The sequence below is a fragment of the Pseudomonas sp. MAG002Y genome (genome assembly GCF_019400845.1).
Lineage (GTDB): Bacteria > Pseudomonadota > Gammaproteobacteria > Pseudomonadales > Pseudomonadaceae > Chryseomonas > Chryseomonas luteola.
This window is the reverse complement of the sequence record NZ_WOEJ01000008.1, coordinates 171,311-228,981: the sequence shown is the minus strand read 5'-3', so window position 1 is coordinate 228,981 and position 57,671 is coordinate 171,311. Positions and strand designations below refer to the sequence as shown.

At 54.3% G+C, this 57,671-nt stretch carries 47 protein-coding genes and 2 tRNA genes (2 of these 49 running past the window's edge); 17 read left to right on the top strand and 32 right to left on the bottom strand.

What is annotated here, in order from left to right; translation table 11 throughout:
• From GM154_RS13860 to GM154_RS13800, 13 genes are all read left to right on the top strand, one after another.
• Positions 1-2,379, top strand: partial view of a sensor histidine kinase gene (locus GM154_RS13860; protein ID WP_219652532.1) — the 3' portion only. 579 nt of this gene lie to the left of the window's left edge; the window shows 2,379 of its 2,958 coding nt (coding positions 580-2,958); the start codon falls outside the window, past its left edge; the stop codon is at positions 2,377-2,379.
• Between the two features lie 62 nt (positions 2,380-2,441).
• Entirely contained in the window at positions 2,442-3,872 is a 1,431-nt protein-coding gene (locus GM154_RS13855) for a sigma-54 dependent transcriptional regulator (protein WP_019367421.1), read from the top strand.
• A gap of 689 nt (positions 3,873-4,561) precedes the next feature.
• Positions 4,562-5,965: a polynucleotide adenylyltransferase PcnB gene (locus GM154_RS13850; RefSeq protein WP_219652531.1), complete on the top strand. Its 1,404-nt coding sequence runs from the start codon at positions 4,562-4,564 to the stop codon at positions 5,963-5,965.
• A gap of 3 nt (positions 5,966-5,968) precedes the next feature.
• A complete protein-coding gene (gene folK / locus GM154_RS13845; protein ID WP_219652530.1) occupies positions 5,969-6,454 on the top strand; it encodes a 2-amino-4-hydroxy-6-hydroxymethyldihydropteridine diphosphokinase in 486 nt (161 codons plus the stop codon).
• Between the two features lie 254 nt (positions 6,455-6,708).
• On the top strand, positions 6,709-7,509 hold the full coding sequence (gene panB / locus GM154_RS13840) for a 3-methyl-2-oxobutanoate hydroxymethyltransferase (protein WP_019367423.1): 801 nt from the start codon (positions 6,709-6,711) through the stop codon (positions 7,507-7,509).
• A complete protein-coding gene (gene panC, locus GM154_RS13835) occupies positions 7,506-8,360 on the top strand; it encodes a pantoate--beta-alanine ligase (protein WP_219652529.1) in 855 nt (284 codons plus the stop codon). The genes panB and panC overlap by 4 nt, the downstream gene beginning before the upstream one ends.
• Positions 8,361-8,542: 182 nt before the next feature.
• Positions 8,543-10,207: a glucose-6-phosphate isomerase gene (gene pgi, locus GM154_RS13830; RefSeq protein ID WP_219652528.1), complete on the top strand. Its 1,665-nt coding sequence runs from the start codon at positions 8,543-8,545 to the stop codon at positions 10,205-10,207.
• Between the two features lie 161 nt (positions 10,208-10,368).
• Positions 10,369-12,318 (top strand): acetate--CoA ligase, encoded by a 1,950-nt coding sequence (acs, locus tag GM154_RS13825; RefSeq protein WP_219652527.1) that lies wholly within the window; start codon positions 10,369-10,371, stop codon positions 12,316-12,318.
• Between the two features lie 87 nt (positions 12,319-12,405).
• The gene (locus GM154_RS13820; protein ID WP_219652526.1) at positions 12,406-13,284 is read left to right on the top strand and encodes an oxygenase MpaB family protein; all 879 of its coding nucleotides are present in this window, start codon (positions 12,406-12,408) and stop codon (positions 13,282-13,284) included.
• Between the two features lie 71 nt (positions 13,285-13,355).
• On the top strand, positions 13,356-14,372 hold the full coding sequence (locus GM154_RS13815) for a class I SAM-dependent rRNA methyltransferase (RefSeq protein WP_219652525.1): 1,017 nt from the start codon (positions 13,356-13,358) through the stop codon (positions 14,370-14,372).
• Positions 14,373-14,452: 80 nt separating this feature from the next.
• Positions 14,453-17,311, top strand: a complete 2,859-nt coding sequence (locus GM154_RS13810) for a DUF748 domain-containing protein (protein ID WP_219652524.1) — start codon at positions 14,453-14,455, stop codon at positions 17,309-17,311.
• Positions 17,312-17,319: 8 nt separating this feature from the next.
• Positions 17,320-17,613: a DUF2845 domain-containing protein gene (locus tag GM154_RS13805; RefSeq protein WP_219652523.1), complete on the top strand. Its 294-nt coding sequence runs from the start codon at positions 17,320-17,322 to the stop codon at positions 17,611-17,613.
• Positions 17,614-17,622: 9 nt separating this feature from the next.
• Entirely contained in the window at positions 17,623-17,934 is a 312-nt protein-coding gene (locus tag GM154_RS13800) for a DUF2845 domain-containing protein (protein WP_219652522.1), read from the top strand.
• On the opposite strand, the gene GM154_RS13795 is transcribed toward GM154_RS13800, so the two are convergent.
• The 17 genes from GM154_RS13795 to GM154_RS25975 form a co-directional block, all read right to left on the bottom strand.
• Complete coding sequence (locus GM154_RS13795) at positions 17,935-18,378, bottom strand: PA2169 family four-helix-bundle protein (protein ID WP_019367432.1); 444 nt, start codon at positions 18,376-18,378, stop codon at positions 17,935-17,937.
• Between the two features lie 54 nt (positions 18,379-18,432).
• Entirely contained in the window at positions 18,433-18,795 is a 363-nt protein-coding gene (locus tag GM154_RS13790) for a BON domain-containing protein (protein ID WP_010796815.1), read from the bottom strand.
• A 235-nt stretch (positions 18,796-19,030) separates the two neighbouring features.
• Positions 19,031-21,136, bottom strand: coding sequence for a polyribonucleotide nucleotidyltransferase (gene pnp / locus GM154_RS13785; protein ID WP_074829466.1), 2,106 nt, complete (start codon positions 21,134-21,136; stop codon positions 19,031-19,033).
• A gap of 154 nt (positions 21,137-21,290) precedes the next feature.
• The gene (gene rpsO, locus GM154_RS13780; protein ID WP_010796813.1) at positions 21,291-21,560 is read right to left on the bottom strand and encodes a 30S ribosomal protein S15; all 270 of its coding nucleotides are present in this window, start codon (positions 21,558-21,560) and stop codon (positions 21,291-21,293) included.
• 95 nt (positions 21,561-21,655) lie between these two features.
• The gene (gene truB, locus GM154_RS13775; protein ID WP_010796812.1) at positions 21,656-22,570 is read right to left on the bottom strand and encodes a tRNA pseudouridine(55) synthase TruB; all 915 of its coding nucleotides are present in this window, start codon (positions 22,568-22,570) and stop codon (positions 21,656-21,658) included.
• 2 nt (positions 22,571-22,572) lie between these two features.
• On the bottom strand, positions 22,573-22,953 hold the full coding sequence (gene rbfA, locus GM154_RS13770) for a 30S ribosome-binding factor RbfA (RefSeq protein ID WP_019366080.1): 381 nt from the start codon (positions 22,951-22,953) through the stop codon (positions 22,573-22,575).
• 94 nt (positions 22,954-23,047) lie between these two features.
• On the bottom strand, positions 23,048-25,642 hold the full coding sequence (infB, locus tag GM154_RS13765) for a translation initiation factor IF-2 (protein WP_010796810.1): 2,595 nt from the start codon (positions 25,640-25,642) through the stop codon (positions 23,048-23,050).
• A gap of 26 nt (positions 25,643-25,668) precedes the next feature.
• A complete protein-coding gene (gene nusA, locus GM154_RS13760) occupies positions 25,669-27,150 on the bottom strand; it encodes a transcription termination factor NusA (protein ID WP_010796809.1) in 1,482 nt (493 codons plus the stop codon).
• A 47-nt stretch (positions 27,151-27,197) separates the two neighbouring features.
• The gene (gene rimP, locus GM154_RS13755; RefSeq protein WP_219652521.1) at positions 27,198-27,656 is read right to left on the bottom strand and encodes a ribosome maturation factor RimP; all 459 of its coding nucleotides are present in this window, start codon (positions 27,654-27,656) and stop codon (positions 27,198-27,200) included.
• A 128-nt stretch (positions 27,657-27,784) separates the two neighbouring features.
• Positions 27,785-27,861: transfer RNA gene (locus GM154_RS13750), tRNA-Met, on the bottom strand.
• Positions 27,862-27,945: 84 nt separating this feature from the next.
• Positions 27,946-28,031, bottom strand: a tRNA-Leu gene (locus tag GM154_RS13745).
• 12 nt (positions 28,032-28,043) lie between these two features.
• On the bottom strand, positions 28,044-28,430 hold the full coding sequence (secG, locus tag GM154_RS13740) for a preprotein translocase subunit SecG (RefSeq protein ID WP_219652548.1): 387 nt from the start codon (positions 28,428-28,430) through the stop codon (positions 28,044-28,046).
• On the bottom strand, positions 28,430-29,188 hold the full coding sequence (gene tpiA, locus GM154_RS13735) for a triose-phosphate isomerase (RefSeq protein WP_219652520.1): 759 nt from the start codon (positions 29,186-29,188) through the stop codon (positions 28,430-28,432). The genes secG and tpiA overlap by 1 nt, the downstream gene beginning before the upstream one ends.
• Before the next feature lie 66 nt (positions 29,189-29,254).
• On the bottom strand, positions 29,255-30,592 hold the full coding sequence (gene glmM, locus GM154_RS13730) for a phosphoglucosamine mutase (protein WP_010796805.1): 1,338 nt from the start codon (positions 30,590-30,592) through the stop codon (positions 29,255-29,257).
• 15 nt (positions 30,593-30,607) lie between these two features.
• Positions 30,608-31,456: a dihydropteroate synthase gene (gene folP, locus GM154_RS13725; RefSeq protein WP_219652519.1), complete on the bottom strand. Its 849-nt coding sequence runs from the start codon at positions 31,454-31,456 to the stop codon at positions 30,608-30,610.
• Positions 31,457-31,463: 7 nt separating this feature from the next.
• Positions 31,464-33,374: an ATP-dependent zinc metalloprotease FtsH gene (gene ftsH / locus GM154_RS13720; protein WP_019366086.1), complete on the bottom strand. Its 1,911-nt coding sequence runs from the start codon at positions 33,372-33,374 to the stop codon at positions 31,464-31,466.
• 78 nt (positions 33,375-33,452) lie between these two features.
• Complete coding sequence (locus tag GM154_RS25975; protein WP_219652547.1) at positions 33,453-33,758, bottom strand: SAM-dependent methyltransferase; 306 nt, start codon at positions 33,756-33,758, stop codon at positions 33,453-33,455.
• Positions 33,759-34,025: 267 nt separating this feature from the next.
• On the opposite strand from GM154_RS25975, the gene yhbY reads away from it, so the two are divergent.
• Positions 34,026-34,337 (top strand): ribosome assembly RNA-binding protein YhbY, encoded by a 312-nt coding sequence (gene yhbY / locus GM154_RS13710; protein ID WP_010796801.1) that lies wholly within the window; start codon positions 34,026-34,028, stop codon positions 34,335-34,337.
• 179 nt (positions 34,338-34,516) lie between these two features.
• On the opposite strand, the gene greA is transcribed toward yhbY, so the two are convergent.
• From greA to grpE, 8 genes are all read right to left on the bottom strand, one after another.
• Positions 34,517-34,993, bottom strand: coding sequence for a transcription elongation factor GreA (gene greA / locus GM154_RS13705; protein ID WP_010796800.1), 477 nt, complete (start codon positions 34,991-34,993; stop codon positions 34,517-34,519).
• Positions 34,990-38,211: a carbamoyl-phosphate synthase large subunit gene (carB, locus tag GM154_RS13700; RefSeq protein WP_010796799.1), complete on the bottom strand. Its 3,222-nt coding sequence runs from the start codon at positions 38,209-38,211 to the stop codon at positions 34,990-34,992. The genes greA and carB overlap by 4 nt, the downstream gene beginning before the upstream one ends.
• A 19-nt stretch (positions 38,212-38,230) precedes the next feature.
• A complete protein-coding gene (gene leuE, locus GM154_RS13695) occupies positions 38,231-38,890 on the bottom strand; it encodes a leucine efflux protein LeuE (protein ID WP_010796798.1) in 660 nt (219 codons plus the stop codon).
• 3 nt (positions 38,891-38,893) lie between these two features.
• Entirely contained in the window at positions 38,894-40,030 is a 1,137-nt protein-coding gene (gene carA / locus GM154_RS13690; protein ID WP_219652518.1) for a glutamine-hydrolyzing carbamoyl-phosphate synthase small subunit, read from the bottom strand.
• 255 nt (positions 40,031-40,285) lie between these two features.
• Positions 40,286-41,092 (bottom strand): 4-hydroxy-tetrahydrodipicolinate reductase, encoded by an 807-nt coding sequence (gene dapB / locus GM154_RS13685; protein ID WP_219652517.1) that lies wholly within the window; start codon positions 41,090-41,092, stop codon positions 40,286-40,288.
• A 60-nt stretch (positions 41,093-41,152) separates the two neighbouring features.
• Positions 41,153-42,283: a molecular chaperone DnaJ gene (dnaJ, locus tag GM154_RS13680; protein WP_010796795.1), complete on the bottom strand. Its 1,131-nt coding sequence runs from the start codon at positions 42,281-42,283 to the stop codon at positions 41,153-41,155.
• A gap of 116 nt (positions 42,284-42,399) precedes the next feature.
• The gene (gene dnaK / locus GM154_RS13675; protein WP_219652516.1) at positions 42,400-44,325 is read right to left on the bottom strand and encodes a molecular chaperone DnaK; all 1,926 of its coding nucleotides are present in this window, start codon (positions 44,323-44,325) and stop codon (positions 42,400-42,402) included.
• A gap of 91 nt (positions 44,326-44,416) precedes the next feature.
• Positions 44,417-44,986 (bottom strand): nucleotide exchange factor GrpE, encoded by a 570-nt coding sequence (grpE, locus tag GM154_RS13670; protein ID WP_010796793.1) that lies wholly within the window; start codon positions 44,984-44,986, stop codon positions 44,417-44,419.
• A 194-nt stretch (positions 44,987-45,180) separates the two neighbouring features.
• Here grpE and recN point away from each other — a divergent pair, with 194 nt between their 5' ends.
• A complete protein-coding gene (recN, locus tag GM154_RS13665) occupies positions 45,181-46,848 on the top strand; it encodes a DNA repair protein RecN (protein ID WP_219652515.1) in 1,668 nt (555 codons plus the stop codon).
• A 61-nt stretch (positions 46,849-46,909) separates the two neighbouring features.
• Here recN and fur read toward each other — a convergent pair whose 3' ends face one another.
• Complete coding sequence (gene fur, locus GM154_RS13660; protein ID WP_010796791.1) at positions 46,910-47,314, bottom strand: ferric iron uptake transcriptional regulator; 405 nt, start codon at positions 47,312-47,314, stop codon at positions 46,910-46,912.
• Between the two features lie 92 nt (positions 47,315-47,406).
• Here fur and GM154_RS13655 point away from each other — a divergent pair, with 92 nt between their 5' ends.
• Positions 47,407-47,955: an outer membrane protein assembly factor BamE gene (locus GM154_RS13655; RefSeq protein WP_010796790.1), complete on the top strand. Its 549-nt coding sequence runs from the start codon at positions 47,407-47,409 to the stop codon at positions 47,953-47,955.
• A gap of 67 nt (positions 47,956-48,022) precedes the next feature.
• On the opposite strand, the gene GM154_RS13650 is transcribed toward GM154_RS13655, so the two are convergent.
• The 5 genes from GM154_RS13650 to GM154_RS13630 form a co-directional block, all read right to left on the bottom strand.
• Positions 48,023-48,958 (bottom strand): NAD-dependent epimerase/dehydratase family protein, encoded by a 936-nt coding sequence (locus GM154_RS13650; RefSeq protein WP_219652514.1) that lies wholly within the window; start codon positions 48,956-48,958, stop codon positions 48,023-48,025.
• A complete protein-coding gene (locus tag GM154_RS13645) occupies positions 48,951-49,850 on the bottom strand; it encodes a sugar nucleotide-binding protein (protein WP_010796788.1) in 900 nt (299 codons plus the stop codon). The genes GM154_RS13650 and GM154_RS13645 overlap by 8 nt, the downstream gene beginning before the upstream one ends.
• Before the next feature lie 106 nt (positions 49,851-49,956).
• Positions 49,957-52,170: a YccS family putative transporter gene (yccS, locus tag GM154_RS13640; protein ID WP_219652513.1), complete on the bottom strand. Its 2,214-nt coding sequence runs from the start codon at positions 52,168-52,170 to the stop codon at positions 49,957-49,959.
• Between the two features lie 251 nt (positions 52,171-52,421).
• Positions 52,422-52,934: a single-stranded DNA-binding protein gene (ssb, locus tag GM154_RS13635; protein ID WP_019366098.1), complete on the bottom strand. Its 513-nt coding sequence runs from the start codon at positions 52,932-52,934 to the stop codon at positions 52,422-52,424.
• A 25-nt stretch (positions 52,935-52,959) separates the two neighbouring features.
• A complete protein-coding gene (locus GM154_RS13630) occupies positions 52,960-54,348 on the bottom strand; it encodes an MFS transporter (protein WP_219652512.1) in 1,389 nt (462 codons plus the stop codon).
• Between the two features lie 299 nt (positions 54,349-54,647).
• Between GM154_RS13630 and uvrA the strand changes: the two genes are divergently transcribed.
• Positions 54,648-57,482, top strand: a complete 2,835-nt coding sequence (gene uvrA, locus GM154_RS13625; protein ID WP_019366100.1) for an excinuclease ABC subunit UvrA — start codon at positions 54,648-54,650, stop codon at positions 57,480-57,482.
• Positions 57,483-57,498: 16 nt separating this feature from the next.
• On the opposite strand, the gene GM154_RS13620 is transcribed toward uvrA, so the two are convergent.
• Positions 57,499-57,671, bottom strand: the 3' end of a protein-coding gene (locus GM154_RS13620) for an MBL fold metallo-hydrolase (protein WP_219652511.1). Its footprint extends 700 nt past the window's final position; 173 of the gene's 873 nt are visible here — the last part of the coding sequence; its start codon lies beyond the right edge, outside the window; the stop codon is at positions 57,499-57,501.

Below are 57,671 nucleotides of genomic sequence, written 5' to 3'. Positions count from 1 at the left end.
CTGGTCAAGCTCATCGCGCTAGGTACTGTTGGCCTGGTAACGCTCTATACCGTGTTCGATGGTCCCTCTGGGCTTGAAACCTGGCTGACCCAGAATCAGACAGCACTTTCCACACTGCATACACCCTTGCAGGAAGGCCCCTGGCGGATCCTGCTCCTTGTCTTTTTTGCGGCGGCCATCGTGATGCCACACATGTATCACATGGCGTTCACGGAAAATCTGAGCCCCCGTGCCCTTGTCAGCGCCAGCTGGGGCCTTCCGTTATTCCTGTTATTGATGAGCCTGGCTATTCCACCGATTCTCTGGGGCGGTCTTGCTCTTGGTGCTCCCACGAGCCCGGAATATTTCACATTGGGCGTGGGCATGGCGCTGGATAAACCGCTGCTGGCGCTGGTAGCGTTTGTAGGAGGCCTGTCCGCAGCCAGCGGCGTGATCATCGTGATGACCATGGCCTTGTCTGGCATGGTGCTCAACCACCTGGTGCTGCCCCTGTATCAGCCACCTACCGACGGCAATATCTATCGCTGGTTACGCTGGACGCGCCGCGGATTGATTGCAGCCATCATCATGGCCGCCTATGGGTTCTACCGTCTGATCGGTAATCATAGCGATCTGTCGAGCCTTGGCATTGTTGCCTTTGTGGCCACGGTGCAGTTTCTACCAGGCGCATTATCCGTTCTCTACTGGCAGACCGCTAATCACCGCGGCTTCATCGCAGGCCTTCTGACCGGCATGGGCCTGTGGACGCTGACCATGCTGCTGCCGGCGCTTGGCTTCATGAAAGGCTTCGAAGTCGGTCCTTTCTCCTACTACATCGATGCCACCAACTGGCACTTGGCAGCCCTGGCGTCACTGGCCGCTAACGTTCTGGTGTTTGCACTGGTCTCTCTGTTCACCGAAGCCAGCGATGAGGAAAAGAGCGCGGCGGAAGCCTGTGCGGTAGACAATGTCAGGCGGCCCCAGCGACGGGAGCTGATTGCCGCCTCGCCCCAGGAGTTCGCTACTCAGCTGGCCAAGCCCCTGGGTGCCAAGACCGCCCAGAAAGAAGTAGAGCGCGCCCTCAGCGATCTGCTGCTTCCCTTCGACGAGCGCCGCCCGTACGCGCTACGTCGGCTCAGAGACCGTATCGAGGCCAACCTGTCAGGCCTGATGGGGCCACGGGTCGCCCAGGATATCGTCGAAACGTTCCTGCCTTACAAGGAAGGCAGCGAGGCCTATGTCACCGAAGACATCCATTTTATTGAAAGCCGTCTGGAAGATTATCAGTCCCGTCTTACAGGTCTTGCAGCCGAACTGGACGCCTTGCGTCGTTACCACCGGCAAACCCTGCAGGAACTGCCCATGGGTGTTTGCGCGCTAGCCCAGGACTGCGAGATCCTGATGTGGAACCGGGCCATGGAGCGGCTGACAAACATCGACTCAGTGCAAGTTGTAGGCTCGCGCCTTTCGGCACTACCTGAGCCCTGGAAAGCTCTGTTCGAACGCTTTCTCCGCTCTCCCGACCAGCATCTATACAAACAGCGCCTGGCACTCGACAGCAACCAGCGCTGGCTCAATTTGCACAAGGCGGCTATCGATGAGCCTCTTGCTCCCGGTAACAGCGGCAACGTTCTGGTCGTGGAAGACATCAGTGAGACCCAACTGCTTGAGGATCGACTGATTCACTCCGAGCGCCTCGCCTCTATTGGCCGCCTCGCAGCAGGAGTCGCCCACGAGATTGGTAATCCGGTTACCGGTATTGCCTGCCTGGCACAGATCCTTCAGGAAGAACGCGAAGCGGATGCAGAAATTCAGGAGATTAGCGGACAGATCGTCGAGCAGACACGCCGCATCACCCGCATCGTTCAATCGCTGATGAGCTTTGCCCATGCCGGTGGTCGGCAACATGACCCAGAGCCGGTCAGACTGTTAGATACTGCACAAGAAGCCATCTCGCTGTTGTCGCTTAACCGCCGCAGCGTCGATGTCGAGTTCCAGAACCTGTGCGATCCGGAGCACTGGGTCAAAGGCGACCCGCAGCGGCTTGCTCAGGTATTGATCAATCTATTGTCCAATGCTCGCGATGCCTCGCCACCCACCGGCACGATTAAGGTGCGTAGCGAAGCCCGTGGGCAGACGGTAACGCTTATCGTCGAGGACGAAGGCTCCGGCATCCCAAAAGCCATAATCAGCCGTCTTTTCGAGCCCTTCTTTACAACCAAAGACCCTGGTAAAGGGACGGGACTTGGCCTTGCTCTGGTCTATTCCATCGTGGAAGAGCATTATGGAGACATAATGATCGACAGCCCGATCGACCTTGTGCAAGGCCGCGGTACGCGTATACGTGTGAATTTGCCGCGTCATTTTGAACAACCTGATCGAGCCGTAACCGGAACGTAGAGCGGAAACGAGATGCGCCACTGCCTGGCGCCTCCGCTCTGCCACCGTCGAGAGAGCCCAATATGGCACATATTTTGATCGTCGAAGACGAAACCATCATTCGCTCGGCCCTGCGCCGATTGCTCGAGCGCAATCAGTTTCAGGTCAGCGAGGCTGGCTCTGTGCAGGAAGCGCAGGATCGTTACGACATTCCATCGTTCGACCTGATTATCAGTGACCTGCGCCTGCCCGGTGCCCCTGGTACTGAGCTGATCGACCTGGCTGCAGGCAAGCCGGTGCTGATCATGACCAGCTATGCCAGCCTGCGCTCTGCCGTAGACTCCATGAAGCAAGGCGCTGTCGACTACATCGCCAAGCCATTCGACCATGACGAGATGTTGCAGGCGGTTGCGCGCATTCTCATCGAGCGCGAACAGGCCCCGCAGCAGACACCGCCGGAGCGTCCAGCCACTCGCGGCGAAGCGCTGCCAGTCCACGACAGCGACATTGGTATCATCGGCAGTTGTGCTCCCATGCAGGATCTGTATGGGAAGATTCGCAAGGTTGCCCCTACTGATTCCACCGTGCTCATTCAGGGGGAGTCCGGTACGGGCAAGGAGCTGGTGGCTCGTGCACTTCATAACCTGTCACGCCGGGTAAAAGCGCCTCTGATTTCCGTGAACTGCGCTGCCATTCCCGAAACGTTGATCGAGTCCGAACTGTTCGGCCATGAGAAAGGTGCCTTTACAGGTGCTAGCGCAAGCCGCACTGGCCTGGTCGAGGCAGCTGATGGCGGTACGCTCTTTTTGGACGAAATCGGCGAGCTGCCGCTGGAAGCTCAGGCACGCCTGCTGCGTGTCTTGCAGGAGGGCGAGATTCGCCGCGTCGGCTCGGTGCAGTCGCAAAAGGTCAATGTCCGCCTGATTGCAGCCACTCACCGTGATTTGAAGACGTTGGCCAAGACCGGGCAATTCCGGGAAGACCTCTATTATCGTCTGAATGTTATTTCCCTGCGCCTTCCGCCGTTGCGTGAGCGAAGCAATGACGTGCTGGAAATCGCCCGCGTATTTCTGGCCCGCCAGTCCAACCGCATGGGTCGCGAGGCCATGCATTTCAGCCAGGAAGCTGAACTCGCCATTCGCCATTACAGCTGGCCGGGTAACGTTCGGGAGCTGGAGAATGCAATCGAACGAGCCGTCATTCTCAGCGAGAAGAACGAAATCGAACCAGACCTGCTCGGCATCGATATTGAACTGGAAGATTTGGACCTTTCCGAACACTTCCTTGATCCACTCGAGACGCCTCTGGGCTCCTCCAATGTCAGCCATGAGCCTACGGAAGACCTTTCCCTGGAGGACTATTTCCAGCACTTTGTGCTTGAACACCAGGACCACATGACCGAGACCGAATTAGCCCGCAAGCTTGGCATAAGTCGCAAGTGCTTGTGGGAGCGACGTCAACGGCTTGGTATTCCGCGCCGAAAAACGGGCGCTACCAGCACCGACCTGTCCTGATAGACAGAAAACGCATCGTTACCGATGCGTTTTTTTTTGCGGGTAACACAGGGCCATCATTTCAAAATGTGTTACCGCCGTAACATCAGGCGAGGTTAACGGTAACGAATTTCTCATGTTGCCCGCCTCAAAAAACACTACATATTTTCATAAACCATTGTTTTAAAAGGATTTTCAAAAGTTGGCACAGCATCTGCTTTATATCTGGCACAACAAAAATAAAAAATCAGTAAAACCCCTAATAAAAATAAGACGTAACGACTCCAGCACAATAAGAACAAGCAGGCGGAGGCGTAGCTAACTGATCATTTTGGAGAAGAGTCGATTGCGGAGCATTTGCCCCGTACCAGGCCGAGAACAATAAAACTGCCCTGAGGCAGCACCTGCACTGGATAGATCAATTGTGATCATGACGACATCAGCGTCCAAAGTAATCCGTTTGCTCTTGGCCCCGAATTTGGGAGCCCTCCTGGCGGCAGGTATCCGACCAGGACGGACCAGACAAGAAAAACAACAGGTTCGATATAACAATAAAAACAAAGCACGTACCAATTTGGGGGGGAGCTTCGGCTCCCCCAGTGCCTTAAGCTTCACGCCAGCCATCATTCAAGATCCCCTCCTATAATGCTAGAATCCGCCATAACCGCGGGTTTCCGCTCGCTCCGCCGACCTCAAGAACAGTGCTATCAATGCTGAAAAAGCTGATCCAGTCCCTGCGTTCGCCATTACGTCGCGCACCCAGTAAGCCTGAACTACCTATCGTGATTCCTCGTAGCCAGCACGCGCTGGAGCGTGAACAGATTAGTCGCCATGCCCTGAGCGTTGTGGATCGGCTGGAGAAGGCTGGCTACCAGGCCTATCTGGTCGGTGGTTGCGTAAGAGATCTGATGCTGGGCGTTGAGCCGAAGGATTTCGACGTCGCGACCAACGCAACGCCTGAGCAGGTACGCGCTGAATTTCGCAATGCACGCGTCATTGGACGTCGCTTCAAGCTGGTCCACGTGCATTTTGGCCGAGAGATCATTGAAGTGGCGACCTTCCGTGCCAATCACCCCGAAGAAGAAGAGGATGAAGACTCCGTTCACTCCGCCCGCCACGAAAGTGGGCGCATCCTTCGTGACAACATCTACGGCAATCAGGAGCAGGATGCACAGCGGCGTGACTTCACGATCAATGCCCTGTACTACGAAGCTACCCAGGAACGTATCTTCGACTATGCTAATGGCGCCTCGGATATTCGTAATCGCCTGATTCGCCTGATTGGAGATCCCGAGCAGCGCTACCAGGAAGATCCAGTGCGCATGCTGCGAGCCGTACGCTTCGCGGCTAAGCTGGGCTTCGAGATCGAAGAGCAGACAGCAGCACCTATTCGCCGCCTGGCACACCTGTTGAGGGACATCCCAGCCTCCCGTCTCTTCGATGAAGTGCTCAAATTGTTCCTGAGCGGTAACGCAGAGCGCACCTATGAGCTGCTGGTCAGCTATGACCTCTTTGCCCCTCTGTTCCCGGCAACGGCTGAAGCGCTCGAAAAGAACCCTGAATACACAGGACGTCTCATCAAGCAGGCGTTGGCCAATACGGACGCACGTATTCGTGAAGGCAAGCCGGTAACACCCGCCTTCCTGTTTGCAGCGCTGCTCTGGCCTGCCCTTCCCGCCCGTGTGGATTACCATCAGGAAAAGGGGCTACCACCGATTCCAGCCATGCAGGAAGCGGCTCACGACATTACGCTCGAACAGTGTCGCCGGATCGCCATTCCCAAGCGCTTTACCATTCCCATGCGCGAGATCTGGGACATGCAGGAACGCTTGCCTCGCCGTCAAGGCAAACGCGCCGATATGCTCTTGGAAAACCCCCGCTTCCGAGCAGGCTATGACTTCCTCCTGTTGCGGGAGAGCGCCGGCGAGCGCACCGGCAACCTGGGTCAATGGTGGACGCGTTATCAGGAAGTCAGCGACAGTCAACGTCGAGAGATGATTCGTGAACTGAGTCAGGAAGACGGCAAGGGCGCGGTCCGCAAGCGCCGCCGTGGCGGTGGGTCACGCAAGCGTCGCACACCTGGCACCGACAAACCTACCCCGCCAGCGGAGTAATCGATGGAGCGTGTTTACATCGGGCTCGGCAGTAATCTGGCGGAGCCCCGTACCCAGCTTGAATCAGCGCTGGCGGCGTTGAATACGCTTCCGCAAAGCCGACTTGTCTCCCGATCCTCCTTTTATGGAAGCGACCCATTGGGTCCGGCTGATCAGCCCCGCTATGTAAATGCTGTCGCAGCGCTTGATACCGCTCTGGAACCACTTGCGCTGCTGGATGAGCTGCAAGCCATCGAGCAACAGCAGGGTCGAGTCCGCAAGGATGAGCGCTGGGGCCCCAGAACACTAGACCTTGATATCCTGCTATTCGGCAGCCACACGATCAATGAGCCCCGCCTGACCGTACCGCACTATCATATGCATGCCCGGGCGTTCGTTCTCTACCCTCTGGCCGAAATTGCCTCGGATGAGTTGCGCCTGCCCGATGGCAGCCTGTTGCAGGCGCTGCTGGACCAGTGCCCGTTCGTGGGCCTGGAGCGACTGGAATAAGGGACTTGCAAGTCATAGTGTTACCGTAACGTTCCGGTAACACATCGTGATTGACTTCCCCTGAACTCGCCGAGACTATAGGCACCCACTTGCCTGGCCATCCCTTTGTTACTGCCTACAGACAGGCTGTGTCCTCTGCAGAATTGGCAGGCAAGCGATGAGATCTGTAGTTCGCTACAGCCATCAACCAGAATAAAAAGATACGACTGTATGTCCCCAGCCATTCAGGACACAGCCTGAAGAGGAAGTTTGATATGCCTGAGGTTACCCTCACCACTTTGCAGGCGCTGAAACAGCGCGGTGAAAAAATCACCATGCTGACCTGCTATGACGCGACCTTTGCCCATACGGCTAGCCAGGCGGGCGTCGAAATACTGCTGGTAGGCGACTCCCTGGGCATGGTCCTTCAGGGCCACGACAGCACCCTGCCTGTTACCACGGCCGATATGGCCTATCACACGGCCTGTGTAAAACGCGGCAATCGTGGCGCACTTATCGTGGCCGATATGTCCTTTATGGCTTACTCGACACTGGAGCAGACCTTCCAGAATGCTGGCGCACTGATGCAGGCCGGCGCGCACATGATCAAGCTGGAAGGCGCTGCCTGGCTGGCAGAGCCTATTCGCCAGCTGGCTGAGCGGGGCGTTCCGGTCTGCGCGCACCTGGGCCTTACGCCTCAGTCAGTAAATGTGTTTGGTGGCTTCAAGGTACAAGGGCGTGATGAGGCTCGCGCCCAGCAGCTGCGTGAAGATGCCAAGGCGCTTGAGGCAGCCGGAGCTGCCATGATTGTGCTTGAGTGTGTCCCCAGCCCGCTGGCGGCCGACATCACACGCGCTGCCAACATACCGGTCATCGGTATCGGTGCTGGCGCGGACACGGATGGGCAGGTACTGGTCATGCACGACATGCTAGGCCTTGCTCTGACAGGCCGCTCACCCAAGTTCGTGAAGAATTTCATGGCCGGCCAGAGCAGTATCCAGGAAGCCTTCACAGCCTATGTCCAGGCTGTCAAGAGCGGCACCTTTCCCGCACCAGAACACGGATTTTCGGCATGATTACCGTACACACTATCAGCGAGCTGCGAAACGCAGTCGCCGAGGCCCGCCGCTCAGGCAAGCGCATCGGTTTTGTTCCCACCATGGGCAATCTGCATGCAGGCCATGTCGCCCTGGTTGATACAGCGCGGGTCCATAGCGATTTCGTGGTTGCCAGTATTTTCGTCAATCCACTGCAGTTCGGTCCCACCGAAGACCTGGACAAATACCCGAGAACGCTTGCCGCTGACCAGGAGAAACTGGCAGCGGCCGGCTGCGCAGTTCTATTTGCACCTGCCGTATCGGAGATGTATCCCGAAGGGATGGACCACCAGACACGGGTCAGCGTCCCGGTCGTTTCGGAAGGCCTGTGTGGCGGCAGCCGCCCCGGTCATTTCGAAGGCGTCGCCACGGTTGTCAGCAAGCTGTTCAACATGGTCCAGCCTGATGTCGCTGTGTTTGGTGAAAAGGACTACCAGCAGCTCGCTGTTATCCGCAAGATGGTCAATGACCTGAACATGCCTATCGAGATCATAGGTCAGCCTACCGTTCGAGACACCGATGGGCTGGCACTATCATCACGTAACGGCTACCTCAATGGCGAACAGCGCGCCACGGCCCCTTGCCTGTATAGCCTGCTGAAACAAGTGGCCGAGCGTATCCAGGCAGGTCGCCGCGACTACCCTTCCCTGCTCGACGAAGCCAGACAGCAGCTTGAAGCGGATGGCCTGCGAGTGGATTATCTGGAGCTTCGCCAGCAAGGCACATTGCGCCCGGCGGCAGAAGCCGATCGGCAACTGGTAATACTATTGGCCGTCTATGTTGGAAACACGCGGTTGATTGATAATTTGTCATTCGAGCTTGATATCTAATCAGCAGGATGAGCACCGCTTCGCTAAAGCCCGGAACACCCCGGGCTTTTTCGTGTCTGACGGCCATCATTAGCTTGACTGACGCGCTCTATCTGGCGTGCTATAGCCGGGCGTGCCACAAGCTTTATCCCAAGATGTAGTGCACAACGTACGACAATACCTACAGAAGGAAGCGAATCCCAATGGAGTATTACAAACAGCCTATCAACGTTACCGAGTTGAAGTCCTGGCAGGCACTGACAGAACATCGTCAGGATATGCAGTCCTTCACTATGCGTAATGCGTTCGCGGCGGACCCAGGACGCTTCAAGCAATTTTCATTGAGCGCCTGCGGGCTGTTTCTGGACTACTCCAAGAACCTGCTAACTCAGCAGACTCGCGACCTGCTGATCAACCTGGCACGTGAAGCAAACCTTGAAGGCGCGATCAAGGCGTTATTGTCAGGCGAGCCCGTCAATTCCTCGGAAAATCGTCCTGCACTCCATACAGCCCTGCGCCGCCCGCTAGGCGACAAGGTGATGGTGAACGGGCAAGATGTCATGCCGGAGGTACATCGCGTACTGGGCCGCATGACCGACCTGGTCAACCGTATCCATAACCGCCTCTGGCGAGGACACACAGGCAAGCCGATCACAGATGTCGTCAATATCGGAATCGGCGGCTCCTTTCTCGGGCCCCAGCAGGTTGCCGAAGCACTCACGCCTTACGCACAGTCGCAGGTCCGCTGCCATTACCTCGCAAACATCGATGGCAGCGAATTCCATGAACTGGTGACCGGCTTGGAAGCCGAAACGACCTTATTCATCGTTTCCTCCAAATCCTTCGGTACCCTGGAAACCCTGAAAAACGCCCAGGCTGCACGTGCGTGGTGCCTTGGCCAGGGCTGCGCCGAGCAGGATCTGCACAAGCATTTCATTGCGGTCTCCAGTAACGTGAAGACAGCCGTTGAGTTCGGGATCAGCGAAGAAAACATTTTCCCGATGTGGGATTGGGTCGGGGGCCGTTACTCGCTGTGGTCGGCAATCGGCCTGCCTGTTGCCATTGCCATCGGTGTATCCAATTTCAAGGAATTGCTGGCCGGCGCCTATGCTATGGACCAGCACTTCCTGAAGACGCCCTTCGAAAGCAACCTGCCCGTGCTGCTGGGCCTGCTGGGTGTGTGGTATGGCAACTTCTGGGATGCTCAGAGCCACGCTGTACTGACCTACGATTACTATCTGCGCGACTTCACTAAGCATTTGCAGCAGCTGGATATGGAGTCCAATGGCAAGCGTGTTCGCCAGGACGGTACTCCCGTCGCCACGGCAACCGGCCCGGTCATCTGGGGTGGCGTAGGCACCAATGGGCAACACGCGTATCACCAGCTGATGCACCAGGGCACCCCGGTGATTCCATGCGATTTCATCGTGCCGGCCTCCAGCCATCATCCCATTGCTGACCATCACCCCTGGTTGTATGCCAATTGCCTCTCCCAGAGCCAGGCCCTCATGCGCGGCAAGACGCTTGAAGAAGCGGAAGCCGAACTGCGCGCTAAGGGCCTGCCTGATGAGCAAGTAGCATTCCTGGCTCCGCACAAGGTAATCCCGGGCAACCGCCCCAGCAATACGCTGGTATTCGAGCGCGTAACCCCGAGCAGCCTAGGCGCCCTGGTGGCGCTCTATGAGCACAAGGTATTCGTGCAAAGCGTGATCTGGGGTATCAATGCCTTTGACCAGTGGGGCGTAGAGCTGGGTAAAGAGCTGGGTAACAGCGTCTATCAGCATTTGGTTGGCAATGGAGAAGAGGCTGCGGAAGATGCCTCGACTCAAGGTCTGATCGAGTACTTCCGCCAGCACCATCGCGGCTGACCAATCCGCTCCGCTCAAAACGCCGCTCTTGCGGCGTTTTTTTATTTTCGCCTACGACTTTCGGCCAGAAATACACACACTCTATCGCCTGGCTGAACCCCATCGCCCAAATAGCGCCTAATGTGGATGAAAGCGGAGAACAACCACAACAGGAGCCCGCCATGTCGGAACACCATCGCTACCCCGTGCCCGAAGCAGTGCAAAAGCAAGCCCTTCTGGATAAAGAAGGCTATGAGCGTCTCTATCGCCAGTCCATTGAAGACCCTGAGCGCTTTTGGGGTGAGCAGGCCAAAGCCATGCTTGACTGGTTCAAACCGTGGGATGAAGTTCACCATAGCGATCTGGCCAAGGGTGAAGCCTCGTGGTTCAAGGGTGGTCAACTGAATGTGTCCTACAACTGTATCGACCGCCATCTGGACAAGCGTGCGGACCAGGTCGCCATTATCTGGGAAGGCGACAATCCCTCCGACTCCCAGAAAATCACCTACCGTGAGTTGCACCAGAATGTTTGCAGGCTGGCTAACGTTCTGAAGGCGCATGGCGTCAAGAAAGGTGACCGTGTGTGCCTGTATCTCCCCATGATTCCCGAGGCGGCCTATGCCATGCTGGCCTGCTCCCGGCTGGGTGCGGTCCACTCTGTGGTGTTTGGCGGTTTTTCTCCCGACGCCCTGCGCGACCGTATCCTGGATGCCGATTGCCGTACCGTCATTACCGCCGATGAAGGGACCCGCGGCGGCAAATGTGTCCCGCTCAAAAACAATGTGGATAAGGCCTTGGCCTCATGCCCGAATGTTTCCAACGTGATCGTAGTACAGCGCACCAAGGGCAATATTGCATGGACCGAAGGTCGGGACGTTTGGTACCACGACGCCGTGCAAAACGTCAGTGATGAATGTCCGGCCGAACCGGTGGATGCGGAAGATCCGCTCTTCATCCTCTACACCTCGGGCTCGACCGGTAAACCCAAAGGGGTATTACATACCACCGGGGGTTACCTGCTGGGCTCTGCAATGACCTTCAAGTATGTATTCGATTATCACGAAGGTGAGATCTTCTGGTGCACAGCGGACGTCGGCTGGGTAACCGGCCACAGTTACATCGTCTATGGTCCCTTGGCCAATGGGGCAACAACGCTGATGTACGAAGGCATGCCCAGTTATCCGGATGCCTCACGCTTCTGGCAGGTCGTGGATAAGCATCAGGTTAACATCTTCTATACAGCCCCCACCGCCATTCGGGCACTAATGCGTGAGGGAGACGCCCATGTGCACAAAAGCTCCCGCGCCAGCCTCCGCTTGCTGGGTAGTGTAGGCGAACCCATTAATCCTGAAGCGTGGGAATGGTACTACCGCGTCGTAGGTGAGAAGCGCTGCCCTATTGTCGACACATGGTGGCAGACCGAAACAGGCAGCATCCTAATCGCACCGCTCCCTGGCGCAACGGACCTCAAGCCCGGCTCGGCTACACGCCCCTTCTTTGGCGTTCAGCCTGTTCTTCTGGACGACAAAGGCAAGGAGATCGAAGGTCCTGCCGCAGGTGTTCTGGCTATCAAGGCCAGCTGGCCCAGCCAGATCCGAAGCATCTATGGCGATCATCAACGTATGATCGATACCTACTTCAAGGCTTACCCCGGCTACTATTTCACCGGTGACGGTGCCCGCCGTGATGAAGATGGGTATTACTGGATTACCGGCCGCGTGGATGACGTAATCAACGTATCCGGCCACCGGATCGGCACGGCAGAAGTGGAAAGCGTGCTGGCCTTGCATGACGAAGTGGCCGAGGCCGCTGTAGTAGGCTGCCCCCATGATGTGAAAGGCCAGTGCGTCTATGCATTTGTCACCCCAATGGGCGGTGTGCAACCCACGGATGAGCTGAAAAAGCGCCTGCTGGCTCAGGTCAGTTCCGAGATTGGCAGCTTTGCAAAACCGGACTTCCTCCAGTGGGCGCCGCGGCTACCCAAGACACGCTCTGGCAAGATCATGCGACGTATCCTGCGCAAGATTGCCTGTGATGAGCTGGACACTCTGGGCGATACCTCCACCCTGGCTGATCCTTCTGTCGTGCAGGAGCTGATTGAGCATCGGCAGAATCTTGCAGCCAAAAAGTGAGTAAAACCGCCGCCGGGCATAGCATTGGATGTCTGGCGGCTCGTTATCCATTAAGCTTTACGTGAGGAAGCATCATTTGGGGCTGTAATGGAAATCCTGCGACGCCGTATTGAAAGTCAGGTCATGAGCCTTACCGGGCTAAGCCTGGGCGGAGTCGATTACGAAAACCCACCTGGGGACCCTGGCTTGTTCGGACCTGATTCCGCCTGCTGGAAGGTACACAGTGACTTTACCTGCATGATGGTCGGCGGGGTCGCCGCCCTGCTTCTGCAAATGCTGCATCCCTTGGCACTGGCAGGTGTCTGGGATCACTCCCGCTTTCGAGAAGATATGCTGGGCCGATTACGGCGTACCGGCCAATTCATTGCCGCCACTACCTTTGGCAACCAAGCCGATGCACAACGGTTGATCAAAAAAGTCCGGATGATTCATGGCCATATCAAAGGAGTTGCCCTGGATGGACGCCCTTACGCAGCCGATGACCCTGATCTTTTGACGTGGGTACATGTCGCAGAGGTAAGCAGCTTCCTGAAAGCCTACCTTCGCTATTTCAATCCCCACTTTTCCCTTGCGGAGCAGGACCGTTATTACCGAGAAGTTTCCCTGATTGCCAGACAACTGGGCGCTCAGCAAGTCCCGGTATCACGGGTAGAAATCGAACATTACCTCAATACGATGCGCCCAGAGCTGGTCTGCGATGAACGTACACGCGAGATTACGCAGATCCTGCTTTCAGCCCCAGCCCCCAGTGCGCTGGCCAAGCCATTCGGTTCACTGATCATGAGAGCAGGGATTGATCTGCTACCCGAATGGGCCGCTCAGCAACTGGATATCCTGCCCGGCCATGCGGAGCGGCATCTGGTAAGGGCCGGCGTCAACCGTACAGCCCCCCTGTTACGCTGGGCGGTTCGCAACGGCTCTTCACATCGGGCACGCCGCCGCATGGGTCAGCCCACCAAGCCCTGATCGGTCGCACGGCAGCCCACAATAATCTGTATTCTGTACGCCTTTATTGCTCTTCGCTTCAAGGCCTGCTCATGCAAACCCTTTTCTCTGCTCTGGACGCAGCATTGTCCCGCCGTGAGTCGCTCCTGGTACGACTCCACACCCAGGGTACGGACTGCTATCGACTGTTTCATGGATCACAGGAGGGAGCAGCAGGACTTACGCTCGACCGGTACGGCCCGCAGTTACTGATTCAGAGCTTTCATGCCCCTGTTGAAAATGACGTAATCCTTGCACTGCATCAGCAGGTTCAGCGTTTTTTGGGCCAGGAATTATTTCTCGTCTATAACGACCGGTCGCAAGGCAATTCCCGGATTGATCGCAGCAGCACCGCCCATACAACCGAACCAGATGCACTGGAAGCCACCGCCGCTCACGAATGGGGCTTGACCTATCGTGTGCGGGGCCGCCATGCCGGCCAAGACCCGTTACTCTTTCTTGACTTGCGTAACGCACGAGGCTGGGTCAAGCAGAACAGCCAGGACAAGTCAGTCCTGAATCTATTTGCCTATACCTGCGGTGTAGGACTCTGCGCTGCGGCTGGTGGAGCGCAGGAGGTCTGGAATCTGGACTTCGCTACGCGCAATCTGGCTGTAGGTCAGGAAAACGGTACTCTCAATCCTTCATTGCCGCCCATGCAGTTCGTTCAGTCGGACTATTTCCCCGCTATTCGCCAGCTAGCCGGCTTACCTATCACTCATCGTCGAGGCCAGCGCTTGCCCAGTTATCCTCGCCTGGACCCAAAGCAATTCGACCTTGTGTTTCTTGATCCACCGGCCTGGGCCAAAAGTGCCTTTGGAACGGTAGATCTTCAGCGTGACTATCAAAGCCTGCTTAAACCAGCGCTCCTGGCTACTGCCGAAAACGGCACCCTGGTGTGCTGTAACAACCTGGCCAAAGTCTCCATGGCAGAATGGCGCGAGTCTGTCCTGCGCTGCGCCAGCAAACAAGGAAGACCGGTACGTGACTGTCAGGTTATCGCGCCAGACGAGGACTTCCCGTCCTTTGACGGCCAACCGCCCCTTAAGACCTTGATTTTACAGTTGTAACGATCACGCTTTGCGCATGCTGCCGTTGGCACCACAGCGGCACGTGCGATACTGGAGAGCACTCTTGATGGATAGACGCCATGCCCAAAGCATTGAAACGCGCCGCCATTGTGTTGTCGCTCCTCCTGCTGTATTGCCTGCTTGGTTTTTTGATTCTCCCGCGCGTTGCGTTGCACGTTGCAAACCAACAGTTGACGCGTTACACCACGCAGCCTGCTCAGATTGATGAGATCACCTTCAATCCCTTCACATTTGAAGTAGAACTGAAGGGGTTTCGCATTGGTTCTCCCGAACACCCCGTCTTGGCAGCCAAGCGCCTCTATGCTGACCTTGAACTGAACAGCTTATGGCGAAGGGAAGCGCATCTGGCGCGTCTGGAGCTGGAAGAGCCCGTTGTCGACGTTACGCTCGAGAAAGACGGTACGCTAAATCTTACCGAGCTGTTTAAAACGTCTGAGAATTCCGACCCTCAAGACAAGCCTACGGCAAACGCAACCGAGCCACCTTTTCCCTTGACCATCGATGCTCTTGTCCTTCAGAGGGCCCAAGTGCATTACCGAGATCAACAGCTCAAACAGCCCGTCGAAGTCAGTTTCAACCCCATTGATCTGACCCTGGAAAACATCGGCACCCGCACAGAAAATCCAGGCCGCTACAGCCTGAGTGCCCAAGCAGGCCAGGATGGTGCACTCACAAGCGAAGGAGCGCTCCAGCTGGTCCCTTTCACCCTTAATGGCTCCCTGGAACTCAAGGAGGCTGCGCTGGCCCCCTGGTGGGCCTACGTCAGCGAAGCGTTACCGCTTTCACTCGATAAGGGTCGGTTGAATGGGTATGCTCAGTACCACCTCGAAACAGGAAAAACCCTTCAATTACAACTGTCCAAGACCAGCCTGAGCCTTGATGAGTTTTCCAGCAAAGCAGTCAATGCCACGCCACAGATACATCTGAACCACCTCGCTATTGCCGATGCCACACTGGACCTGACCAAACGCCAGATTCATCTGGGAAAGCTCGAGACCCGAAACTTGGAGGCCTGGGTATCTCAGGATCGGGACGGTCAGCTGGATTGGGCCAAGCTGTTCACCTTCCCGGAGCAACCCGAGGCGTTGCCCGACACACCGAATTGGCAGATCAGCATTGGCAAGACTGACCTACAAGGCGGCCGCCTTCATATAAAAGACCTGGCCGCTTCAGCACCTGTAGATCTGGACATAAAAGACATCAACCTGGCGTTATCCAGCCTTGATCTGGCAGGCCAAATGCCGACCACGGTCAACCTCAACGCTCAAGTTGGTCTACATGGGCAGCTTGAGGTTAGCGGTGAGCTGACACTGAGTCCTGTGACCGCTCGCCTGCATATCGTGAATAATGATATCGACCTGCGTCTGGCCCAAGCCTATATTGCCCCCTATATCCGCCTTGAAGTGCGGAGCGGCATGCTGGCAAGCGACATCAACCTCTCTCTCCATGATACAGCGCCTCTTGCCTTGTCCGTGACCGGGCAGGCCCAGCTCACCCAGCTACATACTCTAGATACCCAGCGCCAGCGTGACTTCCTGCGCTGGCAAACGCTTACGCTCAAAGGTATCAGCTACGAGCATGGCCAGCGTCTCGCCATTGATGACATTACCCTGCTGCGCCCCTATGCCCGTCTTATTATCAACGAAGACCTGACCACCAACTTTCGTCAGCTGCTGATTCCTCAACCCAAAGACGAAGCACCTGACAACACCACTCCGCTAACCCTGCACATCGGCGGTATTCATGTCGTTAACGGCTCGGCCAATTTTGCAGACTATAGCCTTACGCCCAGCTTCATAACAGCTATTCAGGAGCTGAACGGTCAGGTCGGCACGCTGGATACAAAGGCCTCCGATCCGGCGGAAATAAGCCTGACCGGCAAGGTGGATCGCTTTGCACCCGTCAATATCAAAGGTCGTCTGAACCCACTGGATCCGCTCAACAAACTCAACGTAACAGCAGCATTCCGTCATGTTGAACTTACAACCCTCACGCCCTATTCCGGAAAATTCGCCGGCTATGCCATCCGCAAAGGGCGCCTGGACCTGGATCTCAACTACCGGATCGACAACAGCAAGCTGGATGCTCAAAACCATCTGGTATTGGATCAGCTTGAGCTAGGTGAACGGATTGACAGCCCTGATGCCGTCGACCTGCCTGTCAGGCTTGCGGTTGCGCTACTCAAGGACTCCCACGGCAGAATTGACCTGACTCTCCCTGTCGCGGGTAACCTCAACGACCCTAACTTCAGCGTGGCGCCCATCATCTGGCAAACGATGCGCAACGTCATTGCAAGGGCCGTCCAATCGCCCTTCAAGATGCTGGCAGGCCTGGCAGGTCGAGCAGAAACGGATCTCAACGAGATACCCTTTGAAGCGGCCTCGGTCAACTTGACGGGTGAGGCGCGTCAGTCGCTCGATACGCTGGCCCAGGCGCTAAAAAGGCGTCCGCAGCTGCAACTGGATGTAGAAGGCCGTAGCGCGGTTGAGATCGACGGCCCTTCACTTTCTGCGCAGCGCCTGGAGCGCGAATTCCAGACACAGTACTACAATTTGCTGCAGCGGCGAGGCGACAAGGTTCCCGCAGATGCCACCCAGCTTGTCGTACCGGAGGATATGCGACCTGCCTTGCTGGAGGGGATTTACCGTACCCGCCTTAAACAACAGCCGCCTGCCGAGTGGACATACCTGAGCGATACCGAGCGGCAGCAGCGTCTGAGTGCTGCCATTCTTGATTCATGGAAAACGAGTGATCTGCTTCTGCGACGACTGGCACAGGCGCGTGCTCAAAACATCAAGCAATACCTCGTAGAAAAGACCGGGCTTGAGGAAGGGCGTATTTATTTAATTGATGTCAATACAAGCCAGCAAGGCAATAATGGGCGTATCGCGGCACAACTTCATCTTGGCAGTAGCTAGGACAGCAGATGAGATACACCACAACCGCCATAGCCCTATTACTAGCGCTCTCCGTCTCGGTGGCGCTAGGTGACACGCTCCGCTGCGGCAGTAACTTGGTTAACCGGGGCGACCGTACGTTTGAGGTACAACGGAAATGCGGCGAACCTGCGCATCGAGATTTTATAGGCTACACGCAGGGTGACTATGGTCGTAGGGAATCGACACGGGAAGAATGGGTTTACGGTCCCTGGAATGGTGGAACCTACATCTTGACATTTGAAGCCAACCGGCTTGTTAGCATCGAATTCACACGTGATTAGAGCCTGTTCATGCCCTTTAATGCTCTTCGATTCTCTGTACTGCTCATCCTCCCTATCATAGTGTGGCCTGCTCATGCCGAGTCCTTACGATGCGGTAGTCAGCTGGTCAATACAGATGACCATATCAGCGAAATTTACCGTAAATGTGGAAGGCCCGGCAGCCGTGCTAACCTAGGTTACATTGAGGTCGTAGACAGTTACAGAAGACGCAGCGACGTTAAAGTCGAAGAATGGGTGTATGGACCATGGAATGGCATGTATCACTATTTGACGTTTCGCGGCGGCCGGCTGTTCAAGATTGAAAGCAAGCGCGAGCAGTAATTACGCCACGTTGAGGCGAAGCTTGAGCTCTAAAAGGTGATCATGGCACAGCTTGGCTTTTTGTAGCTGCTCCTGAACCAGCGGCTTGGCTTCCAGTTCCGGCATATCGTGTATGGCCTGTTCCAGCAGGTGGAGAAGCTGGTCCTCAGACTCCTCTAACACTTGAATATAGGTGGTATCCCCCGCTTCTGCTAGAGCAGCTCTGGTCTGTTCATAAAGCTCTTTGAAGGAGCTTACAAAAAGACTGTCATTAGCAGGCTGCCTGCCATGCAAGGATGTCTGGCTACTTAACAGGATAACCAGACCCGCTTTCATCTGAGCCATCTCAGAGAACAACGCTTTGAGCTGGGGACTGCTCACCACATTGATCGCTGACTCGTAGAATGTTCTGCCATTACGAGAAACTTCAATCAGATCCACAAAGGCATCTGCTTTTCCAGACATGGCACTCACCTCACAGATACTAAAAGTGGCGGGCTTCAAGCCCGCCACTTTAGATTACTCGGCCGATTTCAAGCCATCAGCCGATACGGCTTTAACACCTTTGATATTTTTTGCTTTTTCAACAGCCAGCTCACGCTGAGCGTCTGTCGCAACGGTACCTGAAAGGGAGACTACACCTTTGTTGGTCTCAACCTTGATATCGGTCCCTTTGATATGATCATCAGCAAGGAAAGAAGATTTCACCTTTCCAGTGATCCATGTGTCGGAAACTGTTTCCTCTGCCTTCTCCACGTTGTCATTAGCGGCCAACGTCATCGTTTGATGGTTTGTGGCAGCAAACGCACCTCCGGCAAGCGGCATGCTTAGAGCGGTAACAGCGGCGGCGGCAAGAGCGAAATGGCTGAAAGTCTTCTTCATGGTGTGACTCCTGTTTTGAGTGTACGCCGTATCCTGGCGCTAGCACTAATCATGATCGCAATCAGCATGCCAACTCGGCCTCACAAAAAAGTTATTAAATATCAATAACTTAACGATTTGGCTTTTTAATAAATCGTTGCACATTGCAATAAATCGTTCATGCAATACATGCAAGTTGCATGAACAACGGACATAAAAAAGCCCAGCCAAGGCTGGGCTTTCAACTTACTAACTATCAGGCGCCAGAAGCTTCAGCTGCTGCGACATCCTTGATAGAGAGCTTGATACGGCCGCGGTTATCCACGTCCAATACCAATACCTTCACTTCCTGTCCTTCTTTCAGTACATCGGAAACCTTTTCGATGCGCTGATCGCTGATCTGGGAAATGTGTACCAGACCATCTTTGCCAGGCAGGATATTTACGAACGCACCGAAATCGACAATACGCTCGACCTTACCAACGTAGATCTTGCCAATTTCAGCTTCTGCAGTAATACCCAGAACGCGCTGCTTGGCGGCTTCGGCAGCTTCACGGGTTTCGCCGTAAATCTTGACGCTGCCATCATCTTCGATGTCGATCGACGCCTTGGTTTCTTCACAGATACCACGAATAACAGCGCCGCCTTTACCGATGACGTCGCGGATCTTGTCCGGCTCGATCTTCATGGCAATCATGGTCGGTGCATTGGCAGACAGCTCTGCACGCGGCTTGGCGATTACCTGATTCATCTGGGACAGGATGTTGAGGCGAGCCTCCAGAGCCTGAGCCAGAGCGACTTCCATGATCTCTTCGGTAATACCGTTGATCTTGATGTCCATCTGCAGAGCGGTAACGCCCTTGTCAGTACCGGCCACCTTGAAGTCCATATCGCCGAGGTGATCTTCATCACCTAGAATATCGGTCAGAACAGCAAATCTGTCGCCTTCCTTTACCAGGCCCATCGCAACGCCAGCAACCGGAGCGCGAACTGGAACACCAGCATCCATCAATGCCAACGAGGCACCGCAGACAGAAGCCATGGAGCTTGAGCCGTTTGATTCAGTGATCTCTGAAACAACACGAATGCTGTAGGGAAACTCTTCCTGAGAAGGCAGCATAGCCTGCACCCCACGGCGTGCCAGACGGCCATGACCAATTTCACGGCGGCCTGGGCTACCCATACGTCCGCACTCACCGACCGAGAAAGGCGGGAAGTTGTAGTGCAGCATAAAGGTGTCACGGCGCTCGCCTTCCAGCATGTCGAGGATCTGAGCATCGCGGGCGGTACCCAGGGTAGTCGCTACCAGCGCCTGAGTTTCACCACGCGTAAACAATGCAGAGCCGTGAGTCTTGGGCAGCACACCCACTTCAATATTCAGCGGACGAACAGTACGGGTATCACGACCATCGATACGCGGCTTACCGCCTACGATGTTCTCACGTACAGTGCGATACTCCAGCAGGCCAAAAATTTCCTTGACCTCGGCGGTACTGTACTGACCCTCTTCCTCACCTGCAAACTTGGCAACAGCCTGATCGCGCAGCTCACCCAGAGCCGCATAACGGTCCTGCTTGATGGTAATGGTATAAGCCTGAGAGATTGCCTCACCAAATTCGGCACGCAGCTGGTTAACCAAAGCTGTGTTCTCGACCGGAGCTTGCCAGTCCCACGTAGGCTTGCCTGCTTCAGCAGCAAATGCCTTGATTGCCTCGATGACAACCTGGAACTCTTCATGGGCAAACAGTACAGCGCCCAGCATCTGGTCTTCAGTCAGCTCGTCCGCTTCGGACTCAACCATTAGAACCGCGTCAGAGGTACCTGCGACAACCATGTCCAGGCTGGAACTCTGAAGCTGCTCATAGCTTGGGTTGATGATATAGCCCAGCTCTGGGTGGAACCCTACGCGTGCAGCACCAATCGGGCCCGCGAACGGAATGCCGGAAATAGCCAGAGCGGCAGAAGTACCGATCATGGCAGCAATATCCGGATCAGACTTCTTGTTGGTAGAAACTACAGTACAGACAACCTGTACTTCGTTCATGAAGCCTTCGGGGAATAGAGGACGAATCGGGCGATCGATCAGGCGGGAGGTCAATGTTTCCTTTTCGCTTGGACGACCTTCACGCTTGAAATAGCCACCGGGGATACGACCTGCCGCATACGTCTTTTCCTGATAGTGGACAGACAGCGGGAAGAAGTCACGGCCTTCTGCTGGAGACTTGGCACCCACAACAGTGACCAGAACGCTAACGTCTTCAGTACTGACAAGTACTGCACCACTGGCCTGACGCGCAATACGGCCCGTCTCCAGGGTTACGGTCTGCTGACCGAATTTGAATGTCTTGATTACTGGATTCACAGTATTTCCTTCTTGTATTGCCCTTGGGGAAATCTTGAGAGCGGCGGGGTATCGGACCCGGCGCGATCTCAGGGGACGCATGAAGCAAAAAAGCTGGAAACCGGCATAGCCGACCCCCAGCTTTTAAGCGACTAGCGTCCAGCTTGCATCGTGATCAACGACGCAGGCCCAGACGGCTGATCAGGTCACTGTAACGAGTAGTGTCCTTGGCCTTCAGGTAGTCCAGCAGCTTACGACGCTGGTTAACCATACGGATCAGACCACGACGGCTGTGGTGGTCCTTGCTGTTGGCCTTGAAGTGACCCTGCAGCTTGTCGATATTGGCAGACAGCAGAGCAACCTGCACTTCCGGAGAACCGGTATCGCCTTCGCCGCGCTTGTAGTCGTTAACGATCTGGGCTTTTTCTTCAACGCTAAGTGCCATGATAGGGCTCCTAGATATAACAGGCCGAGGGAACTACCCCCGTGTTCAGAGAAGAGGAATGACCATGCCTGTTAACAGCCACCCTCATATCAGTCTTACGACCGAACCAAACGACGCGGCGCAATACGCCCGTCGTCAGTCACCTCACCGATACCGATGAAGCGACCTTCATTATCCTGTACTCGCATCCAGCCAAATTTGGGCGCGTTCGCCGCTCGCACCGGCTGACCATGCAACCAATAGTAGGCTGTGTGCTCGGTCAGTTGTAGCAGCGGCCAGTGCTCCAGACCACTATCAACCGGGAGCAGGAAGGCATCCAACGCTTCTGCACCACCTTCTTCGTGCGCTTTTTCAAGCACCTCAAGGCTTACAGACTGAGCCAGAGCGAAGGGGCCTGCCTGAGTTCTGCGTAGTTCCGCTACATGAGCTCCGCAACCAAGCGTCTGGCCTAAGTCTTCGACCAGGGACCGAATGTAGGTGCCCTTGCTACAGTGCACATCGAGTGTAGCGCGATCCGTTGTCAGCGCCAGCAGCTCGAGACGGCTAATAGTAACAGAACGCGGTTCACGCTCCACCACCTCGCCTGCACGAGCCAGCTTATAGAGCGGCTGACCGTCTCGCTTCAGCGCCGAATACATAGGCGGAACCTGTAGGATATCACCTCGAAACACTGGCAGGGCTGCTTCTACAGCCGAGGCGTCAAGGTTTACCTCTCGACGGTCAACGATTTCTCCCTCGGCATCACCTGTCGTTGTAGTGACACCTAGCTGCATAACCGTTTCATACCCTTTATCCGCATCAAGCAGATACTGGGAGAACTTTGTTGCCTCACCAAAGCACAACGGCAAAACACCTGTTGCCAATGGATCAAGGCTACCGGTATGCCCCGCTTTTTCAGCATTAAGCAACCAGCGTACCTTCTGCAGGGCCGCATTAGAGGTCAGGCCTCTCGGCTTGTCGAGTACCAGAATACCGTTAACCGATCGACGGATTCGTTTCACTTGCGCCACGCTTACTCTCCATCCTCGTGACGACGATCTTCAGATACTGCACGCTCGATCAACGCAGACAGTTCCGCTCCGCGACGGATGCTCTCATCATAATGAAAGCGCATTTGCGGGATCGTCCTAAGCTTCATTGCGCGTCCTAACTGCTGACGCAAAAAGCCAGAGGCTTCATTCAGAATCCCTAAATTCTGGGCAATATCCTCAGACGAATCTTTACCCAAAACAGTAATAAATACTTTGGCGTGGGAAAGATCACGCGCCACATTGACGTCAGTAATCGTTACCAGGCCCAGACGAGGATCTTTAATTTCCCGCTGAATCAAAAGCGCTAACTCACGCTGCATCTGATCACCGATGCGCTGAGTACGAGTGTATTCTTTAGCCATCTTCGCTCTCTCTTAAAGCCAGGTGCTGTTAAAAAGACGAAGCTGGAAGCTGCCTTGCGGCAACTTCCAGCTCCTGGCTTTTCGCTTGCGTGAATTACAGCGAGCGTGCTACTTCGACCTTCTCGAAAACTTCGATCTTATCGCCGACCTTAACGTCGTTATAGCTCTTCACACCGATACCGCATTCCATGCCGGCACGAACTTCAGCCACGTCATCTTTGAAGCGACGCAGAGATTCAAGTTCACCTTCAAAGATCACAATATCTTCACGTAGAACACGAATCGGACGATTGCGATGGACCATGCCTTCAACAACCATACAGCCTGCAACAGCGCCAAACTTCGGCGAGCGGAAGACGTCACGAACTTCTGCAATGCCCAGAATGTTCTCGCGAACATCGCTGCCCAGCATACCCGTTAGCGCTTTCTTAACATCTTCGATAATGTCGTAGATCACGTTGTAATAACGTAGATCCAAACCTTCCTGCTCAATGATCTTACGAGCACCAGCATCGGCACGAACGTTAAAGCCGAAGAGAACCGCATTAGAAGCCAGCGCTAGGTTCGCATCACTTTCAGTGATACCCCCTACACCACCAGCAACAACACGCACCTGAACTTCATCGTTACCCAGACCACTTAGCGAGCTTTGCAGAGCCTCTAGAGAACCGCGCACATCGGACTTGAGAACGATGTTAAGCGTCTTTTTCTCGTCTTGGCCCATGTTTTCGAAAATATTTTCGAGCTTGCCTGCCTGAGCACGTGCCAGCTTGACCTCACGGAACTTACCCTGACGGAACAAGGCAACTTCACGCGCTTTTTTCTCATCGGTCAGAACAGTCAGCTCATCACCGGCATCCGGCGTGCCATCCAAGCCAAGAATTTCGACGGGGATGGATGGGCCTGCCTCTTTGATCGGCTTGCCGTTCTCATCGAGCATGGCACGGATACGACCGAAGTTAACACCGACCAGGGCCATATCACCCTGACGCAGAGTACCGTTTTGCACCAGAACAGTAGCAACCGGTCCGCGACCCTTATCAAGGCGCGACTCAATTACTACACCACGACCTGGAGCCGAAGGTGTTGCAGTCAATTCAAGAACTTCAGCCTGCAGAAGAATGGCTTCTAACAGCTCATCAACGCCAGTACCTGCTTTGGCAGATACATGAACAAACTGAGTATCACCGCCCCACTCTTCTGGGATGACATCACGCCCAGCCAGATCATGTTTAACACGGTCCGGATCTGCATCAGGCTTGTCGATCTTGTTTACTGCAACAACGATCGGCACACCAGCAGCCTTAGCGTGCTGGATAGCTTCTTCTGTCTGTGGCATGACACCGTCATCGGCCGCTACAACCAGAATAACAATGTCGGTTGCCTGAGCACCACGAGCACGCATGGCAGTAAATGCTGCGTGACCAGGGGTATCCAGGAACGTCACCATGCCACGATCAGTGTTTACATGGTAGGCGCCGATATGCTGGGTAATGCCACCCGCTTCGCCTGCTGCAACCTTGGCGCGACGGATGTAGTCCAGCAAGGAAGTCTTGCCATGGTCAACGTGACCCATGACCGTAACCACCGGCGCACGGTGAACCTGCTCGCCTTCGAACTTGAGGGACTCAGCCAGCTGCTCTTCCAACGCATTTTCGCTAACCAGCTTAACCTTGTGACCAAGCTCCTCAGCAACCAGCTGAGCGGTTTCACGATCCAGCACCTGGTTGATCGTGGCAGGCGAGCCCATCTTAAACATGAACTTGATGACTTCAGCTGCCTTGACAGACATCTGCTGGGCCAGCTCGGCAACAGTAATTGTTTCGCCTAAAGCGACTTCACGAACAACCGGCCCTGTAGGGTTCTGGAAGCCATGCTGGTTACGCTTTTTGAGCTTGGACTTGTTTCGGCCGCCACGGCGACCGCCAAAACCATCATCTTCATCATCGCCGGCGCTACGAACAACGCGCGGACTACTAACCTTATCCTTCTCCTTCAAGGAAGGACGGTGCTGTGCATGCTTGCGATCGCGACGCTCATCCTCATCCCGCTTGCCTGCTACAGGCGGCGCTACGGGACGACGCGGTTCTTCGCGCTTACGCTCATCAGATGCAGCTGCCGGCGCTGCCGGTGCTGCTTTATTTGCAACCACTTCTTCCACTACTTCCTCGGGCTTGGTTTCTGTAGCGGCTTTCGCAGCCGCTTCTGCCACTTCTTGAGCGGCCTTGGCAGCAGCCTGCTGGCGAGCTTCTTCTTCAGCTTTAAGGCGAGCTTCCTCTTCGGCCTTCAAGCGAATCTCTTCTTCTGCTCGCTGGCGAGCTTCTTCTTCGGCCTTCAAGCGAGCAGCCTCTTCGGCCTCGCGCTGCGCCTCAAGCTCACGCTGCTGTTCGGTCGCCAACTCATCGGGACTTTGCTTGACGTAGGTCTTCTTTTTACGGACTTCGACATTAACCGTCTTGCTTCCAGACACCTTCAATGTCGTTTGAGTCTTGCGCTGGAGCGTTATTTTACGCGGTTCGTCCAGCTTGGTGTTTCCTTTCAGATGAGACAGCAGTTTTTGCTTTTCAGTGTCGGTCACAACCTGGTCTGCACTGCTATGGGACAGACCCGCTTCCCGCATTTGCTGCAGCAGGCGTTCAACCGGTGTATTGACCGTTTGGGCCAGTTCTTTCACCGTGACTTGCGTCATGCACTCTTCTCCTCAGGCAGCACCGCTCACTCAAACCAATGGGCACGGGCAGCCATGATCAACTTGCCGGCACGCTCTTCATTCATGCCGTTAATATCGAGCAGGTCATCAATGGACTGCTCGGCAAGATCTTCGCGATTGGCAACGCCTCGCTGCGCCAGCTCAAGCGCGAGTTCCTCAGTCATGCCTTCGAGACTAAGCAAATCTTCTTCCGGCTTCTTGTCAGCCAGTTGTTCTTCCGTCGCGATGGCACGGGTTAACAGGCGGTCCTTAGCCCTATTACGAAGCTCATTGACGATGTCTTCATCGAAACCATCAATATTGAGCATTTCCTCCATGGGAACGTAGGCGATTTCTTCGAGCGTGGTGAAACCTTCTTCAACCAACACCTGAGCCAACTCTTCATCTACGTCCAGTTCGTCTACAAACTGCTGAAGAATATCGCCCGTCTCTGCCTGCTGCTTGGCCATGATGTCCTCTTCGGTCATCACGTTCAGCGTCCAGCCTGTCAATTGACTTGCAAGGCGAACGTTTTGGCCACTACGACCAATAGCCTGAGCTAAATTATCAGCGGCAACTGCGATATCCATGGTGTGGGTATCTTCATCAACAATGATTGACGCAACCTCAGCAGGCGCCATGGCATTGATAACGAACTGAGCAGGGTTGTCATCCCACAAAACGATGTCTACTCGCTCACCGCCCAATTCGCCAGACACGGCCTGGACACGCGATCCCCGCATGCCGATACAGGCACCCTGCGGATCGATACGCTTGTCTTTCGAGCGCACGGCAATTTTGGCACGCGAGCCTGGATCCCGAGCAGCGGCCATAACATCAATCAGCTGCTCAGATATTTCCGGTACTTCAATCCGGAACAGCTCAATCAACATTTCAGGCGCTGTGCGCGACAGGATTAGCTGAGGGCCACGATTTTCCGTACGGATTTCCTTGAGCAGTGCACGAACCCGAACGCCAACACGGAAGTTTTCCCGTGGGATGATCTGATCACGAGCCAGTAAGGCTTCTGCATTGTTGCCCAAGTCGACGATTACATTGTCTCGCGTAACTTTTTTGACTGTACCAGAAATGATCTCACCCACTTTTTCGCGGTAAGCATCAACAATCTGAGCACGCTCAGCTTCACGCACTTTCTGGACAATAACTTGCTTGGCTGTTTGAGCCGCAATGCGGCCGAACTCTATGGATTCGATCTTTTCTTCAATCAGATCGCCAATTTTGGCATCTGGATTGATTTCCTGAGCCTCATCGAGCGTCAGGTTTGCTGCTGGATTATCAAAGTCTTCATCTTTGACAACTGTCCAGCAGCGAAACGTTTCATAACTACCGTTGTGGCGATTAATAGCCACACGCAGCTCTACATCTTCTTCGTAGCGTTTCTTTGTGGCAGTGGCCAGGGCTAGCTCCAATGCCTCAAAAATGACACCGGGCGGAACACCTTTTTCATTGGAAACCGATTCCACTACCAGTAGAACTTCTTTACTCATCGTACGCCTCGCCTGTCGCAATCCTTTGGGATCCGCGGATTTGCGCCTTATTCAAATCGGGGAATGACATTAGCCTTATCGATCATCTCGACGGGAAGCAGATATTCATGGTCATCAACCTGAACCACGACATCCTGTTCTTCCACACCGCGCAAAAGGCCTTGAAAATTGCGGCGGCCTTCATAAGGCGAACGAAGCCTTATTTTTACTTGCTCACCGACAAAAGCGTTGAATTGCTCAAGAGTGAATAAAGGTCTATCCATACCTGGAGATGAAACCTCCAAGGTGTATTCGCCCGAAATAGGATCTTCTACGTCTAAAATCCCGCTAACTTGACGACTGACTTTTTCACAGTCCTCAACCAGAATTCCGTTTGAATGATCGATATAGACCCTTAGCAGAGAATGCCGGCCCTGGGAAATGTACTCGATGCCCCAGCATTCATAGCCAAGCGCTTCGATGACGGGGGCCAGCATGGCTTGCAACTGTTCTAGCTTGCTCGACACCTGGTTGCCTCACGCATGCTGTGCAAATAAAAAATGGGCGATAACGCCCATCCCTTGTGGTCGCTGCAAGAACGCACGACCTGATTGTTCAGCTAACAAAAAGCCCCTATAAAGGGGCCTTTGTTGACTGGTTGCGGGGGCAGGATTTGAACCTACGACCTTCGGGTTATGAGCCCGACGAGCTACCAGACTGCTCCACCCCGCGTCAAAGCTGGAGCGAAAGTATAAGAAAGAGTCTCTTTCAGGTCAATCTACTTACGCTCACTACACTATTTTCAGTGTCTAAATATGGTGCCGAAGATGGGACTCGAACCCATACAGCCGTTGGCCACTACCCCCTCAAGATAGCGTGTCTACCAATTCCACCACTTCGGCAAAAACTTCTTACTATTTCTGATTTCCCGGAACATCACCTTCTGAGGATGCCGAAGGTTTCTGCTGTGACATGGGAACATCATCATTTGCCGCAGGCTTCTGAACTTCAGGCGCCTGCTGCATGGCTGCAGGCTTAGGAAGTCCCACTTCCTGCAACGCGTTGGCTTTTTCCTTAGCGAAATAAGCCAAACCTAAACTAGTAGCAAAAAAAACCGCCGCCAGTATAGCAGTAAAACGACTCAAAAAGGTAGCAGAGCCTTGGCTTCCAAAAACAGTACCCGAAGCACCTGCACCAAAAGAAGCACCAGCGTCCGCACCTTTACCCTGCTGAAGAAGAACCAGGACAACCAGTCCCAGCGCCATTAGCAGATGCACGACAACAACTAGAGTTTCTAACATCATTTACTTCCAGCAGCGTGATAAATCACGCCAAATTCATTCGCATTTAGGGAGGCTCCACCTACAAGCCCACCATCGATATCAGGCATACCGAACAATTCGGCAGCATTACCGCCCTTTACACTTCCACCGTATAGCAGCCGAACTTTATCAGCCACAACACTGCTATAAGAGCGGATAAACTGTCGCAGTTCCTGATGCACCGCCTGAGCTTCATCAGGAGTTGCTGTCAATCCTGTACCTATCGCCCATACAGGCTCATAGGCTACAACCGCAGACTCAAAAGCCTCGATACCCAGCACATCTATTACAGATTTGAGCTGCCCTTTAACAACGTCAAAGGTTTTACCAGCTTCTCGCTGCTCTCGAGTCTCACCAACACAAAGGACCGGCACTATACCCATCTTTTGGGCTGAAGCAAACTTTTTTGCAACCGTATCGTCATCTTCCAGCAAGATCAAACGACGCTCGGAATGCCCTACAAGGACATATCCACAGCCCACATCACGCAACTGAGAAGCTGCTATCTCACCAGTGAGCGCACCTTGCTCAGGCTGCACGGCACAATCTTGTGCGCCGAGGCCTATACTACTATCCGCAAGGCCTACCTCTACCTGATCAATAAACAGAAATGGCGGAAACACTACCATCTCAACTTCATCAGACAAGGCGAGCTTACTCAACCCTTCTATCAGCTCGGCTACATCTGCACGTGTTCCGTGCATTTTCCAGTTACCAGCGACCAAAGGCTTGCGCATGCTAATGCCTCAGTGAGCGAAGTGGGCGCAGATATTATCTAAGTTTTTTTGCTTTGACAAGCCAAATCAAGCACATACCTCACTTACCAGCTTAGCCAAGGCTTCTGCATGCTTGTGAACCTGGCGTTCGTCGCTGCCTTCAACCATTACTCGAACAAGCGGTTCTGTTCCCGACTTACGCAGTAAAACACGCCCTTTACCCGCCATTTGCTCGGTCACTTCTGTACATGCTTTTTGTACGTCAGGATGCGCCAAGGGGTCTACGTCTCCGGAGTAGCGCACATTGATAAGCACTTGAGGATACTTTTTGAGGCCCTTACGCGCCTCTGCCAATGTTTGCCCAGCGCGCCTCAATGCCATCAAAACCTGCAAAGCGGAAATAATGGCATCGCCCGTTGTGGTGTACTGGCAACATACAATGTGACCAGAACTCTCGCCACCTAGCGTCCATTTCTTGGACAAGAGCTCAGCCATGACATAGCGGTCGCCGACCTTGGCCCTGGCAAATGGAATTCCCAACTCAGCCAGACCAAGCTCCAACCCTAGATTGCTCATCTGAGTACCCACGACCCCACCATCAAGGCGATTGCGGCCTTTGAGATCCTTCGCAATCAGGAATAAGAGCTCGTCCCCATCAACGATTGCGCCTGTATGATCAACCATCAACACACGATCACCATCGCCATCAAAGGCAATACCAAGGTCAGCATGCTGATCCCGCACAGCCTTCTGCAGCTCGCCTAAATGAGTAGAGCCGCAATTTTTGTTGATATTGAGACCATCTGGCTGAGCACCGATAACACTAACCTGAGCACCCAGCTCACGGAAGACACTTGGGGCAATCTTGTAAGTCGCACCATGAGCACAGTCGACTACGATCCGCATACCAGCAAAACTGGTACCCGCTGGCACACTACTTTTGCAGAACTCTATATAGCGCCCTGCGGCATCATTGATACGAGACACTTTACCGATGCGAGCAGATTCCACAACAGTCATCGGCTGATCCAGTAGCTCCTCAATCATCAGCTCTACCTCATCAGGCAACTTAGTGCCCAACCCGGAAAAGAACTTGATCCCGTTATCGTAGAACGGGTTATGGGAGGCACTGATAACAATACCGGCATTAGCCTGGAATGTACGTGTAAGATAAGCGATACCTGGCGTTGGCATCGGCCCTAAAAGCATGACATCTGCGCCAGCGGCTGAAAGGCCGGCCTCAAGTGCAGATTCGAACATATAACCAGAGTTACGCGTATCCTTACCCACTAAGACACGACAGATACCCTGACTACGAAACGCAATGCCCGCAGCCCATCCCAACTTCAACATAAAGTCAGGCGTAATGGGATACTCACCTACGCGACCACGAATTCCATCTGTTCCAAAATACTTTCTAGCCATTGCTATCGCCTTGCCTTAAGCCTGCTCTACCGCAGCAATCATTTTTATAACATCAACCGTCTGCTCTACATCATGCACCCGGATAATACTGGCTCCCTTGGCAACCGCGAGTGCAGCTAAAGCGAGACTGCCATATAAACGCTCTTCGACAGGCTTGGTCAGGACCGCCCCGATCATGCTCTTACGTGAAACGCCTACTAACAGCGGCAACGCTAGCTCAAACAACTCTGGCATACGCTTGAACAGAACAAGGTTATGCTCAAGCGTTTTGGCAAACCCGAAGCCAGGATCAAGAATAAGTTGGTCGCGACGAATCCCTTCCTTTTCACAAGCAGCAACCCGCTCACTCAGGAAGGCAATCACATCGGTAACTACATCCTCATAATGAGGGTTTTGCTGCATTGTCCCAGGCTCACCCTGCATATGCATCAGACAGACAGGTAAGCCTGTTGCGGCGGCAGCCTCAAGCGCACCGGGACGCTTCAAGGCACGCACGTCATTAATCAGTCCCGCCCCCACTTTTGCACTCTCAAGCATCACCTGAGGTGAAGAGGTATCAACCGAAATGATAACGTCCAATTCTTTAGATATAGCTTCAACTACAGGCACTACCCGACTGAGCTCTTCGTCCTCTGAAACAGCAGGAGCTCCAGGCCTTGTTGACTCGCCGCCAATATCAACAAGGGTGGCACCTGCCGATACCAAAGCACGCGCATGAAACAGCGCGCTATCCAAGGTATTGAACCGGCCGCCATCAGAAAAGGAATCAGGGGTGACATTGAGGATCCCCATGACATGGGGATGTGATAAATCAAGAACCCGACTGCCGCAAAGCAATCGGGTTTGGATTGAAACAGGAATCATGGAGAAATTAGTGCTCGCCTGCCGGTCCACCTATTGGTGTTTCGGGACGACTATCTCCTTGAGTAGCATTGGTGCCGGTAGGACCTGAACCGTCCTGCCAATCACGCGGCTCCCTCGGTACACGACCTGCCATGATGTCGTCGATCTGATCAGCATCAATCGTCTCGTACTTCATCAGAGCGTCAGACATCATTTCCAGCTTGTCTCGATTCTCATCCAACAGACGCTTGGCTGTGTTGTAACAGTCATTGATGATTCGCCGGATTTCAGAGTCGATCTCTTTGGCTGTCTCACCTGACATGCTGCCGCTACCACCACCCGAACCACGGCCCAGGAAGCTTTCACTTTCTTCCTCACCGTAGAGTAGCGGGCCGAGCTTTTCAGACAAGCCCCACTTGGTGACCATATTGCGAGCCAACTGGGTAGCGCGCATGATGTCATTCGAAGCGCCAGTAGTGACGCCTTCGAAGCCAAGCGTCATCTCCTCAGCGATTCGTCCTCCAAACAGCGAGCAGATCTGACTCTCCAACGCCCGCTTGGACAGACTGTAACGATCCTCCTCAGGCAGGAACATGGTTACACCTAAAGCGCGTCCACGAGGAATAATCGAGACCTTGTAGACAGGGTCATGTTCAGGCACCAGGCGACCTACGATAGCGTGCCCCGCCTCGTGATAAGCAGTGTTGCGCTTCTCCTTCTCGGACATGACCATTGTCTTGCGCTCTGCGCCCATCATGATCTTGTCTTTGGCCAACTCGAATTCACGCATATCTACGGTGCGCTTATTGGAACGCGCTGCAAATAGAGAGGCTTCGTTTACCAGATTGGCAAGGTCAGCGCCCGAAAACCCCGGGGTGCCACGCGCAATAACAGCGGCATCCACACGATCTCCCATTGGAACTTTCCGCATGTGAACCTTAAGGATTTGCTCACGACCACGAATATCTGGAAGACCTACTACGACCTGACGATCGAAGCGACCCGGGCGTAGTAAAGCAGGGTCAAGTACATCAGGACGGTTGGTAGCAGCTATGACGATAATACCGTCATTCATTTCGAAGCCGTCCATCTCAACCAGCAACTGGTTCAGGGTCTGCTCACGCTCATCATGACCACCGCCCATACCCGCTCCACGGTGGCGGCCAACCGCATCGATCTCGTCGATAAAAATAATGCAGGGCGCATGTTTTTTCGCCTGATCAAACATGTCACGAACACGGCTAGCACCAACGCCCACGAACATTTCAACGAAGTCGGAACCTGAAATAGTGAAAAAAGGTACCTTGGCCTCACCGGCAACAGCCTTTGCTAACAGGGTCTTGCCTGTACCGGGCGGACCTACCATCAGCACACCACGAGGAATACGTCCACCCAGACGCTGAAACTTACCGGGGTCACGCAGAAACTCTACCAGCTCGGTAACTTCTTCTTTCGCCTCATCACAGCCAGCAACGTCTGCGAACGTTGTTCGCACCTGATCTTCAGATAGTAGTCGTGCCTTGCTCTTGCCGAAGCTCATGGGGCCGCCGCGTCCACCTGCGCCGCCTTGCATCTGCCTCATAAAGAACATGAACACGGCAATGATCACCAGAATCGGGAAGCTCGCTACAAGTAGCTGCGTCCAGATGCTCTGCTGTTCAGGCATTTTGCCTTCAATGACCACATTATTGTTGACCAGATCACCAATCAGACCGTTGTCCTGAATAGCAGGCCGAACCGTCTTGAACGTATCGCCGCCACGATGTTTTCCCGTGATGACGTAACCGTCGACAGTCACACGCTCAACCTGACCGTCCTTCACTTGCTGAATGAAGTCAGAATAATTGAGCGTTTGCGGCTCATTGGGACTGGAGAAATTGTTCATCACCGTGACCAGTACGGCCGCGATGATGAGCCATAGAATCAGATTCTTTGCCATATCGTTCAATTGACTACCCTCTGAGCCGGCTTCGCTTGGAACCGTTCGTATCGAAACCGGCTATTGGCCGGTAAGTTACTACACAACGCTGACGCTGAGCAGTGGCCGTCTGTAACCCTTTATGAGATCCGTCGCTCTTCTCACTTTAGCTGAGACTTTCAGAAGAGTCTGCCGTTGCATCTGACTGCGCGTTACCTTTAGGCCTCGCACCAGCAAATACTGCTCATGCAGACGATCTTGTGACGCAGAAGACGTGCGCATAACAACCTTGTCGAAGTTCTTCCGCTCCAGCTTCAGGTAACTGCCAAACCCCTCGTCTTGAAATATTTTGATTAAGAATTCACCAGCCGGACGCAGTAGACACTGCGCAGGATCAGGCGCCAGCTTACAAAATACTTAGCTTGCAGCTGACTTACTGTACTCAAACCCCACATATTGGGGCCCTATCAGAAATAACAAGGTGTTCGGAAGCTCCACTAGTCGCCTCGCCAATTCGTTCAAAACTTTATGTTGCGCGAAAACACTCTGAACAATGTTACCTGAGCAAAAACACGCTGCTTTTCTGATCGAGCCACGCGTACTTTATCCTGTCCTTCTGGGCTATACCTAGCCGCTAGGGTACAATAGATACCTTTTCTCTGGGGTTTAATTATGGCTCTCAATCAAGAGCAGAAAAAGCAATTCAAATCTATCGGACACCATTTAAAGCCTGTATTGATAGTAGGTGAAAATGGTCTTACTGAAGGTGTACTGGCTGAGCTTGAGCGGGCACTCAACGATCATGAACTCATCAAGGTCAAGTTCAATTTAAGTGAGCGCGAAGATCGGCGAACCCTAATGGAAGAACTTTGCCAGTCCGCCAAATGCGACCTGATTCAGACCATTGGCAAAATGGCACTTATCTATCGCAAGGCTCAGCCGCAGAACCGTTCGCTTTCAAACGTAGTCCGCCACAGCCTGTAATGCCCGGGACGAATCAGGCATATAGATAACTGCATTCTGCCTGATGGGAAGAGAAAGCAGGCCCACCTTGGGCAGACCTCTCACCTTAATGCTTGTTCGGCAAGTCATCTTTTGACAACCTGCCTACCCGCCTCCAATCGCTACCTCAAGGGAAGCGATTGGACAGCTGGCTACCTACATCAGATATGACGCACTTCGACGATTTCGTATTCAACATCGCCACCCGGGGTCTTGACGATCACCGCGTCGCCCTCTTGCTTGCCGATTAATGCGCGAGCAATTGGAGAACTAACCGAGATCTTGCCAGACTTTATATCTGCCTCGTCGTCACCAACGATCTGATACGTCACCGACTCGTCCGTATCAACATTTATGATCTCAACGGTTGTACCAAAAATCACCTTGCCCGAGCGCGGAATCGTTGTGATATCGATTACCTGGGCATTGGATAAACGCCCTTCGATATCACGAATACGCGCCTCGACCATACCCTGCTGCTCGCGAGCCGCATGATATTCCGCATTTTCTTTCAAATCACCCAGCTCTCGCGCCTCGGCAATCGCCTGTGTAATTTGGGGACGAAGCTCCGTCTTGAGATGCTTGAGCTCTTCCTCCAGGGCGCGAGCGCCCTGGATTGTCATAGGATATTTGTTCATGCCTTGATTCCTGCATGTAAATCTTGAAGCCGGCGCACAGTCTTTTCTGCACCAAACTTCAAAGCTTCACAAATCGCTTGGCCGCCTGCAAGCGTTGTCGTGCAGCAGATCTTGTGTTGAAGCGCATTCCGGCGAATTGAGTAGGAGTCAGCAATAGACTGACGACCTTCGGTTGTATTGATCACCAATGTAATTTCATCATTTTTGATCATGTCGACAACGTGCGGACGACCTTCAGTCACCTTGTTAACACGGCGAACCGGCAGGCCAGCTTCCTCAATGACACGGGCCGTACCAGCCGTAGCAACAACCTCAAAGCCCAGCTCAACCAGCTCTTTAGCCACTTCAGCGACAAAAGGCTTATCGTCATCCCGAACACTGATAAAGGCACAACCACTATTAGGAAGAATCTCACTCGCACCCAACTGGGCTTTCGAGAATGCCTCGGCGAAGCTGTCGCCTACGCCCATGACCTCTCCGGTAGATTTCATTTCTGGGCCGAGAAGCGGGTCGACGCCAGGGAATTTGGCGAAGGGGAACACTGCCTCCTTCACACTGTAATAAGGCGGAATGATCTCCTTGGTAAACCCGATCTCTTCCAAGGTTTTACCCGCCATTACACGTGCCGCTACCTTGGCCAGTGACTCGCCAATGCACTTGGAGACGAATGGCACTGTACGGGAGGCACGTGGGTTTACTTCCAGCACATAAACATCATTCCCCTGAAGGGCCAACTGCACGTTCATCAGTCCGACCACGCCAAGCTCCAGCGCCATTTTCCGGATCTGCTCACGCATTTCATCCTGTATGTGTGCTGGCAGGGAGTACGGAGGCAATGAGCACGCCGAATCACCCGAGTGGATACCTGCCTGCTCGATGTGCTGCATGATAGCGCCAATGACTACGTCCTTGCCGTCACATACTGCATCCACGTCTACTTCTATCGCGCAGTTCAGGAAGTGATCCAGCAACACAGGGCTATCATTGGACACCTGCACCGCTTCGCGCATGTAGCGCTTGAGCTCTTCTTCTTCGTAAACGATTTCCATGGCACGGCCACCCAACACATATGAAGGGCGAACCACCAACGGATAACCGATACGCTTGGCACCAGCAATCGCTTCTTCTTCGCTGCGAGCAGTAGCATTCGGCGGCTGGCGCAGATTCAAACGCTCGATCATCTGCTGGAAGCGCTCACGATCCTCAGCACGATCGATTGCATCGGGACTGGTACCGATAATCGGAACCCCGGCCTCCTCCAGCGCGCGAGCCAGCTTCAACGGTGTCTGGCCACCGAACTGAACGATTACACCCTTAGGCTGCTCGACACGCACGATTTCCAACACGTCCTCAAGCGTAACCGGCTCAAAATACAGGCGGTCAGACGTGTCGTAATCCGTCGACACGGTTTCGGGGTTGCAGTTGATCATGATGGTTTCGTAACCATCTTCACGCATAGCCAGAGCCGCATGAACACAGCAGTAGTCGAACTCGATACCTTGTCCGATACGGTTGGGGCCACCCCCAATCACCATGATCTTGTCACGGCTGGATGGGTTGGCCTCACACTCCTCCTCATACGTGGAGTACATGTACGCAGTGTCGGTCGCGAACTCTGCAGCGCAGGTATCGACACGCTTGTAGACCGGGAGCACTTCCAGCTTGTAGCGATGGCGACGCAGGCTTTTTTCCGTCACACCGAGCAGCTTGGCCAGACGTGCGTCCGAGAAGCCCTTGCGCTTGAGCTTCCACATGAGATTACGATCGACATCCGCCAATCCCAGGGTTTTGACCTTTTCTTCATCCTTGATCAGGTCTTCGATCTGCACCAGGAACCACGGATCGATCTTGGTCAGCTCAAACACACGCTCAACGCTCAGACCACGACGGAACGCATCTCCGACGTACCAGATACGCTCTGCGCCAGGCACTGTAAGTTCGCGCTTGAGAATGCTATCGGCTTCAGGATCTTCTGGATTGAGCTTGGGATCAAATCCGTTTACGCCAACCTCCAGGCCACGCAATGCTTTTTGGACCGATTCCTGGAAGGTACGACCGATCGCCATTACCTCACCCACTGACTTCATCTGGGTAGTCAGGCGAGCATCAGCCTTAGGGAATTTCTCAAAGGCAAAGCGCGGTATCTTGGTTACGACATAATCGATAGCCGGCTCGAACGATGCCGGGGTGCGCCCACCGGTAATGTCGTTCTGCAGTTCGTCCAGCGTGTAGCCAACTGCGAGTTTGGCTGCAATTTTGGCAATCGGGAAACCAGTGGCCTTGGATGCCAGCGCTGAAGAGCGGCTGACACGTGGGTTCATCTCGATGACAACCATGCGACCTGTATCAGGGCAGATACCGAACTGCACGTTGGAGCCACCGGTTTCTACACCAATTTCACGCAGCACCGCCAGGGAGGCGTTACGCATGATCTGGTATTCCTTATCGGTTAGCGTCTGCGCAGGCGCAACGGTGATGGAGTCGCCCGTATGCACCCCCATAGGATCGAAGTTTTCGATGGAGCAGACGATGATGCAGTTGTCCTTTTTGTCGCGGACAACTTCCATTTCGTATTCTTTCCAACCGATCAGAGACTCATCGATCAAAAGCTCGTTGGTTGGTGAAAGGTCCAGACCGCGAGAGCAAATCTCTTCGAATTCTTCACGGTTATAGGCAATACCGCCACCACTGCCACCCATAGTGAAGGATGGGCGGATGATGCAAGGGAAACCAACCTGCTCCAGCACGCCGTACGCCTCTTCCATGCTGTGGGCAATACCCGAGCGCGGACAGGCCAGGCCGATGGCACGCATGGCCTTGTCGAAACGGGAGCGGTCCTCTGCCTTATCAATCGTATCAGCATTGGCACCGATCATTTCGACGCCAAACTTTTCCAGGACGCCATGACGCTCAAGGTCCAGCGCACAGTTCAACGCTGTCTGGCCACCCATGGTAGGCAGCAGCGCGTCAGGGCGCTCTTTCTCAATGATTTTAGCTACCGTCGCCCACTTGATAGGCTCGATGTAGGTCGCATCAGCCATGGATGGGTCAGTCATAATGGTGGCCGGATTGGAGTTCACCAGAATGACGCGGAAACCTTCTTCTTTCAGGGCCTTACAGGCCTGTGCACCGGAGTAATCGAATTCGCAGGCCTGGCCGATAACGATAGGGCCGGCACCGAGGATCAGGATGCTCTTTATGTCTGTACGCTTGGGCATGGGATTCTCGTTGCAGTAATCAAGTCAGAGTTGCGGTCGCCAGCTTCACACCAAAGCCAACGAATAATGCGCCTACACCAGTATTGGCACTGGCGGCGAGCCGCTGCCGCTGGCGGAACCAGGCCGCCAAACGCACACCGGTAAAAATCAGAAAACTGAGGTATATCGCGCTAATCACTTCAAGAATCAGCCCGAGCACCCCGAATGCCAACCCTGGATGAGCGTACCCGGGATCGACAAACTGTATGAAGAAAGACACAAAGAACAAAATGGCCTTTGGATTCGACAAACTCAATAGAAGTGCCTTTCTAAAAGGCTTGTCGATGCCCTCTTCTTGAGTCTGCTGCTCAATGGGCGACAGGGGATAACGCCACTGACGCCAAGCGCCACGTAATATTCCTACACCTAGATACAGTAGATAAGCTGCGCCCAGGTACTTGAGTCCCATGAAAAACAGGGGCTCGGCTTTCAGGAGTGAGGCTACTCCCAACGCGGATAGCGTCATAAGCAACGCATCCCCAAAGAAGACGCCAAAGGCAGCACGATAACCGGCTGCCACGCCTCTTCTTGCAGAGGACGCCAGCACAAAGAGGGAGTTGGGACCGGGCAGCAATACGACGAAAATCACACCCGCTATATATGTCCAAAGGTCAGTGATACCCAACTCCGACCAAGCCATTTATTAACGCCGCCCCGCCATGGCATTGATGAAGCGATCAAACAGTGGCGCCACATCATGCGGCCCCGGACTTGCTTCCGGATGACCCTGGAAGCTGAACGCGACCTTATCAGTACGCTCGATGCCCTGGAGGGTACCGTCGAACAGCGACTTGTGAGTTGCACGAACGTTGCCCGGCAATGTCGCTTCATCTACAGCAAAACCGTGGTTTTGACTGGTGATCATCACAACACCCGTATCGAGGTCCTGCACCGGGTGGTTTGCACCATGGTGCCCGTTAGGCATTTTCACTGTACGCGCACCAGAGGCCAACGCTAAAAGCTGATGCCCCAAACAGATACCGAAAACGGGAATGTCTGTTTCGAGCACTTCCTGAATAGCCCGGACTGCATAATCACAAGGCTCAGGATCTCCCGGACCATTGGCTAGGAATATACCATCAGGATTTAACGCCAAGGCTTCGCTGGCTGGGGTTTGCGCGGGCAGAACAGTAATTCGGCAGCCGCGAGCAACCAACATCCTGAGGATGTTGTATTTGACACCGTAGTCAAACGCAACCACATGGTAAGGCAACTGGTCAGCCGGAATCTCTGGAGCACTATCTGTCTCCAGCCCCCAAACAGAGCGGCGCCATTCGTAGGACTGCTTGACGCTCACCTCTTTGGCAAGATCCATTCCCTTGAGGCCTGGGAACGCACGAGCTGCTTCAAGCGCCTGCGCCTCAGTGATGTCATCACCTGCAAGAATGCAGCCGTTTTGAGCGCCCTTTTCACGCAGAATCCGGGTCAGCTTGCGGGTATCAATTCCAGCAATGGCTACGGTCTGATTGGCACGAAGATAGTCAGGAAGTGACTGCTTGTTACGCCAGTTGCTGGCTACCAGGGGAAGATCACGAATAATCAGGCCGGAGGCCCATACCTGATTGGCCTCACTGTCTTCAGGTGTCGTACCGGTGTTGCCAATGTGAGGATAAGTAAGGGTTACGAGTTGCTTGGCATAGGAAGGATCGGTGAGGATTTCCTGATAGCCGGTCATAGCGGTATTAAACACCACCTCACCGACTGTAAGACCGTCGGCACCGATGGATTCTCCGTGGAAAATCGTGCCATCGGCAAGTGCGAGAATGGCTGGCTTAGTCAAGAGACCTCCCAAAATCTAGTCTGAAGAGGCAAACGCAGGTTGTAAAAAAGCGGGATGTGGTATGAACCGCATCCCGCTTTTTTATTAGATCATGCTGCGCTGGCTTTAGTGGACACACTAAAGCTGCATGATACGGAAATTACTTGAGCAAATCCACACTTATTGATGCAGCTCATCGCCTTAGATGCCAAAACGAAACTAGATAATCTAAAGCACTTCTAAGCGCATCCCATAAGTGCCTAGCGAAAAGATAACTCAACGCAGCCCTAAAACATCCTGCATATCGTAAAGGCCAGGCTCTTTCCCCTCCAACCACAGCGCCGCGCGGACCGCACCCTTTGCAAAGGTCATGCGACTTGACGCCTTGTGGGTAATCTCGACTCGCTCGCCCTCGGCAGCAAACAATACCGTATGGTCTCCAACCACATCGCCCGCCCGCACAGTAGCAAAACCAATTGTCTTGCGGTCACGTGCTCCGGTTTGACCTTCACGACCGTATACAGCCACCTCATTCAGATCTCGGCCCAAGGCCTGCGCAACGACTTCGCCCATACGCAACGCTGTACCGGAAGGAGCATCGACTTTATGCCGGTGGTGAGCCTCGACAACCTCAATGTCAACTTCATCTCCAAGCACACGAGCAGCCGTGTCAAGAAGCTTCAAACACAGGTTGACGCCTACACTGAAATTGGCTGCAAACACGATCGGAACCTGTTTACTCGCCTCCATGAGCATAAGTTTCTGCTCTGCAGTAAAGCCGGTGGTCCCAATGACCATGGCTTTGTCTGCCTGACGGCAATAAGTCAGATTCTGTAGCGTTACGGTTGGATGAGTAAAATCAATCAGCACATCGAACTCATCGGCAACCCGCGCCAGATCGCCAGATAAAGGCACACCGATACGACCAATGCCAGCCAACTCACCGGCATCCGCTCCAACCAAGGTACTGTCAGGACGATCCACCGCTGCCGTCAGTCCCGCCGCGCCACTGGTTTGCTGCACGGCTTCAACCAGCGTCTTACCCATGCGCCCGGCGGCGCCCATTACTGCTATACGTCGCATTGTTATGCTCCATGCCGCTAGCAACAGGCCGACACGCCGCCAGGCCTGTGCCCGCCTAGCTTATAGATCGTCGAAAAACCGCTTCATACCATCGAACCACCCACTGGCACGCGGCGAGTGCGAGCTATTGCCTTGAAGTGTATTACGGAACTCTTCGAGCAGCTCACGCTGGCGCTTGTCCAGATTAACAGGCGTCTCGACCACCACACGGCACATCAGATCACCCGCCCCCCCCCCGCGCACAGGCACAACACCCTTACCGCGCAAGCGGAACATTTTGCCTGTCTGGGTGGCTTCTGGAATCTTGAGCTTCACACGGCCGTCGAGCGTTGGCACCTCCAGCTCGCCTCCCAGCGCCGCATCGGCAAAGCTGATCGGCACTTCACAATAGAGATGCTTACCGTCACGCTGGAAGATGGCATGCTCACGAACGTTCACAACCACATATAGATCGCCGGCCGGCCCACCCATCGTTCCCGCCTCGCCCTCGCCAGAAAGGCGGATGCGGTCACCGGTATCAACACCTGCCGGAACCTTGACCGACAGCGTCTTCTGCTCTTCGATACGCCCCTGACCATGACAGGTCTGGCATGGCTCAGGAATGATCTTGCCAGTGCCATGACACCGCGGACAGGTCTGTTGAACCGAAAAGAAGCCTTGCTGCATGCGAACCTGACCAATACCACCACAGGTCGTACAGGTAGTTGGCGACGTGCCGGGCTTTGCACCGCTGCCATCACAGGTCTTACACCCGACCAGTGTCGGGACACGGATCGTGACATTAGTGCCACGTACAGCCTCTTCAAGGTCTAGATCCAGCGTATAACGCAGGTCTGCGCCACGCTGCGGACCACCACGTCCGCCTCCACGAGCGTTACCAAAGAAGTCACTAAACACATCGCCGAATATGTCAGAGAAGCTGGCGCCTGCCGCTCCGGCGCCGAAGCCACCAGCCCCCATGCTGGGATCAACCCCTGCATGCCCATATTGGTCGTATGCAGAGCGCTTACCCGCATCGGACAGCACTTCATAGGCCTCATTGGCCTCTTTGAATTTTTCCTCAGCGGCCTTATCGCCCGGATTACGGTCCGGGTGATATTTCATCGCAAGGCGCCTGTAAGCCTTTTTCAGGTCAGCATCACTAGCGCCACGCTCGACACCAAGAATCTCGTAATAATCACGCTTGGCCATAAGTTTCCTGCACCTTCATTTTTCAACCCTCCAGACACGCCAACGCGGGAGGCAGGCTCCCGCGCAGCGGATCAGGCAGGTCAAGTGACCTGCCGGGGCTCAAGCAAGCGCGAGGCTTACTTATTGTCCTTGACCTCTTCGAACTCGGCATCCACAACGTCATCGCCGGCAGGCTTGTCGCTGTTGGTATCTGCCTTGGCTGCGCCTTCTGCATTTGGAGCAGGCTGCTCAGCATACATCTTCTGAGCCAACGGAGCAGAAGCCTGAGACAAAGCGTTCATCTTGGCCTCGATGACCTCTTTGTCATCACCCTTCACCGCTGCTTCAAGCTCACCAAGCGCTTTTTCGATGGCCGCTTTTTCCTCAGCGCTCGCCTTGTCACCCGCTTCGGTAAGCATCTTGCGCGTGCCGTGCGCCAGCGCATCGCCCTGGTTACGTGCAGTTACCAGCTCTTCGAACTTACGGTCCTCATCAGCATTGGCCTCGGCATCACGAACCATCTGCTGGATCTCTTCTTCGGAAAGACCAGAAGACGCCTTGATGACAATGGACTGCTGCTTACCAGTGGCCTTGTCCTTGGCAGACACATGCAGAATGCCGTTGGCATCAATATCGAATGTGACCTCGATCTGCGGTACGCCACGGGGTGCTGGCGGAATCTCAGCCAAGTCAAACTTACCCAGGGACTTGTTCTGTGCAGCCTGCTTACGCTCACCCTGCAGCACATGAATAGTCACAGCGCTCTGGTTATCATCTGCCGTCGAGAACACCTGCGACTTTTTGGTTGGAATCGTAGTGTTTTTCTCGATCAGCGGAGTCATCACGCCGCCCATGGTTTCGATGCCCAGCGTCAGCGGACTTACGTCTAGTAGCAGAACATCTTTAACGTCACCTGCCAGAACGGCACCCTGAATCGCAGCGCCGATAGCTACCGCTTCGTCAGGATTGACATCTTTACGTGCTTCTTTGCCAAAGAACTCAGCTACACGCTTCTGAACCAGAGGCATACGCGTCTGACCACCAACCAGGATCACCTCATCGATGCTGGACACATCGATACCGGCATCCTTCAGTGCCGTGCGGCAGGGCTCGATGGTGCGCTCGACCAAGTCCTCAACCAGCGACTCCAGCTTGGCACGGGAGATCTTCACGTTCAGGTGCTTGGGGCCTGTTGCGTCTGCGGTAATGTACGGCAGGTTCACATCAGTCTGTTGAGCCGAAGAAAGCTCGATCTTGGCTTTCTCAGCAGCTTCTTTCAGACGCTGCATAGCTAGCGGATCACCCTTGAGGTTGATGCCGCTTTCTTTTTTGAATTCGTCTACCAGATAGTCGATCAGACGAATATCGAAGTCCTCACCACCCAGGAAGGTATCACCATTGGTCGCCAGTACTTCGAACTGGTGTTCCCCATCCACTTCCGCGATTTCAATCACGGACACGTCGAAGGTACCGCCACCCAGATCGTACACGATAACGGTGTGGTCGCCCTTGGCCTTGTCCAGGCCATACGCCAGCGCAGCAGCCGTCGGCTCGTTGATGATTCGCTTAACATCCAAGCCTGCGATACGACCGGCATCCTTGGTAGCCTGACGCTGGCTATCATTGAAGTAGGCCGGAACGGTAATTACCGCTTCGCTTACTGTCTCGCCCAGGTAATCCTCGGCGGTTTTCTTCATCTTCTTCAGCACTTCGGCAGAAATCTGCGGAGGAGCCATCTTCTGGCCCTTCACTTCTACCCACGCATCACCATTGTCTGCCTTGACGATGCTGTAAGGCACCATCTGGATATCTTTCTGTACCACATTCTCTTCGAAGCGGCGGCCGATCAGACGCTTGACGGCGTACAGCGTGTTTTGCGGGTTAGTCACCGCCTGACGCTTAGCAGGCTGACCTACCAGTGTTTCGCCATCGTTGGTGTAGGCAATAATGGACGGCGTGGTGCGAGCGCCTTCAGCGTTCTCAAGCACCTTTACATTGCCGTTTTCGAGGATGGCCACGCAGGAGTTGGTCGTCCCCAGGTCGATACCAATGATCTTACCCATGTTCACTCTCCAGAAATCTTGATTCCGTGCGATCCGTCTGCGGATCTTTTTTGCTCGGTTGTTTCACCAAATGGGGATCGAGCAGATTATTTCAAGCCTTTTCGTTAATTGTCGGCTGCTGACTCGAAGGCGCCTTGCTGACAACCACCATGGCCGGACGCAACAGGCGCCCATTGATGGAATAGCCCTTCTGGAAAACTTTCAGCACACTGCCCGGCTCGACATTGGCACTTTCCTCCATTGCCATAGCCTGGTGATGCTCTGGATTAAAGGGCGCACCATGCGGATCAATAACCTCTACCTGGTAACGCTTGAGCGTGTCCTGGAAAACCTTGAGCGTCAGCTCCATGCCTTCACGCATAGGGCGCAGCGCCTCGTTGTTGGCATCCGACATCTCAAGACCACGCTCAAGGCTATCGATCACAGCCAGTAAGTCGCCCGCGAATTTTTCCAAGGCAAACTTGTGCGCTTTCTCGACATCCTGCTCAGCGCGGCGACGGACGTTCTGCAACTCAGCTGCGCTACGCAGCATCTGATCTTGTGCAGCCGCTAGCTGCTCTTCCAATGACGCTACGCGAGCAGCCAGGTCATCTCCCTGAGAAGCCTGGGCGTCTTGATTGGTTTCAGGCTTTTGAATATCTGGATTTTGTTCGTCAGCCATGTCGTCCTCCTGTCGAATCAGTTGGCAGGCGAGGCGCCATATAAAGCGCTGCAAAGCCTGCGGTTCTGCCCGCTATATGGGGCCAGCATTTAAAGCTTCAAGGGTTGAGCTTATTGCCAGAACGAAAAGAAAAACTGTATAAATGAACACCACTGAATAAATAACCAGATCAACAGATTTCGGAGCCCACCCACATGCTGGTGCATCTGTCCGTCCGTAATTACGCGATTGTTGAACATCTCGATCTTGAACTTGAGCGTGGCATGACAGTGATTACCGGCGAAACGGGCGCCGGCAAATCGATCATGCTCGATGCGCTCGGCCTTACCATGGGCGACAGGGCAGATAGCGGCGTAGTACGCCCTGGCGCTGACAAGGCGGACATTCTGGCCACCTTTGATCTGAAACGCATCCCTGAGGCGCAGAGCTGGCTGGCTGAGCGAGACCTTGATAATGATGGGTTGTGTATTTTGCGCCGTGTTATCACAGCCGAAGGTCGCTCACGGGCCTATATCAACGGGTCGCCCTGCCCTCAAGGGGACCTTAAGGCATTGGGCAGCCTGCTCATCGACATCCATAGCCAGCATGAACATCAGTCTCTGCTGAAAACGGATACCCATCGTCGCTTGCTGGATGAATTTGCCGAGGCAAAAGAGCTAGCACGCCAGGTACAGTTGGCTTCACAGCGTTGGCGCCAGACCAAGCAAACCCTTGAGCGATTGTCGAGCAGCGGTGAAGAGCAACGGGCTCGCTATCAGCTGCTGAGCTATCAGCTTGAAGAGCTGGCAAATCTCGCTTTGAGCGAAGGGGAAATCGAAGCACTTGAACAAGAGCAGAAGACATTAGCCAGCGCAGAGCAGCTTCTTGTTGCCTGTCGTCAGGTCATCGACCTATGCAGCGAGGGCGAAGGCGGCAACGTCCTGTCGGCCCTGAACACAAGTACTCACCGCCTGGGCGGATTCAATCATGCGCCCAAAGCGCTCGAGGAAGCGACAAACCTAATTGGTTCGGCGCAGATACAGATCGAAGAAGCCGTCTCCGAGCTCAACCGCTTTATCGATAACTTCGAGGCCGATCCAGAGCGCCAACAGGTAGTACAGGAGCGCCTGGATGCTATCTACACCATGGCGCGTAAACATCGCGTACAGCCCGAAGAACTTGTTCACTTGCAGACACAGCTTCAGAGTGAACTCGAGTCGCTTAATGCTGATGATGCAGCGGTTGAGCGCCTCCAGGAAGAGCTAGCAGCGTATGCACGTCATTATCAAGAAAAGGCCAATGAACTGAGCGAACGGCGACAAACCCGTGCGCCCGAGTTGGCAGCAGCAGTAGAGACAGAGATGCAGCGCCTCGGCATGCCTGGCGGTCGTTTCTCTATTACGCTACAGCCTGAATCCTCAGACGACCTGCAACCTTACGGTCAAGAAACGGTGGAGTTTCGCGTAAGCGCAAACCCAGGTCAGCCGTTGAAAACTCTGGCTAAGGTAGCGTCAGGAGGCGAGCTGTCTCGTATCAGCTTGGCCATTCAGGTCATCACAGCCCAGACGTCACGCGTCCCTACGCTTGTATTCGACGAAGTGGATGTAGGGATCGGCGGGCCTACCGCTGAAATTGTAGGTCAATTGCTACGCCGCCTCGGCGAAGATGGACAGGTTTTAACCGTTACTCACCTGCCACAGGTAGCGGCTCAGGGGCATCACCACCTCTTTGTTCACAAGGAGCGTGGCGTCAGTGAAACACGGACGGCGGTTGCGATACTCGACAAACAACGCCGCATTGAGGAGGTGGCCCGCATGCTAGGAGGCATCGACCTGACGCGCGAATCCCTTGCGCATGCCAAAAAGATGGTTACAGCGAAATAACAGCGTTAAGACGAAACAAAAACAGCGGCAAAGGCCGCTGTTTTTTATTGCGCAGCAAGGCTTATTTTCTTTTTTTGACGTACAGCACAAGATTGTGATCGACCAGCTCATAGCCGTGCTCTTCAACAATCTCACGCTGGCGCTTTTCGATTGAGGCATCGGTGAACTCGATGACCTCGCCTGAGTCTACACACACCATGTGATCATGATGTCCCGTATCCGCCAGCTCAAACACGGCATGACCGCCATCGAAATTGTGGCGATCCACCAGTCCAGCGGCTTCAAACTGGGTCAATACACGATAAACAGTAGCGAGCCCGACATCCTCGCCGGCCTCCATTAACGCCTTGTATACATCTTCAGCACTCATATGGCGCTGACCGGCGGAATCCAGCATTTGCAGGATCTTGACCCTTGGAAGAGTCACTTTTAGCCCGGCTTTACGGAGCTCGTTATTTTCAACCATGTTCTTTCTCGGCTTCGAACGCTTCGCAGCACTTCGGAATGCAGGTATGATCAGAGTTCATTGCCTAGCAAGATAGTGGAAGTCTTCCCCCGATGCAAAACCTCAAGCTAACGCTGACCGGGCTTACCTTTCTGAGCCTCGCCACGCTCGCCGGATGTTCTTTTCCGGGGGTCTACAAAATTGATATCCAGCAGGGCAACGTTGTCACGCAGGACATGATAGACCAGCTTCGCCCAGGAATGACCCGACGACAAGTAAGGTTTATCATGGGGAGCCCCCTGATTACCGATACTTTTCACGCTAATCGCTGGGATTACCTCTATAGCATGCAGCCGGGTGGCGGTCAGCGCCAGCAGGAGCGTGTGAGCCTGGTTTTCGATGACAGCGATCATCTTGTAGGCCTCGCCGGCGACTTCAAACCGGGTGTTACCCGGGAGCAGGAAATCATGGGCACAGACGGTCAAACCGCTGCCCCAGAGACTTCCAGCCCAGCGGACCAGCCCGCTCAACAACAACCTCAGCAGCCGGTTGATCAACCGCCAGCACCTGGCTCAGTTGAAGAGCAGATCCAGCAGGAAATCGATAGAACACAGTCGACTCCAGTCCCTACGCCAGCCCCCATTGATACACAGAACGAATAGGTTCCATTATCTATTTCAAATAAAAAAAGCCCCGGTTGACGGGGCTTTTTTTATGGGAGCGCCATGGTTAGCTGTCTGTCTTTAACAACAGGCTCAGCCCCTCACGCATAGACGTAACGTGATCAAAAGTGAAATATGCCTTGAGACGCGAGTTATCTGCTTTTGAATGACGGATGTCACCCGCGCGTGTTGCTGCATGTGTGATCTTGGGAAGACCGCCTACTAAGTCGCCAACTTCCTGTAACAATTGATTCAGGCTAACGACCTGGCCGTGTCCTACGTTGACAGGCCCAACCACGGGTTCAACCCTTTCAAGACCTTGGACAATAAGCCCTACCAGATCGCCCACATATACAAAATCGCGGGTCTGCTCGCCATCGCCGTAAACGGTTATTGGCTCTCCCTGACGTGCTCGATCTGTAAAAATACTGATGACCCCCGAGTATGGTGAAGACGGATCCTGTCGAGGGCCATATATATTGAAGAACCGGAAGACGACCGGCTCCAGAGCGTGCTCACGGCGGTAGAAATCAAAGTAATACTCGCCAGCCAGCTTATCAGCTGCATAGGGCGTAAGCGGCGCCTTGGGCGTTTCCTCGGCAATGGCCTGTCCTTCTCCGTTCGGCCCATATACCGCAGCACTTGAGGCAAAAACCACACGGCGAACATGATGCTTGCGCATGGCTTCGCAGACATTCAACGTGCCTATAAAATTGCTCTGATGCGTACTAACCGGGTTGTCTACCGACGCCTGAACCGAGGCGACAGCTGCCAAATGCACAACAGCACAGCAACCTGTCATCGCTTGGTAGACCGTATCGGTATCGGCCACGTCCCCTTGAATGATTTCCAACCAAGCATTATCTGCTGGGAGATTGTCCCGTTTACCGGTAGAGAAATCGTCCAGTACCCGGACACGCTTACCTTTGGCTAGTAGCACATCAACCAGATGAGAACCGATGAACCCGGCTCCGCCCGTTATGAGAATTGGTTGCTCAGTCATGGCGACTTCCTGTTTGCCGATAATAACGGTCCAGCAAAGCGGACATTCCGCTACGCCAGTTACGCGGCTTGACGCCAAACGTGTTCAAAATCTTTCTGCAAGCTAACACTGCATTTTGCGGCTCTTCAGAAGCATCGAGAGTCGCGCCATGAGCTCTTGGCTCAAGGTTCGGCTCTGGCATCCCGTGCAGAGTCAGGGCCTCGGCAATAATCGCCTGTCCCAGCGTCAATTGAGTAACAGCCTCAATACCGCCGTAATGATAGGTCCCCCACAGAGGAGCACTACAATCCAGTTGCTTGATGACGGCTAGGATAACCCGCCCGGCGTCATCGACAGGGGTTGGGCTTCCACGACGGTCATCAGCAAGCGGCATCAATTGCCCTACCTCAGCCCGCGACAGGAAACGGTCCAGTTCACCTTGCGGGCTTTCATCCAGAAGCCATCCCAATCGCAACAGAACATGCTGGGGGCACAAGGCACGTACTGTTTGCTCTATAGTCAATAGCGCCTGTCCGCGCACACCAAGAGGATTGGGCTCATCTTTCTCGCTATACGCACTCGCTCTACTCCCATCGAAAACACGGTAGCTGGAGGGCTGTATCAAGGCAATTGAGTAATGCTGGCAGAGTTCAGCCAGCCGCTCGATAGCGCTGGCCTGCCGAGAGAGCTGGTCATCATCGACATGCTCGGCCTGAAACCAGTCGAAATAATAGGCCAGGTTGATAATTACATCGGGACGGGTGTCATCAAGCAACTGAGTCAGGTGGCTGGCGTTCCAGCCCTGCGCTGGCGGACGAGGTGCAAGAAAGTGAATATCTTCTTCAGCACCCAGACGGATCAGCGCCTGACCCAGGGCATTACCGCCGCCCAACAGCATGAGGCGCATGCGCATGGAGTTCGGGTATCTTCCAAAATCTAATCATAAATGGCGTGCCTGAAAACAGGCACGCCGACAGTGTCATCATTGTGCAGCATAGCGGAAGCTTTCGTCATCCGCGTCAGGATGGGACAGCCTCAACGGTTGTCTCATCTTCGGTATTTTCTTTTGGTGCACGTAGCACATAGGCCGCTGCGCTCTTGAGATTGGGTAGCAGACGGCTGATCAAGGCCAATTGGGTCAGTACCAGACGATGCCCATCGTCAAGATCATCCGGAAACTGCTCCAGCTCATCAGCCAAGGCATTTTCTTCTTCTGCCGTAGGCACCAGAGAACGCCGCTCATTGAGCGCTTGGGCTATTTCAAGCAGCCCTGCGCTCAAGCGGTCCATGGCTTTTTCAATCAGGACATCTACGGGATGCTCAGCCAGCTGTATACGGTGAGCCCCTAATGCTGAGAGATAACCCAACAAGGTATTGGATAACGCCAGAAAGCGAAACCCTGCCTCTAAATTACGGCGAAAATGCCCAGGCTCTCGCAACATGTTAGCCAGTGCTGCCGATAACGTCGCGTCTGCGTTGTGTACGTTACGCCGCGCCACCCGGTAGTTCAGATCATCCCGCTTGCCGTGGCGATACTGGTCGATAACGCTACGCAGGTAGTTATTGCTGGTCAGCAGTGTGTTGGCCATCACCTGATGCAAGCGTCTTCCCTGCCAGTCGGGCAAGATAAAGAAGACAGCCAATACTGCAATTAGGCAACCGATAAGGGTATCGAGCAGACGCGGCCAGATCAGGCCGAAACCATCGCCCACCTGGTTGAAGCAGAACAGCACCATGACCGTGATAGCCGCTGTGGCGATGGTATATCGATCGGTCCGGGTCACGAAAAAGACCGTACCTGCGATAACCGCCAACGACAGCTGAGCCTCGGTACTGCCAAAAAGCTGCAGCAAGGCATTTCCCAACAATAGACCTATGACGGTACCCACTATTCGCTGAACCAGGCGCACCCGTGTAGCGCCATAATTTGGACGGCATACGAAAACAGTCGTGAGCAATATCCAATAGCCGTAGTTCGGGTGAATCAGATGCAAGATGCCATAGCCGGCAGCGAGAGCAATAGCCATTCTCAGCCCATGGCGAAACAGAAGCGATGTTGGCGTAAGTTGCAGCCGTATGCGTTGCAACATGTCCTTGAGGGAGCGCGGCGTTGGATCAAGCAGGCTGGTATCCAACTCTCCTATATTGACATCAGGCTGGCTGGCATTGGAAAGCTGGCGCTCCAGAGTCGTCAGATTGGTGGATAACGAATCCAGAGAACGTAACAGCCCACGCCAACGGGGGTTGTTCTGCTGTTTGAGGTGTTCGATCGATGCGTGCAGGTCAGCCATAGCCTGATGACTCTGCTGGCCATACTCAAAGGGCTGCCGCAATCGAATAGCCTCACCTAGCAAGGCACAAGCCTTTGCCTGCAGACTCAGCAACCGCTGGCAACGAAACAGTACATCGCTATGGAAAAACGCCTCGGTCAATGCGCTATAAGGATAATGGGAAGAGCTGGCCCGCTCGTGAATATCCTGAGCCATGAAATAGAGCTTGAAATAGAACCCCGAACGTACGCCTGGTCTACCTGAGCGGCCAAAGCGAATCAGAATAGTGGCCTTGGCCTTGTTCAGTGCATCGACAACACGCCCATTCTGCTGCGCCAGTTTCAAACGGCGCTCATGGAGATCTACCTGACGCACCGGCTCAAGCAGATCAGCCTTGTAGCGTAGAAAGAGACCCAGTTCATAATACAAAGCTGCTAGGTGCTGCCGCACCGGCTGATGTGCAAACAAGGCACACCATAGCACCGATAGAAAGCCGTACCACGTGGCGCCCGCCAACAAAAGCGCGGGCTCATGCCAGATCAGCACCTCGCCTCCAAGCCGCTGATCCACGCCTATCATTCCGTAGATGGACAAGATCACTGTTGCTTGGGCTATTGAGCCATACCGCTCGCCAAGCGCGCCCAGCAACGTCAACAAGAATGTAGCCAGCGCCAGCCCGCAGACAAAGACCCAAGGATAAGGGAACAGTATCTCCACAGAAAACGCAGCGATAGTAAAGCAGACCAGCGTTACCAGCAGGGACTTCAGTCGTCCCAGCCAATTGTCATCGGTCTCGGCCAGGGCACTGGCAATAATTCCGAGAAAGACAGGAGAAATGGAGCGTAGATCCCCTAGATACCAGCATACGGCCATAGCCCCTGTCAGGGCGACAAACACACGAACACTGTAGCTGGCCTTATCATGGGCCCACAAATGACGCAGAGGTTTGCCGAATAAAGTCATAGTGAGGCTTCGTTAGCTCCGTTGTGCCTCTTCAGCGAGGCTGTTACTAATAGACGCTGGGCAAAGAGGAAAAGACATCCTACAGATGAAAGTGTTTTTATTGTTTCCAGGCCAATCCACCAATACAAGGACAAGCAGCCCCAAAGATCGGCTCGAACAGGAATAACTGAAGCACACGTCTTGAGCGGTAAAAATAAAAAAGCCCAACTCTTTCAAGTCGGGCTTTTCGTTCAGAACCAGCTCAATACGTATCAGAACGGGATATCGTCATCAAAGCTATCGTAGTCTGGTGCCGGCTGCTGTGGCGCAGGTGCCGGACGGTTTTCACGCTGAGGCGCCGCAGCTTGCTGGGGACGAGGTGCCCGAGGCGCCTGTTGAGTCTGATTGTATTCATCGCCACCACCAGCAGACGCGCCACCACGGCCGCCCAGGAGCTGCATGGTACCGTTGATATCCACCACGATCTCGGTGGTATAGCGGTCCTGTCCGTCCTGGCCCTGCCACTTACGGGTGCGCAAGCTACCTTCCACATAGACCTGTGAGCCTTTACGCAGGTATTCCCCAGCAATTTCAGCCAACTTGCCAAAGAAAACCACGCGGTGCCACTCGGTACGCTCTTGCTGCTGGCCGGTCTGCTTGTCTTTCCAGCTATCACTGGTTGCCAGCGTGACATTGGTCACTGCATTGCCATTGGGCATATAACGAGTTTCCGGGTCGCCGCCGACGTTCCCGACCAGGATTACTTTATTAACACCACGAGCCATTTACTTCTCCTGAAATCTTTATCAATCAATAAGCTGCCGGCGCGGGATTTACCAACCGCTCCAAGGCCTCACGATTGACCTGTTTGGTATCTATTTTAACGTAGACCGCAGCTTCTTCCGCTACGACTACCGCGTCGGTAACGCCGGGCAAAGCCATTAGCCTATCAGTCAATGCCGCATCCTGGGCAACGGATGGTGCCAACGGCATGCGCAGACTGGTGACATAAGGGGGTTCGCGCATCGTAACAGCTATTAGCAGCCAAACGACACAAAGCGCCGCACACCCTAGAAAAACGGTATTCAACCCCCCATGCTGGAACAGCCAGCCGCCCAGAATGCCACCGGCCGCCGAACCTAGAAACTGACTGGTGGAATAGATGCCCATTGCCGTCCCCTTTCCTCCAGCAGGGGCCACCTTGCTTACTAGCGAGGGCAGTGAAGCTTCCAACAGATTAAAGGCAGCAAAGAACACAACGATGCCAATTACCAGTGCCGTCAGACTTTCATCAAAGGCAAAGAAAAACAGCTCACACAAAGCCAGTACCGCAATAGCGCCCACGAGCACCCGCTTCATCTGCCGCTTCTTTTCGCCATAGATGATAAAGGGCACCATGGCAAAGAACCCTACGACCAAGGCAGTCAGATAAACCCACCAGTGCTGCTCCTTGGGCAACCCGGCATGCTCAGCCAGCGCCAATGGCAGCGCTACAAAGCTGGACATCAGCACGGCATGCAATACGCCAATGCCAAGGTCCAGGCGCAAAAGGTCCTTGTTGCGCAACGTTTTGCCTAATGCCTGTTTGGCAACACTGGACTCGCGATGTTGCATGACGCGCGACCCCTTGGGCACGAGGAAAAGAATCAACAGGAGTCCAATCAGCGCCAGCGCAGAAGTCGCCCAGAAGAGACCTGACAAACCAAACGAGCGCGTCAGCAGAGGACCGGACACCATTGCAACCGCAAAGGACACGCCAATACTCATTCCAATGGTAGCCATGGCCTTCGTACGATGCTGTTCGCGAGTCAGATCGGACAGCAGTGCCATCACGGCGGCAGAAATAGCTCCGCCCCCTTGAATGACACGACCCAGAATAACACCCCATATGCTGTGCGCATTAGCAGCCACTGCAGCACCTGCAGCAAACACCAGCAGGCCGGCAATGATAACCGGCCGCCGACCAATACGATCAGAAAGCGTACCGAAGGGAATTTGCAGTACAGCCTGGGTCAAACCATAAGCACCGATTGCCAAACCGATGAGGGCTGGCGTCGCATCTGCCAGCTCCTGACCATAGGTGGCCAGCACCGGTAACACCATGAACATACCAAGCATGCGAAAGGCAAACACAAGGGCCAGTCCGACCGCCGCGCGGCGCTCTAAAGCGCTCATGCGGTCGCTGAGCTTATCGTGCATGAATACTCCTCTTGTCGGCACCTCAAAATTCATCGTGCCGGATAACTTTAAAAATAGCGAAAGAATGACCACATATAGGAAAGCGGGACGAAGCCCAAGCATGCCGACTTATACCCCAGACATGCTGTCCCTTGGCTGTACCGTTGCCAATTTGGCAACGCGGCAATTACTGCTGAAGAGCACTCACAATTTTACCAGTCTTGACCTGTCCGGCACAGGCGCGACGTTTCGACGCGCACCCGGCCGACGTCGTACAATTGCGGGTTCTCAGATGCCCGCCAAGCGAGGCCATAACATACGTGGATAAGATCCTTATCCGTGGGGCGCGAACCCACAATCTAAAAAATTTCGACCTTACCCTACCCCGCGATCAGCTCATCGTCATTACAGGCTTGTCCGGCTCGGGCAAATCGTCTCTGGCATTCGATACGCTTTATGCCGAAGGGCAGCGCCGCTACGTCGAATCATTATCGGCTTACGCTCGCCAATTCCTGTCAATGATGGAAAAGCCTGAGGTCGATAGCATAGAAGGCTTATCACCTGCGATTTCCATTGAGCAGAAGTCTACCTCGCACAACCCTCGCTCAACGGTAGGGACTATCACCGAGATCTACGATTACCTGCGCCTGCTTTACGCGCGTGTAGGCACGCCACGGTGTCCCGATCACGACGTGCCTCTGGAAGCACAGACCGTCAGTCAGATGGTCGATCAGGTCGTCAGCATGCCGGAAGGTCGCCGCCTTATGTTGCTGGCTCCTGTCATCCGTGAGCGCAAGGGTGAGCATCAGGCTATCTTCGAAGAGATGCGTGCGCAGGGCTTTGTTCGTGCCCGGGTAGATGGTCGCCTGTACGAATTAGACGACCTGCCCAAACTAGACAAGCAAAAAAAGCACACCATCGAAATCGTGGTCGATCGCTTTAAAGTACGCGGCGACATCCAGCAGCGCTTGGCAGAATCGTTTGAGACAGCGCTTAAACTGGCCGATGATATTGCTGTAATCGCTCCCTTGGAGGGCGAGGACGGTGAAGAAGTGCTCTTTTCAGCTCGCTTCTCCTGCCCGATTTGCGGATTCTCCATCGGTGAGCTTGAGCCCAAGCTATTCTCGTTCAACAACCCGGCCGGTGCCTGCCCTACCTGTGACGGCCTAGGCGTTAGGCAGTTTTTCGATGCACGCCGGGTTGTAAATAGCGAGCTTTCCCTGGCAGAAGGGGCCGTACGCGGGTGGGATCGCCGCAACGTCTATTACTTCCAAATGCTGGGTTCACTCGCAGCCCATTACGGCTTCAGCCTTGAAGAACCCTTTAAGAACCTCAGCGCCAACCATCAGAAAGCGGTGCTCAACGGCTCTGGTCGTGAGGGCGTAGAGTTTCGCTATCTCAACGATCGCGGAGACATCGTCAAGCGCTCTCACCCATTCGAAGGCATTCTGCCGAATCTGGAGCGACGCTATCGTGAAACCGAATCACAAAGCGTACGGGACGAGTTGGCCAAATACCTGAGCACACAGCCGTGTTCGGAGTGTAATGGTACACGTCTGCGCCGTGAGTCACGTCACGTATGGGTCGGGGACAAAACGCTACCTGCCGTGACGCGCTTACCGGTAGGAGATGCAACCAGCTACTTTGCGGACCTGACCCTGGCCGGACATAAAGGCCAGATCGCAGACAAGATTCTCAAGGAAATCCGCGAGCGCTTGCAGTTCCTGGTCAATGTAGGACTGGACTACCTCACCCTGGACCGCAGCGCCGACACACTTTCCGGGGGCGAGGCTCAACGTATTCGCCTCGCCAGCCAGATTGGCGCAGGCCTTGTCGGGGTCATGTACATTCTTGATGAGCCTTCTATTGGCCTGCATCAACGGGACAACGAACGCCTGTTAGGAACACTTACGCACCTGCGTAACCTGGGCAATACTGTCATCGTCGTAGAGCACGATGAGGATGCAATCCGCCTTGCCGATTATGTTGTAGATATTGGCCCAGGGGCAGGCGTACACGGTGGCCAGATCATTGCCCAAGGTACACCGGCAGAAGTCATGGCACACCCAGAGTCCGTAACGGGTATGTATCTTTCAGGACGAAAGAAAATCGTCGTGCCTGCCGAGCGCACCAAGCGTGACAAGAAGAAAGAACTGGTCATTAAAGGTGCCCGCGGCAATAACCTACAGAACGTTGAGCTGCGTATTCCAGTAGGCTTGTTCACATGCATTACAGGTGTTTCAGGCTCAGGCAAGTCAACCCTCATCAATAATACCCTGTTCCCTATTACAGCTACCGCACTCAACGGCGCCACTACACTGGAAGTAGCACCTTATGATTCGTTCGATGGCCTGCAGCATATCGACAAAGTTGTCGATATCGACCAAAGCCCTATTGGACGCACTCCTCGATCAAACCCGGCGACTTATACGGGCATTTTCACACCCATACGTGAGCTGTTCGCGGGTGTGCCAGAGGCGCGCTCCAGAGGATACGGGCCGGGCCGCTTCTCCTTTAACGTGAAAGGTGGCCGCTGTGAGGCGTGTCAGGGTGACGGCGTTATCAAGGTAGAGATGCACTTCTTGCCCGACATTTATGTGTCATGCGATGTCTGTAAAGGTAAGCGCTACAACCGTGAAACACTTGAGGTCAAATACAAGGGTAAGACCATCACAGAGGTGTTGGACATGACCATCGAAGAAGCGCGTGAGTTCTTTGATGCAGTGCCTGCCCTGGCGCGTAAGCTTCAAACCCTGATGGATGTCGGCCTGTCCTATATCCGCCTGGGCCAAAGCGCAACCACGCTCTCTGGTGGAGAAGCACAGCGCGTCAAACTGGCTCGGGAGCTATCCAAGCGTGATACAGGCAAGACACTCTATATCCTTGACGAACCCACAACCGGTCTTCACTTTGCGGATATCCAGCAATTGCTTGACGTACTTCACCGCCTACGTGACCACGGCAATACCGTCGTAGTGATCGAGCATAACCTGGATGTTATCAAGACGGCAGACTGGCTGGTGGACCTAGGACCTGAAGGCGGCTCGAAGGGCGGTCAGATCATCGCGACAGGTACACCAGAAGACGTAGCCGAGAATCCAGCCTCGCATACCGGACGGTTTCTGCAACCATTGCTGGAGCGTGACCGAGCGTGATGCCCCCTACTAACCTTTATAGGTTAGTAGGCTTTGCATCTACAACTTGGAGCTCTGTCGGCCTACTTTGCTGGCAGCGCTCCAACTCCTTTGCATCATGACTGCAAAAAAGCTCCACCTCACTCTTATGTGTCAACGAAAGCTCACGCAGCCGCTGCTGATTACGCAGACGTAGCTCTCGGTTAACTT

Coding starts and splice junctions, on each gene's coding strand:
- yhbY (WP_010796801.1), top strand. CDS start 34,026: ATGGCTCTCAATCAAGAGCAGAAAAAGCAATTCAAATCTATCGGACAC.
- recN (WP_219652515.1), top strand. CDS start 45,181: ATGCTGGTGCATCTGTCCGTCCGTAATTACGCGATTGTTGAACATCTC.
- GM154_RS13850 (WP_219652531.1), top strand. CDS start 4,562: ATGCTGAAAAAGCTGATCCAGTCCCTGCGTTCGCCATTACGTCGCGCA.
- dapB (WP_219652517.1), bottom strand. CDS start 41,092: ATGCGACGTATAGCAGTAATGGGCGCCGCCGGGCGCATGGGTAAGACG.
- pgi (WP_219652528.1), top strand. CDS start 8,543: ATGGAGTATTACAAACAGCCTATCAACGTTACCGAGTTGAAGTCCTGG.
- greA (WP_010796800.1), bottom strand. CDS start 34,993: ATGAACAAATATCCTATGACAATCCAGGGCGCTCGCGCCCTGGAGGAA.
- yccS (WP_219652513.1), bottom strand. CDS start 52,170: ATGACTTTATTCGGCAAACCTCTGCGTCATTTGTGGGCCCATGATAAG.
- dnaK (WP_219652516.1), bottom strand. CDS start 44,325: ATGGGTAAGATCATTGGTATCGACCTGGGGACGACCAACTCCTGCGTG.
- ssb (WP_019366098.1), bottom strand. CDS start 52,934: ATGGCTCGTGGTGTTAATAAAGTAATCCTGGTCGGGAACGTCGGCGGC.
- GM154_RS13630 (WP_219652512.1), bottom strand. CDS start 54,348: ATGCACGATAAGCTCAGCGACCGCATGAGCGCTTTAGAGCGCCGCGCG.
- infB (WP_010796810.1), bottom strand. CDS start 25,642: ATGACGCAAGTCACGGTGAAAGAACTGGCCCAAACGGTCAATACACCG.
- folP (WP_219652519.1), bottom strand. CDS start 31,456: ATGATTCCTGTTTCAATCCAAACCCGATTGCTTTGCGGCAGTCGGGTT.
- GM154_RS13655 (WP_010796790.1), top strand. CDS start 47,407: ATGCAAAACCTCAAGCTAACGCTGACCGGGCTTACCTTTCTGAGCCTC.
- nusA (WP_010796809.1), bottom strand. CDS start 27,150: ATGAGTAAAGAAGTTCTACTGGTAGTGGAATCGGTTTCCAATGAAAAA.
- GM154_RS13810 (WP_219652524.1), top strand. CDS start 14,453: ATGCCCAAAGCATTGAAACGCGCCGCCATTGTGTTGTCGCTCCTCCTG.
- GM154_RS13790 (WP_010796815.1), bottom strand. CDS start 18,795: ATGAAGAAGACTTTCAGCCATTTCGCTCTTGCCGCCGCCGCTGTTACC.
- secG (WP_219652548.1), bottom strand. CDS start 28,430: ATGTTAGAAACTCTAGTTGTTGTCGTGCATCTGCTAATGGCGCTGGGA.
- grpE (WP_010796793.1), bottom strand. CDS start 44,986: ATGGCTGACGAACAAAATCCAGATATTCAAAAGCCTGAAACCAATCAA.
- rpsO (WP_010796813.1), bottom strand. CDS start 21,560: ATGGCACTTAGCGTTGAAGAAAAAGCCCAGATCGTTAACGACTACAAG.
- GM154_RS13820 (WP_219652526.1), top strand. CDS start 12,406: ATGGAAATCCTGCGACGCCGTATTGAAAGTCAGGTCATGAGCCTTACC.
- GM154_RS13795 (WP_019367432.1), bottom strand. CDS start 18,378: ATGTCTGGAAAAGCAGATGCCTTTGTGGATCTGATTGAAGTTTCTCGT.
- GM154_RS13855 (WP_019367421.1), top strand. CDS start 2,442: ATGGCACATATTTTGATCGTCGAAGACGAAACCATCATTCGCTCGGCC.
- GM154_RS13805 (WP_219652523.1), top strand. CDS start 17,320: ATGAGATACACCACAACCGCCATAGCCCTATTACTAGCGCTCTCCGTC.
- folK (WP_219652530.1), top strand. CDS start 5,969: ATGGAGCGTGTTTACATCGGGCTCGGCAGTAATCTGGCGGAGCCCCGT.
- tpiA (WP_219652520.1), bottom strand. CDS start 29,188: ATGCGCAAGCCTTTGGTCGCTGGTAACTGGAAAATGCACGGAACACGT.
- glmM (WP_010796805.1), bottom strand. CDS start 30,592: ATGGCTAGAAAGTATTTTGGAACAGATGGAATTCGTGGTCGCGTAGGT.
- GM154_RS13800 (WP_219652522.1), top strand. CDS start 17,623: ATGCCCTTTAATGCTCTTCGATTCTCTGTACTGCTCATCCTCCCTATC.
- dnaJ (WP_010796795.1), bottom strand. CDS start 42,283: ATGGCCAAGCGTGATTATTACGAGATTCTTGGTGTCGAGCGTGGCGCT.
- ftsH (WP_019366086.1), bottom strand. CDS start 33,374: ATGGCAAAGAATCTGATTCTATGGCTCATCATCGCGGCCGTACTGGTC.
- panC (WP_219652529.1), top strand. CDS start 7,506: ATGATTACCGTACACACTATCAGCGAGCTGCGAAACGCAGTCGCCGAG.
- carB (WP_010796799.1), bottom strand. CDS start 38,211: ATGCCCAAGCGTACAGACATAAAGAGCATCCTGATCCTCGGTGCCGGC.
- rbfA (WP_019366080.1), bottom strand. CDS start 22,953: ATGGCTAAAGAATACACTCGTACTCAGCGCATCGGTGATCAGATGCAG.
- GM154_RS13815 (WP_219652525.1), top strand. CDS start 13,356: ATGCAAACCCTTTTCTCTGCTCTGGACGCAGCATTGTCCCGCCGTGAG.
- leuE (WP_010796798.1), bottom strand. CDS start 38,890: ATGGCTTGGTCGGAGTTGGGTATCACTGACCTTTGGACATATATAGCG.
- panB (WP_019367423.1), top strand. CDS start 6,709: ATGCCTGAGGTTACCCTCACCACTTTGCAGGCGCTGAAACAGCGCGGT.
- acs (WP_219652527.1), top strand. CDS start 10,369: ATGTCGGAACACCATCGCTACCCCGTGCCCGAAGCAGTGCAAAAGCAA.
- GM154_RS13650 (WP_219652514.1), bottom strand. CDS start 48,958: ATGACTGAGCAACCAATTCTCATAACGGGCGGAGCCGGGTTCATCGGT.
- GM154_RS13645 (WP_010796788.1), bottom strand. CDS start 49,850: ATGCGCATGCGCCTCATGCTGTTGGGCGGCGGTAATGCCCTGGGTCAG.
- fur (WP_010796791.1), bottom strand. CDS start 47,314: ATGGTTGAAAATAACGAGCTCCGTAAAGCCGGGCTAAAAGTGACTCTT.